General features: G+C 65.5%; 45 protein-coding genes and 1 tRNA gene (1 of these 46 cut by a window edge). 22 read left to right on the forward strand and 24 right to left on the reverse strand.

What is annotated here, in order from left to right; translation table 11 throughout:
* Both ACT53K_RS11080 and ACT53K_RS11085 read right to left on the reverse strand, forming a co-directional pair.
* Positions 1-1,783 carry the 5' portion of an efflux RND transporter permease subunit gene (locus tag ACT53K_RS11080; RefSeq protein ID WP_476228690.1) on the reverse strand. 1,397 nt of this gene lie to the left of the window's left edge, so the window shows 1,783 of its 3,180 coding nt (coding positions 1-1,783); its start codon is at positions 1,781-1,783; its stop codon lies off the left edge, out of view.
* A 5-nt stretch (positions 1,784-1,788) separates the two neighbouring features.
* Positions 1,789-2,988, reverse strand: a complete 1,200-nt coding sequence (locus ACT53K_RS11085) for an efflux RND transporter periplasmic adaptor subunit (RefSeq protein WP_476228691.1) — start codon at positions 2,986-2,988, stop codon at positions 1,789-1,791.
* Positions 2,989-3,086: 98 nt separating this feature from the next.
* On the opposite strand from ACT53K_RS11085, the gene ACT53K_RS11090 reads away from it, so the two are divergent.
* On the forward strand, positions 3,087-3,734 hold the full coding sequence (locus ACT53K_RS11090) for a TetR/AcrR family transcriptional regulator (RefSeq protein ID WP_476228692.1): 648 nt from the start codon (positions 3,087-3,089) through the stop codon (positions 3,732-3,734).
* 10 nt (positions 3,735-3,744) lie between these two features.
* Here the strand turns inward: ACT53K_RS11090 and ACT53K_RS11095 are convergent, their stop codons facing one another.
* Positions 3,745-5,211, reverse strand: a complete 1,467-nt coding sequence (locus ACT53K_RS11095) for a S41 family peptidase (RefSeq protein WP_476228693.1) — start codon at positions 5,209-5,211, stop codon at positions 3,745-3,747.
* Between the two features lie 272 nt (positions 5,212-5,483).
* On the opposite strand from ACT53K_RS11095, the gene ACT53K_RS11100 reads away from it, so the two are divergent.
* Positions 5,484-6,389, forward strand: coding sequence for a PEP-CTERM sorting domain-containing protein (locus ACT53K_RS11100; RefSeq protein WP_476228694.1), 906 nt, complete (start codon positions 5,484-5,486; stop codon positions 6,387-6,389).
* On the opposite strand, the gene ACT53K_RS11105 is transcribed toward ACT53K_RS11100, so the two are convergent.
* From ACT53K_RS11105 to ACT53K_RS11140, 8 genes are all read right to left on the reverse strand, one after another.
* Positions 6,365-9,145 carry a glycosyl hydrolase 115 family protein gene (locus tag ACT53K_RS11105; RefSeq protein WP_476228695.1) on the reverse strand — a complete coding sequence of 927 codons (2,781 nt, stop codon included), beginning with the start codon at positions 9,143-9,145 and terminating at the stop codon, positions 6,365-6,367. The two genes, ACT53K_RS11100 and ACT53K_RS11105, sit on opposite strands and share 25 nt — an antisense overlap.
* Positions 9,113-9,188: transfer RNA gene (locus tag ACT53K_RS11110), tRNA-Phe, on the reverse strand. Before ACT53K_RS11110 ends, ACT53K_RS11105 begins: the two co-directional genes overlap by 33 nt.
* A gap of 29 nt (positions 9,189-9,217) precedes the next feature.
* On the reverse strand, positions 9,218-9,400 hold the full coding sequence (locus ACT53K_RS11115; RefSeq protein ID WP_476228696.1) for a DNA gyrase inhibitor YacG: 183 nt from the start codon (positions 9,398-9,400) through the stop codon (positions 9,218-9,220).
* Between the two features lie 4 nt (positions 9,401-9,404).
* Positions 9,405-10,355, reverse strand: coding sequence for a ribonuclease E/G (locus ACT53K_RS11120; RefSeq protein ID WP_476228698.1), 951 nt, complete (start codon positions 10,353-10,355; stop codon positions 9,405-9,407).
* Positions 10,348-10,917 carry a Maf family protein gene (locus tag ACT53K_RS11125; protein ID WP_476228699.1) on the reverse strand — a complete coding sequence of 190 codons (570 nt, stop codon included), beginning with the start codon at positions 10,915-10,917 and terminating at the stop codon, positions 10,348-10,350. The genes ACT53K_RS11120 and ACT53K_RS11125 overlap by 8 nt, the downstream gene beginning before the upstream one ends.
* Positions 10,918-10,930: 13 nt before the next feature.
* A complete protein-coding gene (gene infA, locus ACT53K_RS11130) occupies positions 10,931-11,149 on the reverse strand; it encodes a translation initiation factor IF-1 (RefSeq protein WP_003049127.1) in 219 nt (72 codons plus the stop codon).
* A 202-nt stretch (positions 11,150-11,351) separates the two neighbouring features.
* The gene (locus ACT53K_RS11135; protein ID WP_476228700.1) at positions 11,352-13,541 is read right to left on the reverse strand and encodes a sodium-translocating pyrophosphatase; all 2,190 of its coding nucleotides are present in this window, start codon (positions 13,539-13,541) and stop codon (positions 11,352-11,354) included.
* A 273-nt stretch (positions 13,542-13,814) separates the two neighbouring features.
* Positions 13,815-14,378 carry a J domain-containing protein gene (locus tag ACT53K_RS11140; protein WP_476228749.1) on the reverse strand — a complete coding sequence of 188 codons (564 nt, stop codon included), beginning with the start codon at positions 14,376-14,378 and terminating at the stop codon, positions 13,815-13,817.
* 89 nt (positions 14,379-14,467) lie between these two features.
* Here ACT53K_RS11140 and ACT53K_RS11145 point away from each other — a divergent pair, with 89 nt between their 5' ends.
* From ACT53K_RS11145 to ACT53K_RS11155, 3 genes are all read left to right on the forward strand, one after another.
* Positions 14,468-14,752, forward strand: a complete 285-nt coding sequence (locus ACT53K_RS11145; protein ID WP_476228701.1) for a BolA family protein — start codon at positions 14,468-14,470, stop codon at positions 14,750-14,752.
* 102 nt (positions 14,753-14,854) lie between these two features.
* Complete coding sequence (locus ACT53K_RS11150; RefSeq protein WP_476228702.1) at positions 14,855-15,754, forward strand: pirin family protein; 900 nt, start codon at positions 14,855-14,857, stop codon at positions 15,752-15,754.
* A gap of 87 nt (positions 15,755-15,841) precedes the next feature.
* The gene (locus ACT53K_RS11155; RefSeq protein WP_476228703.1) at positions 15,842-16,741 is read left to right on the forward strand and encodes an alpha/beta fold hydrolase; all 900 of its coding nucleotides are present in this window, start codon (positions 15,842-15,844) and stop codon (positions 16,739-16,741) included.
* Positions 16,742-16,796: 55 nt separating this feature from the next.
* On the opposite strand, the gene ACT53K_RS11160 is transcribed toward ACT53K_RS11155, so the two are convergent.
* The 3 genes from ACT53K_RS11160 to ACT53K_RS11170 form a co-directional block, all read right to left on the reverse strand.
* Complete coding sequence (locus ACT53K_RS11160) at positions 16,797-18,605, reverse strand: TonB-dependent receptor (protein WP_476228704.1); 1,809 nt, start codon at positions 18,603-18,605, stop codon at positions 16,797-16,799.
* Positions 18,606-18,698: 93 nt separating this feature from the next.
* Positions 18,699-19,724 (reverse strand): TonB-dependent receptor plug domain-containing protein, encoded by a 1,026-nt coding sequence (locus tag ACT53K_RS11165; RefSeq protein ID WP_476228705.1) that lies wholly within the window; start codon positions 19,722-19,724, stop codon positions 18,699-18,701.
* Between the two features lie 40 nt (positions 19,725-19,764).
* Positions 19,765-20,856 (reverse strand): DUF2332 domain-containing protein, encoded by a 1,092-nt coding sequence (locus tag ACT53K_RS11170; RefSeq protein WP_476228706.1) that lies wholly within the window; start codon positions 20,854-20,856, stop codon positions 19,765-19,767.
* Positions 20,857-20,917: 61 nt separating this feature from the next.
* Here ACT53K_RS11170 and hisG point away from each other — a divergent pair, with 61 nt between their 5' ends.
* The 4 genes from hisG to thiL all read left to right on the forward strand — a co-directional run bounded on the left by hisG (position 20,918) and on the right by thiL (position 24,596).
* Entirely contained in the window at positions 20,918-21,568 is a 651-nt protein-coding gene (gene hisG / locus ACT53K_RS11175; RefSeq protein ID WP_476228707.1) for an ATP phosphoribosyltransferase, read from the forward strand.
* A 148-nt stretch (positions 21,569-21,716) separates the two neighbouring features.
* Positions 21,717-23,003, forward strand: coding sequence for a histidinol dehydrogenase (gene hisD / locus ACT53K_RS11180; RefSeq protein WP_476228708.1), 1,287 nt, complete (start codon positions 21,717-21,719; stop codon positions 23,001-23,003).
* A gap of 14 nt (positions 23,004-23,017) precedes the next feature.
* Complete coding sequence (nusB, locus tag ACT53K_RS11185) at positions 23,018-23,479, forward strand: transcription antitermination factor NusB (RefSeq protein ID WP_476228709.1); 462 nt, start codon at positions 23,018-23,020, stop codon at positions 23,477-23,479.
* 217 nt (positions 23,480-23,696) lie between these two features.
* Complete coding sequence (thiL, locus tag ACT53K_RS11190) at positions 23,697-24,596, forward strand: thiamine-phosphate kinase (protein WP_476228710.1); 900 nt, start codon at positions 23,697-23,699, stop codon at positions 24,594-24,596.
* 12 nt (positions 24,597-24,608) lie between these two features.
* Here the strand turns inward: thiL and ACT53K_RS11195 are convergent, their stop codons facing one another.
* From ACT53K_RS11195 to ACT53K_RS11220, 6 genes are read right to left on the reverse strand one after another with little or no spacing between them, the layout of a single operon-like run.
* The gene (locus tag ACT53K_RS11195; RefSeq protein ID WP_476228711.1) at positions 24,609-25,394 is read right to left on the reverse strand and encodes a VOC family protein; all 786 of its coding nucleotides are present in this window, start codon (positions 25,392-25,394) and stop codon (positions 24,609-24,611) included.
* Between the two features lie 31 nt (positions 25,395-25,425).
* Positions 25,426-25,782: a DUF1428 domain-containing protein gene (locus tag ACT53K_RS11200; RefSeq protein ID WP_476228712.1), complete on the reverse strand. Its 357-nt coding sequence runs from the start codon at positions 25,780-25,782 to the stop codon at positions 25,426-25,428.
* An 11-nt stretch (positions 25,783-25,793) separates the two neighbouring features.
* Positions 25,794-26,465 carry a glutathione S-transferase family protein gene (locus tag ACT53K_RS11205; RefSeq protein WP_476228713.1) on the reverse strand — a complete coding sequence of 224 codons (672 nt, stop codon included), beginning with the start codon at positions 26,463-26,465 and terminating at the stop codon, positions 25,794-25,796.
* Between the two features lie 16 nt (positions 26,466-26,481).
* Positions 26,482-26,964 (reverse strand): VOC family protein, encoded by a 483-nt coding sequence (locus ACT53K_RS11210; protein ID WP_476228714.1) that lies wholly within the window; start codon positions 26,962-26,964, stop codon positions 26,482-26,484.
* Between the two features lie 47 nt (positions 26,965-27,011).
* Positions 27,012-27,242, reverse strand: a complete 231-nt coding sequence (locus ACT53K_RS11215) for a DUF4287 domain-containing protein (protein ID WP_476228715.1) — start codon at positions 27,240-27,242, stop codon at positions 27,012-27,014.
* Between the two features lie 16 nt (positions 27,243-27,258).
* On the reverse strand, positions 27,259-27,690 hold the full coding sequence (locus ACT53K_RS11220) for a VOC family protein (protein ID WP_476228716.1): 432 nt from the start codon (positions 27,688-27,690) through the stop codon (positions 27,259-27,261).
* Between the two features lie 101 nt (positions 27,691-27,791).
* On the opposite strand from ACT53K_RS11220, the gene ACT53K_RS11225 reads away from it, so the two are divergent.
* Positions 27,792-28,454: a winged helix-turn-helix transcriptional regulator gene (locus ACT53K_RS11225; protein ID WP_476228717.1), complete on the forward strand. Its 663-nt coding sequence runs from the start codon at positions 27,792-27,794 to the stop codon at positions 28,452-28,454.
* A gap of 77 nt (positions 28,455-28,531) precedes the next feature.
* Positions 28,532-29,536 carry a cobaltochelatase subunit CobS gene (gene cobS, locus ACT53K_RS11230; protein WP_476228718.1) on the forward strand — a complete coding sequence of 335 codons (1,005 nt, stop codon included), beginning with the start codon at positions 28,532-28,534 and terminating at the stop codon, positions 29,534-29,536.
* On the opposite strand, the gene ACT53K_RS11235 is transcribed toward cobS, so the two are convergent.
* Positions 29,533-30,537, reverse strand: a complete 1,005-nt coding sequence (locus tag ACT53K_RS11235) for a hypothetical protein (RefSeq protein ID WP_476228719.1) — start codon at positions 30,535-30,537, stop codon at positions 29,533-29,535. The genes cobS and ACT53K_RS11235 overlap by 4 nt on opposite strands.
* Before the next feature lie 69 nt (positions 30,538-30,606).
* Complete coding sequence (locus ACT53K_RS11240; protein WP_476228720.1) at positions 30,607-32,160, reverse strand: CpaF family protein; 1,554 nt, start codon at positions 32,158-32,160, stop codon at positions 30,607-30,609.
* Between the two features lie 460 nt (positions 32,161-32,620).
* On the opposite strand from ACT53K_RS11240, the gene ACT53K_RS11245 reads away from it, so the two are divergent.
* From ACT53K_RS11245 to ACT53K_RS11290, 10 genes are all read left to right on the forward strand, one after another.
* Complete coding sequence (locus tag ACT53K_RS11245) at positions 32,621-33,505, forward strand: SPFH domain-containing protein (protein WP_476228721.1); 885 nt, start codon at positions 32,621-32,623, stop codon at positions 33,503-33,505.
* 68 nt (positions 33,506-33,573) lie between these two features.
* Positions 33,574-35,400 (forward strand): cobaltochelatase subunit CobT, encoded by a 1,827-nt coding sequence (cobT, locus tag ACT53K_RS11250; protein ID WP_476228722.1) that lies wholly within the window; start codon positions 33,574-33,576, stop codon positions 35,398-35,400.
* A gap of 4 nt (positions 35,401-35,404) precedes the next feature.
* The gene (locus tag ACT53K_RS11255) at positions 35,405-35,662 is read left to right on the forward strand and encodes a ribbon-helix-helix domain-containing protein (RefSeq protein WP_476228724.1); all 258 of its coding nucleotides are present in this window, start codon (positions 35,405-35,407) and stop codon (positions 35,660-35,662) included.
* 160 nt (positions 35,663-35,822) lie between these two features.
* Positions 35,823-36,332: a glycoside hydrolase family 108 protein gene (locus ACT53K_RS11260; RefSeq protein ID WP_476228725.1), complete on the forward strand. Its 510-nt coding sequence runs from the start codon at positions 35,823-35,825 to the stop codon at positions 36,330-36,332.
* A 61-nt stretch (positions 36,333-36,393) separates the two neighbouring features.
* Positions 36,394-36,708: a hypothetical protein gene (locus ACT53K_RS11265; protein WP_476228726.1), complete on the forward strand. Its 315-nt coding sequence runs from the start codon at positions 36,394-36,396 to the stop codon at positions 36,706-36,708.
* Positions 36,709-36,850: 142 nt separating this feature from the next.
* A complete protein-coding gene (locus ACT53K_RS11270) occupies positions 36,851-39,385 on the forward strand; it encodes a TonB-dependent receptor (protein ID WP_476228727.1) in 2,535 nt (844 codons plus the stop codon).
* Between the two features lie 4 nt (positions 39,386-39,389).
* On the forward strand, positions 39,390-40,088 hold the full coding sequence (locus tag ACT53K_RS11275) for a tetratricopeptide repeat protein (protein ID WP_476228728.1): 699 nt from the start codon (positions 39,390-39,392) through the stop codon (positions 40,086-40,088).
* Positions 40,082-40,765 carry a Fe2+-dependent dioxygenase gene (locus ACT53K_RS11280; protein WP_476228729.1) on the forward strand — a complete coding sequence of 228 codons (684 nt, stop codon included), beginning with the start codon at positions 40,082-40,084 and terminating at the stop codon, positions 40,763-40,765. Before ACT53K_RS11275 ends, ACT53K_RS11280 begins: the two co-directional genes overlap by 7 nt.
* Before the next feature lie 95 nt (positions 40,766-40,860).
* Positions 40,861-42,258: a DUF4139 domain-containing protein gene (locus ACT53K_RS11285; RefSeq protein WP_476228730.1), complete on the forward strand. Its 1,398-nt coding sequence runs from the start codon at positions 40,861-40,863 to the stop codon at positions 42,256-42,258.
* Positions 42,259-42,262: 4 nt separating this feature from the next.
* Positions 42,263-43,816, forward strand: a complete 1,554-nt coding sequence (locus ACT53K_RS11290; RefSeq protein WP_476228731.1) for a DUF4139 domain-containing protein — start codon at positions 42,263-42,265, stop codon at positions 43,814-43,816.
* Between the two features lie 3 nt (positions 43,817-43,819).
* Here ACT53K_RS11290 and ACT53K_RS11295 read toward each other — a convergent pair whose 3' ends face one another.
* Positions 43,820-44,116, reverse strand: a complete 297-nt coding sequence (locus ACT53K_RS11295; protein ID WP_476228732.1) for a hypothetical protein — start codon at positions 44,114-44,116, stop codon at positions 43,820-43,822.
* A gap of 74 nt (positions 44,117-44,190) precedes the next feature.
* On the opposite strand from ACT53K_RS11295, the gene ACT53K_RS11300 reads away from it, so the two are divergent.
* Positions 44,191-44,619 (forward strand): CBS domain-containing protein, encoded by a 429-nt coding sequence (locus ACT53K_RS11300; protein ID WP_476228733.1) that lies wholly within the window; start codon positions 44,191-44,193, stop codon positions 44,617-44,619.
* Between the two features lie 6 nt (positions 44,620-44,625).
* On the opposite strand, the gene ACT53K_RS11305 is transcribed toward ACT53K_RS11300, so the two are convergent.
* Complete coding sequence (locus ACT53K_RS11305) at positions 44,626-46,104, reverse strand: lipopolysaccharide biosynthesis protein (protein ID WP_476228734.1); 1,479 nt, start codon at positions 46,102-46,104, stop codon at positions 44,626-44,628.
* Between the last annotated feature and the right edge of the window lie 194 nt (positions 46,105-46,298).

Consider the following 46,298-nt stretch of genomic DNA (forward strand, 5'->3'; position numbering starts at 1 on the left):
TCGCGAGCCCCTTCTCGGTGCGCGCCGACGTCGCGCCCGAGGGGCCCTGAACCAGCGCAAGAACGATGCCCTGGTCTTCGTCCGGCAGGAAGCCCGATGGCAGGCGCAGGAACAGGAAGCTCATGCCGCCGATGATCAGCAGATAGACCAGTGCCGACCGCTTCCAGCCCCGCGTGACCCCCCGGACGCCCTTTTCGTAGCGCGCCTGGCCCTGGTCGAACTTCTCGTTGAACCAGCGGAAGAAGCGCGCGAGCGGACCATGGCCTTCAAGCTTGCTCGGATCGTGCGGCTTTAGGATCGTCGCGCAAAGCGCCGGAGTGAGGATCAATGCGACGAACACCGAGAGCACCATTGCCGAGACTATGGTGATCGAGAACTGGCGATAGATCACGCCGGTCGATCCGCCGAAGAACGCCATCGGAACAAATACGGCAGACAGCACCATCGCGATGCCGACCAGCGCGCTCGAGATTTCGTCCATCGACTTGCGCGCGGCATCGACGGGACTGAGATGTTCGGTAACGATCAGGCGCTCGACATTTTCGACGACGACGATGGCATCGTCGACGAGCAGGCCGATCGCCAGCACCATGCCGAACAGTGTCAGCGTGTTGATCGAGAAGCCGGCGATCGCCATCACCGCGAAGGTGCCGAGCAGCACCACCGGAACGGCGATCGTCGGGATCAGCGTGGCGCGGAAGTTTTGCAGGAACAGGAACATCACCAGGAAGACGAGGACGACCGCCTCGATCAGCGTGTGGACGACCTGTTCGACCGAAAGCCGCACGAACGGCGTCGAGTCATAGGGATAGATGACCTTGATGTCGCTGGGGAAGGTTTTGGCGATCTCCGCCACGCGTGCCTTCACTGCATCGACGGTGGTCAGTGCATTCGCCCCCGGGGCCAGCTTGATAGCAATGCCGGTTGACGGTTTGCCGTTGAATTGCACATCGAAGCCGTAAACTTCGGCGCCGATTTCCACCCGCGCGACATCGCGTAGCCGGACGACTGAACCGTCGCTGCCGCTCTTCAGGCGGATCGCGCCGAACTGGGCTGGCGTGGTCAGGCGCGACTGTACGGAGACGGTTGCGTTGAGCATCTGTTCCTTCGGCGCAGGCAGTGCGCCGAGCTGCCCGGCGGATACCTGCGCATTCTGTGCGCGGATCGCCTGGGTAACGTCGTCGACGGTCAACGCATAATTGGTCAGCTTTACCGGGTCCAACCAGATGCGCATCGCATATTGCGAGCCGAACACTTCGGTGTCGCCCACGCCGGACACCCGCGAAAGGGGATCCTGCAGCTTCGACACGGAATAGTCGGCCAGGTCGACGCCGTTATGCGCGCCGTTTTCCGAATAGAGGCCGACGACCAGAAGGAAATTCTGGGTGGCCTTGGCAACGCGCAGCCCCTGCTGCTGGACTTCCTGCGGCAACAGCGGGGTGGCTGCCTGCAGCTTGTTCTGCACCTGCACCTGGGCGATGTCGGGGTTGGTACCCTGTTCGAAGGTGAGGGTGATCGTCACCGTGCCCGACGACGACGAAGACGACGAGAAGTAGCGAAGGTTGTCGATACCCTTCATCTGCTGCTCGATGATCTGCGTCGTCGTGTTTTCCAGCGTCTGCGCGTCGGCGCCCGGATAGGTCGCCGTGATCGACACGGCGGGCGGGGCGATGGCCGGAAACTGGGCGATCGGCAGGCTGCGGATCGCCAGCAGACCCGCGAGCATCAGGATGATCGCGATGACCCATGCGAAAATGGGTCGATCGATGAAATAGCGCGACATGGGGCTTACTTCGCCTGTCCAGAGTTCGGGGCGCCCGACTGGCCCGCCGCCGGCTTGGCGTTCGGGTTCCAGGGCTGCGGCGTTACCGGCGCGCCGGGACGCAGCATCATCCCGCCTTCGACAATCACCTTGTCACCAGGCTTCAGGCCGCTGCTGACGACCCAATTGTCGCCCGAAGTGCGGCTGGTCTGGATCGGTCGGGCTTCCACCTTGTTGCCGGCACCCACCACCATCACGAGCGGGTTGCCGCGTTCGTCACGGCTCACCGCCCGCTGGGGGACGAGTATCGCGCTCTGCTGGGTTCCCTGGGCAAGGCGCGCGCGCACGAACATGCCCGGCAGCAACAAGCCATTGGGATTGGGGAAGATCGCACGGATGATCTGGCTGCCGGTGGACGGATCGACCGTCACGTCCGCGAAGCGGATTTCGCCTTCCAGGCCATAGGTGTTGCCGTCTTCCAGGATCAACTGCACCTTGGCATTGCCGTCGCGCGATACCTTGCCGGTCATGATCTGCTGGCGGAGCTTGAGGATGTCCGTGCTCGACTGCTGGATGTCGACATAGATCGGGTCGAGGCGCTGGATCGTCGTCAGCGCACCCGCCTGGGCCGCGGAGACCAGCGCGCCCGTCGTGTAGAGCGAGCGGCCGATCCGGCCGCCGATCGGGGCGCGGATCAGTGTGCGGCCCAGATCGATCTCGGCATTGCGCAACGCAGCCTGCTGGGCCGCGACATCGGCGCGCGCCTGTGCGGCGGCTGCGACGGCATTTTCATAGTCCTGCTTGGCGATGGCGTTGATCTTGACGAGTTCGCCATAGCGACGCGCCAATGCTTCGCTCGTCGCGATCGATGCCTGGGCGCGAGCGAGCGTGGCGCGCGCGCTGGCGACCTGCGCGCGATATGGCGCAGCATCAATCCGGTAGAGCGGCTGGCCCTGGCGCACCATGTCGCCTTCGGTGAACAGCCGCGCTTCGATGATGCCGTTCACCTGCGGCCGTACGTCAGACGTCTCAAAGGGCGAAGTCCGCCCGGGCAACTCGGACGTCAGCGTGACAGCCTGTTGCTGGACGGTCACAAAGGAAACCGGCGGCGGACCACCAGCACCTGCCCCGCCGGGGCCACCAGGAGCACCCTGTTGTGGAGACTGGCTGCCACAAGCGGCAAGCAGAAGTGCCAGAGCCGGCGTGGAGTGACGAAAAAATGTCATGCGTATGCCTGCCGAATGATATATGTGAGTGAACGTTCGCTCACATTCGCCGCTACTGCGAAGCAAGTGACCGGGTCAAGAAGGAATTATAGGCGCAAATGAAGGTGTCAGTCGTGGGTGAGGAGCATGGGGCGAGCGGCAATCGGGCGGAGGCGCGTCGGCAGCGAATCATTGCTGCAGCGCGCATGTTGTTTGTTGCAAACGGTTTTCATGCAACCGGCGTCGCGCAGATCGCGAAGGAATCAGGGGTCGCGGTAGGGCAGATTTACCGGGATTTTGCATCCAAGGAAGAGATTGTGGCGGCCATCGTCCAAGCCGACTGCTTGGAGTTTCTCGACCATGATTCGCTGCAGCGCGGAATCGTGCACGGTGACGCGGACCTGATCTGGCGGTGGATCGCCGATTTTCTCGATTCGGGACGGGACGATTCCGATCCGCTGCTGGGGGAGATCATTGCGGAATGTGCCCGCAACGGCCGGGTGGCCGCCGTCTTCGAGGAGGTTCGTCGCGACGTGGAGAGCGCGATGTACGCGGCAATGGCTGCACTCGCGCCCGGCGAAGAACTGGCGGAGCGACGCAGGGCTCTTGCCGATCTCCTGATGGCGATGTCGCTAGGAATCACCCAGCGGCGCCTGATCGCAGGGGATGATTCCGGTAGCCAGATTGCGATACTGGCGCTCGACATGGTCCGCAAGGAGGTTGCCGCGATGCGTGCCATGCATCGCAGTCAGGACATCGCCGCCTGATCTTTAGCGTCTAGAAGGAGCCGGGCACGTCGCGTTGTACGGGGCTGGGCCGCGCCGGCGACAGCAGCAGGCGTTCGCGTTTGGTGCCGACGCTTTCGACACTCAGGCTGGCAGTGCTGCTGATCCGGCTGCAACTGCGCCCGGCGACGAAATCGAGTGCGGCCCGTATCGATGACTCGCGCGGGTCGCCCAGCGGATAGGAAATGTCGTCGATCGCGCTGCAGCTTGCCTCCACCGTATTGGCGAGGCCGCTGAAATAATTGCCCTGATGGTTGGCATTCTGGGTCGCGAAGGCGATCACGCGCAGCCGGTCGTCGCATTCCGGCTTGTCCAGCGCAATCTGGCCGACCGGCTTGCCATAGGTGTTGGTGCCGACCAGCGCGGCATTGGCGTGGAGATAGGGAATCTGGGTATTGATCACCAGCTCGCTCGCCGACGCTGTGCCCCGCGTGCCGATAAAGGCGATGCGCGTCGGCGCGATCGATTCGGGCTGGGGCGCAAAGTAACGGACCTCGTCATTGGCGGACTTTTCCGGCCGGAACGCCGTATAGTTGAGCACATCGCTGGTCGTTCGCGCACCGCCCAGCAGGTCGCCGAACAGCTGCGCGATCGATAGGAGTCCGCCGCCATTATAGCGCAGGTCGACGATCACATTGGTGATCCCTTGTGCCTTGAAGTTCGAAAAGGCGCTGCGCAAGGCCGGTTCGGCGGTGCTGATGAAGGTGCGCAGATTGACATAGCCAACGCGCCCGCCGCTGACCGGATCGGTCAGTATTTGTGCGCCATATCGCGATGAAACCGGTGCGAGGGTAAAGTCGGTCTTGGTCACGGAAACCGTGCGCGTGGCGCCGTTCAGATCCTGAACGCGCAGCGCGCGGGTCGTGCCGGCGGTGTCGGGCCCCAGCGCAGCGGTTACGCCGTCCAGCCCCTGGCTGTTGATGATGTCGCTGACGTTCTGGAGATTGCTGCTGCTGGTACCGATCGCCAGAATCTGGGTGCCGCGATCGATGCCCGCCTGCAGCGCGCTGGTGCCTTCATAGCTTTCGATCACCCAGATTCCGGTGCCGCCGTCGGTGGCAAGGCGAAAGCCGTAGCCGGCGCTCGAACCGGACGAATAATAGGCATTTTCCTGCGCGATTGACGTCAGATAGGTGAAATGCCGATCGCGCCCCTGCGAGCGGGCAGTGGCGGTCAGTGCGTCGAGATAGTCGCTCGCATTGCTATAAGGCGTCGGATCCAGCGTCGCCGGCAGCGTTTCCGGGAACAGATACCATTCACGCATTGCGGCGAGCAGCCAATCCTCGCGCGCGCGCAGGGTGCAGGCGGCCGAAGTGGGCGTAGGCGTCGGGGATGGCGTGGGTGTCGGGGCCGTGCTGGTGCCGGGCTGGGATACCGATCCCCCGCTTCCGCCCCCGCCGCAACTCGCCAGCAACGCGGCCAGTACCACGACCGAAACCCCCGAACGCGCTGCCGACATATATATTTTGCTCCCCGGCCCGCGCGATGATTGCGCGGTTGGTAAATTCAGCCCACTTCGGCAGCAATGACAAGATGTCACCGGCCGTTTTTATTATGATGAACGGTGAAAAATGCCATAATTAACGTTCAGAATGGCAGTGTTCGGTGAAATGCAGTTTTCGCGTCGGGGATATAGTTGCGCATGAACCAGTTGACCCCGGAAATATGAGGCGTGCCGTTCGACTGTCATCGCCGGTTGTGCGGGCAGGCGGCAGGCGGCAAAATGGCCTCATGTCTGCTATTCTCTTGGGCGGCGTTCTGCGCCGCAGTCGATGGCTGGTCGCGTCGCTGTTCGTCCTTGCCGGGCTCAGCGGCGTTGCCGAGGCGCGTACCATCCTGTTCGTCGGCAACAGCTTCACCTTCGGGGCCAACTCGCCGGTGCTGCGCTATCACGCCAGCCACGTCGCCGACCTGAATCAGGAACGGATCGGCGGTGTGCCTGCACTGTTCAAGAGCTTTGCCGATGCGCTGCATCTCGACTGGCAGGTCAGCCTGGAAACCTCGCCCGGCAAGGATCTTGCCTGGCACCTGGCCAACAAGCGTGCGCTGATCGACCGTCCCTGGGATGTGGTGGTGCTGCAGGGGTATAGCACGCTGGATGCCGAGCGGCCGGGCGATCCCACGCGCCATCTTGCCGCCGCGCGAGCGCTGGCCGATCTGTTCCATCGCCGCAACCCCGCCGCGCAAGTCGATCTGGTGGCGACATGGTCGCGGCCCGACATTACCTATCGAGCGGGCGGTCACTGGCACGGCCAGTCGATCTTCCGCATGGCCGAGGATTTGCTCGCCGCCAATCGCCTGGCGCTGGGGAATGGGTCTGGCATCCACGCGGTGCTGCCGGTGGGTACCGCTTTCAACCGGGCAATCCGCGACCGGCTGGCCGATCCCAATCCCTATGACGGTATCGCCTTTGGCCAGATCAGCCTGTGGACCTGGGACCAGTATCACGCCAGCGCGGAGGGCTATTATCTGGAGGCGCTGGTCGAATTCGGCGCGATCACCGGCGCCGATCCGCGCTCGCTCGCCGGCAAGGAACATGCCGCCGAAGACCTCGGCATCAGTCCCGATGCGGCCCGGCGGTTGCGCGAGGTTGCCGCTGCCGAACTGGCGGCTCAGCGCGTCGGCGGCGCGCCATAATAATCGGGCGCGCCGTCGAGGCGCACATCGACCCGATCGAGCAGGAAGCCGGGGTCCATCGCGTACAGCTCCACCCGATGTGCGCCGGCGGCTAGCTGGCCCAGCGGCAGCGTGCGCACCGCGCTGTTCGACAGCACATTCGCCTTCCATTCGTCGCTGCGGCCATGGGTTTCATAGTCGAGCACGGTGACCGGTCCGGCATCGATGCGCACGCCCAGCCGCAGGCCGTTGGCAGCTGTGAGCGGATGCACCGGCAGTGCGACAATGCGCAACTGCGCGTCGCTTTTGCTCGCAAGCCGGAAGGGCAGCACGACCGGCGCCACCGCGTCGGCGCGCGCACTCGAAGCGAGGTCGAGCCGGCTGCGCAGCACCGCACCGCGTGAACCAGGGCCTTCGATGCGTTCCCAGGCGCCGCCCGGCGTCACCGCGCGGTCGGCAGGCGTTATCGAGATAATCCGGTTCACCTCGGGCGTCGCATCGCCGCCGGGGAAGGGCTGCATCACCGGCTCGAGATAGACCATCGTGCCCTGGCAATGGATTTTGCCGGGCGCGACATTGCCCTTGCCGTCATATCGCAGCGCGATCCGCATCTCATAGCCGTTCCCGGCATCGAGCCGCCCCTGCCGCGTCGCGACTTCGACGCCGGACAACCCCTCCAGCGTCCAGTCGCTCACCGCGCCCTTGCCATAGATGGTCAGCCACCGCGTTTCGGCAATGCCTGGCGTGAAGCGCAGGGTCGCGGCATCGGCGCCGCATTGGCCGACTGGCGGCAGCGCGATCTTCGGATAGGCGGGCTCGGCGAACACCGCCAGCCGGCGCGGCGCCATGTCCATGATGCCGCGCCACTTGCCGCCGACCTGCGCATTATAGGCGGCAGTGTCGGCAACGATCGCCTGATCTGCGGCCTGCGCCTGATCGACATAGGCATTGGCGCTGGCGCGGCCTTGACGGGCATAGAGCGCGGCAAGGTCGAGCTTCAGATTGCGCAGGTTGAGATTGGCGGCGCCCCGCACCGGATAGAGCACGGTCTGGAAATAGGCGTCGCGCCGGTTGGCGGGCAGCGTCGCCGCCAATGCCTCGGCCTTCGCCATCAGCGCCTGATACCGGGCGATCCGCGCCCGCGCCTCGTCACCGCCCGAGCGCACGAAATCGCCGATCCGGATTGGCGTTTCGGGCTCGACCTGGCTGAAGCCCATGAATTCCGGCTTCCGCGCAAAGGCGAGGTCGTAATAGTCCATCAATATATCGGCGACGGGCTGCGCCGCGGCCGCGCCGAACTGGCGCCCAGCCCAGTCGGCGAGATGTGCCCGCGCGGGCTTGCCGAGCAGCCGCGCGTCGAAGGCGAGATCCAGGAAGTAGTTCGCCAGATATTCGCCCGGCTTGATGTCGCCGACATTGACGACCCACAGCTTGCGCGCGCCCAGCGTCCAGGCACGTTCCATCTGCTCGCGGATCAGCCCGGGATGCGTCGTCGCCAGCCACAGATAGTCGTGCGGGCGGCCCCAATAGGAGATGTGGTAATATACGCCCGACCCGCCCGACCGCGCTCGTTCGGCGGCGGTCGGCAACTGGTTGATATAGCCGTAATTGTCCTCGGGCCATACGAGCGTCACATCGTCGGGCACCTTCAGCCCGGTGCGATAGACGTCTAGGACTTCCTTGTAGAGCGTCAGCGCCTGCGGCACCTGCGTGGCCGGTTTGCCCTGCGCCGCGGCGAGAAGGTCGCGCTGGACAGCGATGGCATCGACCGTGGCGTCGCGCGCCTGCTCGGGCGTGCGGGCGCCTTCCAGCGCCGAGTCATGCTTGCCGCGCAGGCCGATCGTATAGACATTCTCGAATGCCTTCACCTGATCGACGCGACGCCGCCAATACGCGACCATGCGGTCTCGATTGGTGAAGAAGTTGAACGGCCCGTCCTTCGCCTCGTCCCACTCGCGCACATTGTTGCGCATCATCGGTTCGGCATGGGAGGTGCCGACGACGATGGCATAATCGCGCGCGACTTCGGCATTGCCGGGGATCTGGTAGAACGGCCTGGTGCTTTCGTGCATCGCCGGCCAGATCAGATTGGCCTTCAGGCGCCACATCAGCTCGAAGATGCGGGCATAGGTTTTCGGGCCTATATCGCCGGTTTCCGGTTCATAGGTTTTCGCAGCCCAGGGCTGCAGCCCCCAATCCTCGTCGTTGAGGAAGATGCCGCGATACTGGACCGACGGCGCGTCGGACAGGATACGCCGCCCGTCGACCACCAGCCGGTCGGCGTGGCGCGGCGTGACATCGGCCCACCATTCCCAGGCGGAAACGCCCAGTTCGCGGGTCAGGTCGATCGCCCCCCAGATCGCCCCGCGCGGATCGGAGCCCGCGATCAGCAGATAGCGGCGGCCGGGATGCTGCTTCGACCGCGCCAGCACGCGGACATAGCGCTCCCACTGGCCGTCCAGCGCCGACAGATCGACACCGGCATCACCGGCGGCGGCGCGGATCAGTGCGGAATCCTGGGCGCCGATCACCACGCAAAGCCGGTCGCATTGTGCGAGGTCGCCCGAAACCGCGGGGCCACGGCCGGTCAGCGCGGTGAGGTCGCGGGCGAGCAGTTCGCTGACCAGCCTTGCCGAGGTGGCATCGTCATGGACGATCCTCGGCAGCGCATGGCCGTCGAACAGCACGGCCTGTGATTGCGCCAGTGCAGCCGACGACAGGGTGGTTGCGGAAAAAAGGAGAAGTGGTGCCCAGGGACGGAATCGAACCGCCGACACTGCGATTTTCAGTCGCATGCTCTACCAACTGAGCTACCTGGGCACACCGGCGGTCGCCGGGGAGCGCGCGTCTTAGTCGCGCGAATCGTGGCTGTCCAGCCCTGAATGTGCATTTGGATCGACCTGCTCCCCCGGAACCCGATAGCCTTCGCCCAACCATTGCAACAGGTCTCGATCCTTGCAACCGCGACCACAAAACGGCTTGAATTCCGGGGCGGCAGGCTTGCCGCAGATCGGGCAGGCGTCGCGGGGCATCGGGTTACTCCTTGGGGCTCACGAATTGAACCGCGCCGCCCATGCGGCGGGCCAGCGCTTCCGTCCATCCGGGCTCGCGCGCCAGGCGGCGGGCGATTCGGTTGTCGACCATATGGGTGGCCGGCGGCGGCGGGGGAAGGCGTTCCAGCCGGCGCAGCTCCGCGCGAGCGGCGGCGCCGACCGGATCGGCGTGGAGCAGCTCGGGCAGCGACGGCCGGCTGCGGCGGCGGACGATCTGGAGAAAGCCGAAGCCGTTGACGGCGGTCCGCTCGAACGGCTGGGGCAGGGCGGCGTCGACCGCTTCTGCTACGGCACCCCGCGCGGCCTTGCTGCTCAGCGTCGGGAAGTCGATGCCGATCGATCCGCCGATCCCCAGCCGCTCGATCGCGCGAGCGACGGCATGGGCGGCGGCAATCGACAGCGGCTCCAGCGGCGCGGCCCCGTCGACATCGAACAGCGTCATCGCCGGGGTCGGCGACATGCGCAGCGCACCGCCGGCAAAGGCGATTTCGCCGCTCCACGCTTCCTCCAGCACTTCCGACCAGCCGGCTTCCTCCAGCAGATCGGGTTCATGGGAGCGGAGCGTACGGACCGGGTGGCCGCTGGCGCTGATCCGGGCGAGCAGGTCCGGGCCGTCGCAAGGTTCGGCATCGGCAGGGGCGGGGACGGCCTTGGGCAGCTTGGCGCGCCCGGGCTCGGGAATCGCCTCCCGCACGATCCGGACCTTCAGCGCGGCACCCTGTGTGATGCCCTTGGGCAGCGGATCGCACAGTGCCTCGCCGCCCTGATCAAGCGTGACCTTGCCGGTCGTCTTGTCGGTCAGACGAGCGGTGCAGACGGCGCCGACGCGCACGGTTGGGCCGGCGAGCTCGATCCGCGCCTTCCAGATGGTTCCGCGCGAGACAAGGGCGGCGCGGTTCTCGCCGATCCCTGCCTCGTACAGCCACTCAGCCAAGGGAATAGCCGGCGCTGGCGAGGAGTGCGCGGGTCTCGAACACCGGCAGGCCGACGACGCCCGAATGGCTACCGGACAGGAAGCGCACGAACGCCTCCGCCTTGCCCTGAATGGCGTAGCCGCCCGCCTTGCCCATGCCTTCACCGCTGGCGACGTACCAGTCGATGTCGGCTTCGCTCAGCCGCTTGAACGCGACGATCGTGTCGGAGAGGCGGGTGCGGGCCTTACCGTCGGGGCCGATGAGGCAGACGGCGGACAGGCAATGGTGGCGACGGCCCGACAGCAGCGCCAGCATCCGGCGCAGATCGGCTTCATCTTCGGGCTTGCCGAGAATGCGGCGGCCGACTGCGATGGTGGTGTCGCCGGCCAGGACGATCTCGTCCGCGGCACGTTCGACCGCATGCGCCTTGGCAGTGGCGACGCGCAGCACATAAGGTCGCGGCAATTCGCCGGGGCGGACATCTTCGTCCACATCCGGAGCGGCGATGCGGTCTGGCGCGGCGCCGATCCGCGTGAGCAGATCGCGTCGTCGCGGCGAAGTGGAAGCGAGCACGAGCCGCATGGGCCGCGCCTGCTTACTTGAAGCGATAGGTGATGCGGCCCTTGGTCAGGTCGTAGGGCGTCAGCTCGACGAGCACTTCGTCGCCCACCAGAACGCGGATGCGGTTCTTGCGCATCTTGCCGGCGGTGTGGCCGAGAATCTCATGGTCGTTCTCAAGCCGGACGCGGAACATGGCGTTGGGGAGAAGCTCCACAACCTGCCCACGCATTTCAAGCAGTTCTTCTTTGGCCAAAAAATGCCTCTCGAGGATAAGCGCGCGTAAAAGTGCGTCGCCCTTACAGCGCTGAAGGGAAAAAGGGAAGGCGGCGCGGTAAGCGCGCGTCTCTACGCGCATGAGATGGCGATTTGAGGGCGGGAAGGCAAGAGCGGGGGCGATTGCGGCAAAAACGCCCCTCCCGCAAGCGGGAGGGGAACGCAGATCGATAGGTTTGGTTCTAGTGTGTGCCGCCGCCCGCGAGTGCCGCGAGGAGCAGCAGCGCCACGATATTGGTGATCTTGATCATCGGGTTCACCGCCGGCCCGGCGGTGTCCTTGTACGGATCGCCGACCGTGTCGCCGGTAACGGCGGCCTTGTGGGCATCGCTGCCCTTGCCGCCATAATTGCCGTCCTCGATATATTTCTTGGCATTATCCCAGGCGCCACCGCCGCTGGTCATCGAAATGGCGACGAACAGGCCGGAGACGATCACGCCCAGCAGCATCGCCCCGACCGTGGCAAAGCCCTGTTCCTTGCCCGCCACCGCGGCGATCAGGAAATAGACGAGGATCGGGCTCAGCACCGGCAGCAGCGAGGGGACGATCATCTCGCGGATCGCTGCCTTGGTGACGATGTCGACGGTGCGGGCATAGTTGGGCCGGCTGGTGCCCGCCATGATGCCGGGATTGTCGCGGAACTGGCTGCGGACATCTTCCACCACCGATCCCGCCGCACGGCCCACCGCAGTCATGCCGAACGCGCCGAACAGATAGGGGAGCAGCGCCCCGAGCAGCAGGCCGACGATGATATAGGGGTTGGACAGCGAGAAGTTGACCGGTCCGGTCAGCCCGAGCGCGTCGTGATAATGATCGAGGTCGGTCGTGTACGCGCCGAACAGCACCAGCGCCGCCAGTGCCGCCGAGCCGATCGCATAGCCCTTGGTCACCGCCTTGGTGGTGTTGCCCACCGCGTCGAGCGCGTCGGTCTTGTGGCGGACCTCGTCCTCCAGCCCCGCCATTTCAGCGATGCCGCCGGCATTGTCGGTCACCGGACCATAGGCGTCGAGCGCGACCACCATGCCGGCCAGTGCCAGCAGCGCGGTGGCAGCGAACGCCACGCCGAGGATGCCCGCGATCTGATAGGTGGCGATCACCGCGACCACGATCACCAGCGTCGGCAGCGCGGTCGATTCAAGGCTGATCGCGAGGCCCTGGATGACGTTGGTGCCATGGCCGGTCACCGACGCCTTGGCGATCGACTTCACCGGCCGGAAATTGGTGCCGGTGTAATATTCGGTGATCCACACCAGCAGGCCGGTGACAGCCAGCCCGATCATCATGCACCAGAACAGCCCCATGCCGCTCACGTTCGGCATCGCAGCGCTCGCCGCGACCGCATCGGCAGAAAGCGCGCCGTCGCTCAGCATCGACGTGGGTTCGCCAAGCGAACCGATCGCCGTGTGCAGGTCGCCGCCCAGCGCGTAATAAGTGACGCCATAGATCGCCGGGACTGCAAGGATGACGGTGGTCCAGAAGCCCTTGTAGAGTGCACCCATGATCGACTGGCTGCTGCCCAGGCGGACCATATAGGTGCCGATGATCGAGGTGAGGATGCACACACCGCCGACCAGCAGCGGCAGCGCCATCAGCTTGGTGAGCAGCACCGGATCGAGCCCGCGCATCAGCAGCGCGATCGTCACCATGGTGAGGCCCAGCGTCACGACATAGGTTTCGAACAGGTCAGCGGCCATGCCCGCGCAGTCGCCGACATTGTCGCCGACATTATCGGCGATGACGGCCGGGTTGCGGGGGTCGTCCTCGGGAATACCGGCCTCGACCTTGCCGACCAGATCGGCGCCGACATCGGCCGCCTTGGTGAAGATGCCGCCGCCCAGACGTGCGAAGATCGAGATCAGCGAGGCGCCGAAGGCGAGCGTGGAGAGGGTCAGCACGACCAGCCGGTCGCCCGGTGCGTGATGGGCGATGTCGACCAGATACCAGAACAGCACCGCGATCGACAGCAGGCCCAGCCCCGCCACCAGCATGCCGGTGATGGCGCCGGAACGGAAGGCGAGGGTCAGCCCGCCCTGCAGGCTGCCGCGCGCCGCCTCTGCGGTGCGGACATTGGCGCGCACCGAAATGTTCATGCCGACAAAGCCGGCGACGCCCGACAGGATCGCGCCGATCAGGAAGCCGATGGTGGGCACAAGCCCCAGCGTTACGGCCAGAACGGCCGCGACGATCACGCCGACAATGGCGATGGTGCGATATTGCCGGCCCAGATAGGCCTTGGCGCCTTCCTGGATGGCGGCGGCGATGTCCTGCATCTTGGCATTGCCGGCCGGTGCGCGGAGCACCTGCTGGCTGGTCAGAAAGCCATAGGCGACGGCGATCAGGCCGCAGACGATGGCGAAATAAACGATCGTCATTGCGTATTGTCCTCCCCTGTTGCGGGTCGCGACACGCGCCGCGTGTACCGTGGTCTCGGTCGCGTGGGAAGGAGCGTATAGTAAAGCGGAGGCAAGGCAAGCGTTCGCGGCGGGGAGCGCAAGTTCCCCTTCCGCTTGCGGGAGGGGCTAGGGGAGGGGATGGCGCGGCTGTCTTCTGCCCGGTGTTATAGGTAGGCCCTCCCCCAACCCCTCCCGCAAGCGGGAGGGGAGCACATCATCCGAAAGACTCTTGAAACATCACGCGCCGCCGCCTTACGCGAAGGCCGGGGCGCTCTTGAGCTGCTGATAGGCTTCGATCACCCGCTGCAGCCGGGTCTCGTGGCTGCGGTCGCCGCCATTGCGGTCGGGGTGATATTTGCGGACCAGTTCCGAATAGCGCTTGCGCAGCGCCGTCCGGTCGGAATCGACTTCCAGATCGAGCACCTTCAGCGCCTCGCGATCGCGGCCCGACAGCGGCTTGCCGTCCTTGCGCTCGCTGCGGTCCTTCATCCGGTCGCGGAAGCGGGCGCCGATCGCATCGAGCGGATCGGCGAAATCGGCCCAGCGCGGCGGATGGTCGGCACCGGCGGTGGCGCTGAACACGCGCGTCTCGCGCTCCCAGCCGGCGATCGGGCGCTGCGCCTCGTGAATCTCGTCGGGGCTCATGCCCGCGAAGAAATTATAGCCCGAGTTGAACGCGCGGACATGATCGAGGCACAGCCAGCGGAACGGCGGCGGCCCGTCGAAACTGCGATGCGCCCCTTCCAGCGGCGGCGCGCGAAACTCGCCGGGGGCGGTGCAGCCGGGCTCGGCGCACAGCCTGCCTTCCGCCTCCATACGACCATGGAAACGGGCGTTCGGACGATCCCTTTTCGGCTGCTGGCTGGCCACGCGACTCCCTCGAACAAACCGCCTATATAGGCGCGATGACTGACCTCGCCACCGGCCCTTTGGCCGATCTGATCGCCGACCGCCTCACCCAAGCGCTCCACCCGTCGCAGCTCACCGTCAGCAATGACAGTGCCCAGCATCGCGGCCATCTGGGCGATGACGGAACCGGCGAAAGCCATTTCAGCGTGACCATCGAGAGCCCCGCTTTTGCCGGCCTGACGCGGGTGGCGCGGCAGCGATTGGTAAATCAGGCGCTGGCCGACCTGCTTGCCACGCGCATCCACGCGCTGGCGATCCGGGCGACCGCGCCGGGCGAGTGAACAGGCGCCCGCGAAACGGAGCGTTGCCGAACCTATGCCCTTGATTGGCTGGGCTATGGCGGCGCGAGCCGCTATCCCCGTGCAAGCAACGGGAGAGCGAGCATGCGCGACGACCTGATTACCCAGACGATCGAGCCAACGACACACGATCTGGGCGGCTTCAAGGTCCACCGCACGCTGCCGTCGCGGCCGCGCACCATGGTGGGGCCGTTCATCTTCTTCGACCAGATGGGGCCGGCGATCCTCGATGTCGGCACCGGCATCGACGTGCGGCCGCACCCGCACATCAATCTGGCGACCGTCACCTATCTGTTCGCCGGAGCGATCGACCATCGCGATTCGCTCGGCACCTTTGCCACGATCGAGCCGGGGGCGGTCAACCTGATGACTGCCGGCCACGGCATCACCCACTCCGAACGCTCGCCTTCTGCCGAGCGGGAGAAGGGCCCCCAGCTCTCCGGCATCCAGACCTGGCTGGCGCTGCCCGAAGCGGTGGAGGAATGTGATCCGGCGTTCGAGCATGTCGCGGCAGGCGATTTGCCGATCGTCGAGGCGCATGGTGCGCGGGCGCGGGTGATCATGGGCGAGCTGTGGGGTGCCACGGCGCCGACCACCACCTATGCCCAGACCATCTATGCCGACATCGCACTGGAAGCTGGCGCGAGCTTGCCGATCGACCCGGCAGCGGACGAGCGCGCGCTCTATGTGGCCACCGGCGAGGCCAGCCTGGACGGCATGCCGCTGGTGCCGACCACGCTCTACATCCTGCGACCCGGCATTCGCGCAACGCTCCGTTCCGAACGCGGAGCGCGGGTGATGTTCTGCGGCGGCGAGGCGTTCCAGACGCCGCGCCACGTGTGGTGGAACTTTGTGTCGTCGAGTCGCGACCGGATCAACCAGGCGAAGGAAGACTGGAAGGCGGGCGCCTTTCCGAAAGTACCCGGTGACGACAAGGAATTCATTCCGATTCCCGAGGTTCCGAAGACCGTTAGCTACCCTTAGATTTCGATCACTTGCAGGAACCTTCGCATCGGCGCATCTTTCCTTTCAGAAGCGGTACGAACCGCTCGCAAATCGCGGGGAAGATGCATGGCAGATCGGGAATGCAAACGGATTGCCTTGTCTGCCGGCTTGGCGCTGGACGTGACGCTGGACGGAGATCCGGCCAATCCCCCCGTCATCCTGCTGCACGGCTTTCCCGAATCGCACCGGACCTGGCGGCACCAGATCCCCGTGCTGGCGCAGCGCTATCGCGTGATCGTGCCCGATCAGCGTGGCTATGCCGGTTCTTCGAAACCGGACGGCATCAGCAACTATACGCCCGACAAGATCGCCGCTGACCTGCTGGCGCTGGCCGATGCGCTCGACATCGACCGCTTTGCGCTGGTCGGTCATGATTGGGGCGGGGCGATCGCCTGGATGGCGGCGCTGCAGAATCCGAAGCGGATCGCCCGGCTGGCGGTTCTGAATGCGCCGCACCCGCAAGTGTTTCAGCGCAAGCTGTTCGACGATGCGGCGCAGCGTAAGGCGAGCCAGTATATCCGTTTCTTCCGTGAAACCGATCTGGACCGCGCGCCCGACCGCAGCGCGCTCGAACAGTTCCTGCTCTCGCTGTTCGGCGAGCATCTGGGGGTGAGCGTGCCGCCGGAAGAGAAGGCGATCTATCTGGAGCAGTGGAGCCAGCCCGGCACGCTGACGGCGATGCTCAACTGGTATCGGGCAACCCAGCTGATCGTGCCGGCGATGGACGAGACGCCGGAACGGCCGGGCTGGATCGACGGACCCTTCCCGCTCCAGCCGCAGCCGACGCTGGTGATCTGGGGCATGAAGGATCGCGGCCTGCTGCCCTGCCTGCTCGACGGGCTCGACCAGCTGATTCCCGATTATACGCTGGTGACGGTGCGCGAGGGCGGCCACTTCATTCCGTGGGAGGCACCAGAGGCTGTGAACGACGCACTCACGGACTGGCTCGGCAAGCGGTGGCCCTGAAAAAAACGCCCGGTCGAAGCCGGGCGCAGTGGGAAGGTTCGGTGGGAAACTGGACTTAGAAGCGGAAACGAGCGCCGAGGCTGAAATACCGGCCCTCGTACCGGCTATCTATCGGATAAAATTGGCTTTCGTTGAAGTAGCGATAGTTCTGGAACGGTTGCGCCAGAATGTTGCTGACCTCCGCCGTGAGCGTGATGTTTTCGATCGGTGTGTACGAACCGGAGAAGTCCAGGCGCGAGATCGGACGCACGCTCTGCCCGGTATATTGAACATCGTTCGAATTGCGACTGTAGAAGTCGACATAAGAGCTGCGGTAATTGTACGAGAGACGCAGTGATACCTTGCCGCGCTCATAGAAGCCGCTGAGATTGTAAGCCCATTTCGAAACGCCAGTCAGCGACACCATCGGCTGCGCGCTTCCCAGCGCCTTGGGCAGCTGGTTCTTTGCGTCGACATAGGTAAGATTCGCCTGGGCGCCGAAGCCGCTCAGCCAACCCGGCAGGAAATCGAAGAAGGACTGTGCCGAAACCTCGAAGCCCTTGATCTTGCCGGTGCCGGCGTTTTCGGGACGGCTGATCTGGATCAGGCCATAAGTTGGGTCGAGTACGTCGCGTGTGTAGTTGTTGATGAAGCCATTCAGGTCGCGGTAGAAAACTGCTGCGCTGACGGCGCCATTGTGCCCGAAATAATATTCGAGCGTAGCGTCGTAGTTCTTCGAGGTGAGCGGCTTCAGATCCGGATTGCCGCCAGAACCGAACGCCGCATAACGGGAGTTGCTGCCCGACGCGGAACCGAAATCCTTGTTGCGATCGATGTTAAAGGCTGGGTTGAGTTGCCCGAAGCTGGGGCGCGTGCGGGTCATCGTGAAGCCCAGTCGCGCTTGCAGGCCGGGCATCAGCTTTGCCCGCAGGCCGAAGCTGGGCAGCACGTCGACATAGTTTTGGCGGTTGGTATCGGTCACCGATCGTGCCGTGCCGTCCGTACCTACGACGCGCGAGGTGCCGACATAGCGACCATCGGTGTTTACGATGCGTACGCCGAAGGAGCCGTCCACCGGAATGCCGATGTCAAACGCATAGGCGGCCGAGGCATAGGCGGCATAGCTCGCTTCCTTGGCGTAGAAGCCGCCGTACGGGTCCATCGGGATCGCCTTGGTCGCAAATCGCGCCAGCGCGTCCTTGTAGCCCTGATCGTTCGGATTGGCCGCGACAATCTTTTGGAGCGACTCGTACGAAAGCTGGCGCAGTGCCTCGGCATTTGCCTGAATCGCGTCGTAGGAAGGCATCATCCAGTTGCGGAACGGTGGACCGTCGCCGCGGAAACCATCCTGGACCAGTTCCAGTGTACCGGTCGGCAGGCTGGCGAGCGGGATGTTCAGTGTCGGCGTATAGGCGTAGCGATTGCCCTGGCGCTTCTTGGCATCACGGCTGGTCGCGCGCATGCCAAATTTCAGCTTGGGCAACCAGCCGATGTCGGTATCCAGAGCAATATCGCCCCGCCATTGGATGCCGGCGCCGCTGACATAATATTCGCGCTGGTAGAAACCGCGCCACACATAGTTGGCGGGATTCTTCATGTCATATCCACCAAGGTCGAACCACGAGGACCCGCCCTTGTTGAAAATGACATTGACCGGCGGTGCCGCTGCCGTTTGGGAATCGAGACTGGCTTCGTTCGCGCCATATTCAGAGAATGTATAGGCGAGGTCGCTGGAGATGACCGCGCGACCCGTCGTCCAGATCAGCCCCCCGGCGGCCTGATAGGTGTTCGTATAGTCGCGGCTGGTCGAACGGAACATTTCCGCCGGATAACCGCCGGTCTTGCTGACGCTTACCAGCTTGTTCGGCTGGCCATCGACGCGCACGATATTCGATAGGGCCGGGCCGACGCCGCTATTGCTCGCGCGCAGTAGCGATACGTCGAAATCTTCCGTCGAGCCCTGGTTGCGGAAGGCCTGTCAAAGGCCGTCGGCATAGATTTCAAGATTATGGGCCGGCCGCCATTGAAACGATCCGTTGACCGACGGGCGCTCGCGCAAGCCGCGCGGGTAATAGAAACCGACGCTGTAGGGGATGCGGAAGTCGGCTTTTTCGCCCGCCGGCAGCGGGGCCTTGCTCGTCGCAACGTCGTCAACCCCGCCGTTCACATAGCGGATCGAATTGTTGAAATAGAAGCGGTTGTAGGCGACGTTGACCAGCAATCCCATTTCGCCGATCGGCGTGTTCCAGCGGTCGCTGAGGAGCAGGTTTCCGTTCGGGTTCGTCTTTTTGGACTGGTCGTTATACGACGCGCGGATGGTCCCGGCGATTTCCAGGCCCTTGAAGTCGAACGGGCGCCGCGAACGGACATTGACGAGGCCGGCAAGGCCCGGCTCGATCAGGTCGGCGGTCGCCGATTTATATACTTCAAGCGCTGCAAGCGCTCCGGCGGGAAAGTCGTGGACCTGTACTGTGCGGTTTTCTGCCGTGAAGATTTCGCGGCCGTTGAACGACGTACCGACGTCGGGCAGGCCGCGTACCAGCAGACCCGAGGCTTCGTCGGCATAGCGGTTGACCTGTACCCCCGGAAGCCGCGCCAGGCTCTCGGACGCATTATTGTCCGGCAATTTGCCGATGTCCTCTGCGACGATCGCGTCGAGGATCGAAGCGGATTCTCGCTTCAGCGTGGCTGCGGAGGCTAGGCTGGACCGAATGCCCGTGACGACGACATTGTCGGCGTCCTGAACGCTTCCGGCTTCGTCCGCTGCCTTATTTTTGGCCGACTCTGCGGTCTGTGCGAATGATGTCGTCGAACAGCCCAGCGCGAGCGCAGCCGTCGTCAGAAACAGACTCGATTTGAATCGCAAGATATCCTCCCCCGTTTGATGCATGCAGCCTGCCTCGTTGGGCGTGGCGGGCGCGGTACGCTCAATGCACCTGGCTGTTACCAGATTAGACGTATTAGTCGGACAAATTGAGTGGGCGTCAATACGCTTCTGCAACATATTGAAATATTGAAGTCAAAATAGCGAAATTAGGCTGCTGTCAGCCTGGACGACTCGGGCGCATCTCATAGGGGCGGGTTTCATAGGGTGGCTTCAGTGCTTCCACCCAGGCGCCGTGCGCGTGGGTCAGCGCCACGAGTTCCATCGGCGTGTCGCCCGGCCAGCCGCGTACACGGACTTCGTGCCGGTGGAGGTCGCGGTTCGGCTCCATCATCACCCAGCCGAGCGGGCGTTCGGCGCTGGCGGCGGCGCCGGCCGCCTGCATCGTGTCAAAAATCCGGTGCTGGGTGGCATCGGGCAGATATTGCCAGACGACCGAGTGCATCAGCACGCGGGTCACGCCTTCGGGTTGCGGTTCGGCAAGGCGGGCCGCCAGCCAATCGCCTGCATCGCCCTTGTCCAGCGCGACGGGTTCGGCGCGCAGCATCGCGATCGTGGCATCCAGCCGCGCCTGGCGTTCAGCGGCATCGACCCAGCAATAGGCCTGGAGCCGTTCGGCATCCTGGTCGCCGCTCAGGTCGAGCGGGGCGATGTCGACGCCGCGTGCCGACACGATCTCCACCGGCGCGGCGGGCGGGGGCGGGCCGCGCCATTCGGGGCGGATCGTCACCGGCGAGGCGGACGGGCCGGCGCCAACTCCGCACAGATCGAAGCGATAGCGGCCGAGCATAAGGTTCAGCCCGCCACTTGACCCGATCTCGAGCACCTCGAAGCGCGGTCCATAGCGGGTGGCGAGGTGGAGGATGCCGGTCATCAGCCCGGCCGAACGTCTCGCCTCGTTCGTCTGGGGCGGTCCGTAGAGCCAGGGAAGCAGCGTGAAGTCATAGGCCGAAAGCACGCCGTCGAGCGCGACACCGATCCGCCCTATATCCGTTTCACCACCGGTGAAGATGCGGCGTAGTTCGGGCACCCCGCGGCGGTGGAGCGCGTGCAGCCCGCCGACCAGCCGCAGTACCAGCGCATCGGCCACCGGCTCGCCCGGCCACTCGAGCACGCGGCGCCCGGTTTCGCTGTTCCGGGTGATGCCCTGGCCCAGCGCGGTACAGATGCGCGCCGTGATCGGCGCGGCCATCGCCTCGCAATAGCCGGCCTGGATGGCGAAACTCTTGCGATTCTCGGCTTCGGTTGCCATGGGCTTCTCCCTTCGGCGCGTGTTGCGCCCATGCCGGCCCCCAAGTAAAGCCCCCGCACCCATGACCGAGCCTTTGATCCTTGCCGTGCCGAAAGGCCGGATTCTCGAAGAGGCGCTGCCCTTGCTGGCGGCTGTCGGCATCGTGCCCGAGGCTGCCTTTTCCGACAAGAATTCGCGCGCGCTGCGTTTCGCGACCAACAACCCGGCGATCGACCTGATCCGGGTGCGCGCCTTCGATGTTGCAACCTTCGTGGCGCATGGTGCGGCGCATCTGGGTATTGTCGGGTCCGACGTGCTTGCCGAATTCGATTATTCGGAGCTGTACGCGCCGGTCGATCTCGGTATCGGCCATTGCCGGATTTCGGTTGCCGAGCCGGTGGCGCTGGCCGAGCTGGACGATCCGCGCGGCTGGAGCCATGTCCGCGTCGCGACCAAATATCCGCACATCACCCGCGCCCATTTCGAGGCGCGTGGCGTGCAGGCGGAATGCGTGAAGCTCAACGGCGCGATGGAGCTGGCGCCGGTGCTGGGGCTGGCGCCGCGCATCGTCGATCTGGTGTCGTCGGGGCGGACGCTCAAGGAAAACGGGCTGGTTGAAGTGGAAGTGATCGCGCAGGTGACCAGCCGGCTGATCGTCAACCGCGCCGCGTTCAAGACGCGGGCGAGTGAAGTCGTGCCGCTGGTGGACGGGTTCCGGAGGGCCGTGGCGTGAAGACGAATCCAGACTTCGCCGTCTACGCTCCCCTCCCGCTTGCGGGAGTGGTCGGGGGAGGGGATGGTCGAGCAGAACGGGATACTGCTATTGCCCAGCCGCCCACGTCAGCCCCTCCCCTAACCCCTCCCGCAAGCGGGAGGGGAATGTGATCCGGCTGGATTCGACAACGGCGGATTTCGCCGATGCCTTCACCGCGCTGGTCAACGCCCGGCGCGAAGCGGACGACGACGTTGCACGGAACGTCACCCACATCATCAAGCGTGTGCGCGAGGAAGGTGATGTCGCACTGCGCGACCTGACGCGGCTGTTCGACAAGCATGATCTCGATCGTTCGGGGTGGACGATCGACCGCGCCGACTGTCTCGCTGCCTATGAGGGGCTGGCGCCCGAGCTTCGCGACGCGCTGGAACTCGCGGCCGAGCGGATCGCCGCCTATCATGCCAAGCAGCGTCCCGAGGACCGCGACGAGGTTGATGCGCAGGGCATCCGCCTCGGCGCGCGCTGGAGCCCGGTCGATGCGGCGGGCGTCTATGTGCCCGGCGGCCGCGCGGCCTATCCCAGCTCGGTGCTGATGAACGCGATCCCCGCCAAGGCGGCGGGCGTGCGCCGGCTGGTGATGGTGACGCCGACGCCCAATGGCGAGGTGAACCCGCTGGTGCTCGCCGCCGCGCATGTCGCCGGGGTCGACGAGCTGTACCGTGTCGGCGGCGCGCAGGCGATTGCTGCGCTCGCCTATGGCACCGGGCGGATCGCGCCGGTCGATGTCGTTACCGGCCCCGGCAATGCCTGGGTCGCCGAGGCCAAGCGGCAGCTGTACGGCGTGGTCGGCATCGACATGGTGGCGGGGCCGTCCGAGATCGTCGTGGTGGCGGACGGCAGGAACGACCCCGACTGGATCGCCGCCGACCTGCTCAGCCAGGCCGAGCATGACCCGACCAGCCAGTCGATCCTGTTCACCGACGATGCGGGCTTTGCCGACCGGGTCGCCGCCGCCGTCGACGCGCAGATCGCGCAGCTTTCTACCGCCGCCACCGCGCGGGCGAGCTGGGACGCGAACGGTGCGATCATCGTCGTGCCTGCACTGGTCGAGGCAATGCCGCTGGTCGACCGGCTGGCGCCCGAGCATCTCGAACTCGCCTGCGACGATGCCGAGGCGCTGTTCGACATGGTCCGCCATGCCGGATCGGTGTTCCTCGGCCGCTATACGCCGGAAGCGGTGGGCGATTATGTCGCCGGCCCCAACCATGTGCTGCCCACCGGGCGGCGCGCGCGCTTCGCATCGGGCCTGTCGGTGCTCGACTTCATGAAGCGCACGTCTTTCCTGAGCCTCGACGTCTCGGGGCTCGCCGCGATCGGCCCCGCTGCGGTCGCGCTGGCTATGGCCGAAGGGCTGCCCGCGCACGCAAAGTCGGTGGCGATCCGTTTATCGTGATAGAATAGAGAATCATGGCAAGTCCCCAAGCAAAGTCCCGTTCCAAGGCCCGCGCCGCCGCGCGCCTCGCCGCCGTGCAGGCGCTGTACCAGCGCGAGATGGAGGGCACTTCAGTGCCCGCGCTGCTCCACGAGTTCCACCAGCACCGGCTGGGCGCGGTGATCGAGGATGTCGAATATGCCGAGGCCGACATCGCCTTTTTCGACGACCTCGTGACCGGCGCCGATGCGCGCCGCGACGAGATCGATGCGATGATCGCCAGCAAGCTTTCCGCCGACTGGTCGCTCGACCGGCTCGACAAGCCGATGCGCCAGATCCTGCGCGCCGGCACTTATGAGTTGATGGCGCGCAAGGACGTGCCGACGGGCGCCGCGATCAGCGAATATCTCGACGTGACCGATGCCTTTTACGACCGCCGCGAAAAGGGGTTCGTCAACGGCATCCTCGACGCGATCGCCAAGGCGGTGCGGGGATGATGCCGGCGCCTGCCCGGATCGGGGTGGGTGGTTTTTTGGACGGCCGGTTTATGCCCGCCCGTCTTGCCCGGATCGTTCCCCTCCCGCTTGCGGGAGGGGCTAGGGGAGGGGCTGAGACGGTTCAGCACTGCTTCGCGGTCGTTCCCTCCCCCGACCCCTCCCGCAAGCGGGAGGGGAGCGCATGGGGCTGCCGGTTGGAACGTGCACGGGCCTGCGCATGAACGAAGCTGCCTTCCTCGCCGCCTTGCGGGCCTTGCCGCTCCATCCGAGCGCCCGGGGGTTACAGGATGATACGGCCGTACTGGGCGACCTTGTCGTCACGCATGACGTGTTGGTTGAGGGCGTGCACTACCTCCCCGCCGATCCGCCCGGCGACGTGGCCTGGAAGCTGCTGGCGGTGAACCTCTCCGACCTTGCCGCCAAGGGCGCGGTGCCCGAAGGGGTGCTGCTCGGCTATCCCCTGGCCGGCGATGGCGCATGGGACGCCGGCTTCCTCGCCGGGCTGGGCGAAGCGCTGGCACGGTTCGACTGTCCGCTGATCGGCGGCGATACGGTGAAGGCCACGGCCGGCGCGCCGCGTACCCTGTCGCTTACCGCGCTCGGCCGCTCGACGGTTGCGCCGTGCCGCAGTGGCGCGCAAGCCGGTGACCTGCTCTGCGTTACCGGTACGATCGGCGATGGCGGTGCCGGGCTGCGCGTCGCGCAGACGGGGCAGGGAGATCCGGCACTGCTTGCGCGCTATCGCAGGCCGGTGCCGCGTCTGGCCGAGGGGCAGATGCTGGCACCGCGCGTCCATGCGATGATGGACGTGTCCGACGGGCTGCTGATCGATGCGGAGCGGATGGCGGCGGCGAGCGGCCTTAAGGTGCGTATCGATCTGGGCGCAGTGCCACTTTCCTTCGCCTATGCCGATGCCGTCGGCGAAGATCGCGCTGCCCGGCTTGCGGCTGCCACCGCCGGCGACGATTACGAACTGCTGTTCGCGCTGCCCCCCGAGCAGCGGCTGAACATGGCCGCGACCTGTATCGGCCGGTTCGAGGCAGGGGCGGGGCTCGCCCTGTATGAGGGCGCGATCCCCCTGCCGCTGCCCGAACGGCTCGGCTTCCAGCACGGTTAGCCAGCTGCGGCGCTATCCGTACCGTTCCTCCGGTTCGCCGCTGACCAGCCCGAACGTCGCGCCGTCGGGGGCGACCGCCTGCAGCACGCGCTCGCCGCCGGGTACGTCCATCGGGCTGTTGACGACGGTGCCGCCCGCTGCCGTCACCCGGTCCTTCGCGGCATCGACATCGTCGACACGGAAGTAAAAGTTCCAGCCCGGCCTGCCGCCCGGCGGGCAGCGCATGATTGCGCCGATCGGCGCGTTCGTGCCGATAAAGCTATATTCGCCCATCTCGCCCATCGGCATCCCGCCCAGCCGAGTCAGGCCGAACTGGCGGTGGTAGAAGCCGAGCGCGCCTTCCGCGTCGGGCGTAAGCAGTTCGTTCCAGCTCACATGGCCCATGCCGCGGCGCTGATAGGCGGTGCTGACCGCGCCTTCGGTCGCACCGCGCATAACGTAGAAGGGGACGCCCTGCGGATCGGTGACCATCGCGATGCGGCCGATGCCTGGCACCGACCAGGGCGGTACCAGCGTCTTGCCGCCTTCCGTGGTGATCGCCGCGACGGCGGCATCGACGTCGGCGACACCCAGATAGCCGAGCCAGCACGGGGTGGCGCCGGCTGCGGTCATGGCGTCGTCGAGCTGGAGCATTCCGCCGACGGCCCCGTCGGCTGCCGAAATCATGCGATAATCGAGGCCGCCGGGATTGGGCTCGGCGATGGTCCAGCCAGTTACCGCCGCGTAAAAGGCCGTCGCCGCGCCTGCGTCGCGCGTCATCAGTTCGTACCAGATGAAACTGTTGTGCTGCTCGGTCATCGCTTCCTCCCCAGCTTGACGGGCGCCGCGCTCAGCCTTCGCCCTGGTCGACGATCGGTTCGAACCCGCCCCAGAACATGCGCTTGCCGTCGAACGGCATGGTGCGGTTCTGCATGTCGGGATGTTCCATCAGCTTCTGCCAGCCGGCGTCCCGCGTTGCCTTGTCGGGCCACAATACCCAGGCGAGCACGATCGCCTCACCCTCTTCGGCCTGGGCAGCACGGTAGAAGTCGGTGGCGGTGCCGTGGGGCACATCCTCGCTCCATGTCTCCATTACGCGGGTGGTGCCGAATTCGAGGAACAGGCGCGCCGTGGTTTCGGCAAGTGCGGTGTAGGCGTCACGGTTCGCTTCGGGCACCGGAATCACATAGCCGTCGAGATACGCCATGGTCCTTCCCCTCAGGAGAGTTGCGGCATTTCGGTCTTGAGTTCCGCGAGTTGCGCCGTGTGGGCGGCAACGAAGCCCGGCCTGCCCAGACAGCGTTGCTGATACGCGGCGAGGTTCGGGTGCGCGGCCAGCATGTCGGTATGCTCCAGCGCGCGGAGTGCTGACGCCATCAGCAGATCGCCGGCGGTGAAGTTGCCTTCCAGATAGTCGCGCTCACCTAGCGCCCGGGCAAGCTGGCCCAGCCGCTTGTCGATCGCGGCGACCAGGCTGGGGCGGCGCAGCGGCGCCCATTCCTGGTCGCGCGAGAAGGTGTCGACATTGGTAAGCTCGAGCAGCATCGGCTCGACGCTGTTGAGCGCGGCGAACATCCAGCACTGCGCCCGGGCGCGCGTTACCGGATCGGTGGGGAGCAGGGCCTCCGAACGCTCGGCGATATGGAGCACGATCGCGCCCGATTCGAACATCCGGATATCGCCCTCGCGATAGGCGGGCACCTGGCCAAAGGGCTGTTCGGCGAAGTGGCTTTTCGGCCGGCGGATCGTGCTGATGGTTTCAATACGATAGGGAATGCCCGCCTCCTCCAGCGCCCAGCGGACGCGATAGTCGCGGACAAAGCCGCGGGCGAAATCGGGCACCCAGTCGAGCGTGACGATTTCGATCGGGCTGTTCGGGTCAACGGGCATGGTAGGGCTTCTCCGGTCAGGCGGGTTCGACGGCGCGCTCCAGCGCGGCGATGTCTATTTTTGTCATCCCCATCATCGCCTGCATTGCCCGGCCGGCGCGGGCGCGATCTGGGTCGGCCATCAATTCGGTCAGCCGCTTCGGTACGATCTGCCAGCGCAGGCCCCAGCGATCCTTGCACCAGCTGCAGGCGATCTCGGCGCCACCATTGCCGGTGATCGCCTCCCACAGCCGGTCGGTTTCCGCCTGATCTTCGGTATGGATCTGGAACGAGACGGCATCGGTGAAGCTGGCATTCGGTCCCGCATTCAGGCCGACATAGCTAAGGCCCGCCAGGGTGAACTCGACCAGCAGGACCGCGCCCTCTCCTCCTGCGGGATAGTCCATGGGACTGCGCACGATGCGGTCGATCCGGCTGTCTGGCAGCAGCGAGACGTAGAATTGCGCGGCCTGTTCGGCTTCGCCGTCGAACCAGAGGCAGGGCGTGATTTTCTGGGGCATGTGCGTCTCCATTCTTGCCGTCCAGACAGGGCACAGGCAGGCTGCTGTCAGGCGTCGCCCTCGCGCTTGGCCCCCTTCAGCAGCGCGACAATTGCCATGGCGTGACCATGGCCCAGCCCATATTGTTCCTTGAGATCAGCGACGATCGCACCCGCCTTCACCCCTGCGCGCAGCCCGGATGCATCGGTCCAGCCTTTCTCCGCCGCATAGGTGCGGAAGTCGTCGGGGCTGCAGCCGGTCTTCGCCTGGATATTGTCGAGATAGGCCTGGAAGGACATGCGCGCGCTCCCGGGCTCAGGCGGGTTCGGCTGCGGCCATGGCGGCCTGCATCGCCGCAAGGTCCATGTGGAACGGCTCGAACACATGCCCGTCCGGATCGGCAAAGGTGCGGCCGTACATGAAGCCAAGCTCCTGCACCGGTCGGATGTCGCCGCTGCCACCATCGGCGACGGCCTTTTCCACGATTGCATCGACCGCTGCGCGGTCCTCGCACGGCAAGGCGATCAGCACCTCGGTCACGACATGTGCATCGGCGACGGCGCGCGGGGTAAAGGTCTGAAAATAGTCGCGTTGGAGCAGCATGAAGGTCAGCGCTTCCGAAAAAACCATCGAACTGGCGGTGGGGCCGCTGAACTGTCGATTCATCGTGCAGCCGATCGCTTCGTAAAAGGCGGTCGCACGCGGCACATCCGTCACGGGCAGGTTCACGAATACCGGCTGCACCATTTCATCTCTCCCATTTCGGCCACGCTCCGAGTCGCGGCGCGCTTGATTCGTGCCTGCATCGATCCTAAAAAACAACTGTGTCGTTAGAAAAACTAACTAACTTGTATCAGAAACGCCGCTATAGCGATGCGTGCGGCGCCGCGCTGGCGCTGGAATTTGTCGGCGAGCGCTGGGCGCTGCTCATCATACGCGAATTGCTGCTCGGGCCGCGGCGCTTTGGCGAGATCCGCGCCGGCCTGCCGGGACTCAGCGCCAACGTCCTGACCCAGCGGCTCACCGAAATGGAGGCGGATGGACTGGTAGTTCGCGAGAAGCTGCCGCCGCCCGCGAGTGTGCAGGTCTATGCGCTCACGCCCTGGGGCAAGGCCGCCGAACCGATGCTTCTGGAAATGGGGCGTTGGGCGCTCGGCTCGGCGCGGCACGACCCGACATTGCCCTTTTCGCGCGTGTCGCTGATGCTGGCATTGCGGATGCTGATGCGGCCCGACAAGGCCGCGGGCTGGGCGGGCGGCATGGGGTTTCGGCTGGGGGACGAACAGTATCTCGCCACCGTGGCGGACGGCGCGCTTGCGATCACGCGCGGCACGCTCGACGGTGCCGAAGCGGTGTTCATCGGCGAGCCGAACCAGTTTCTCCCCGTGTTGTTCGGCACCATGCCGCTAGCGATGGCGCTTGCCGAAGAACGGTTTGCGGTGGAGGGGGACATTGCCCGCGCCGCCGATTTCGCGACGTTGTTCCTGTTGCCGCCAAAAGTCGCCCCCTGATGCCAGCCGAGGACCATGCGGTTGCAGTGCGGCAAACAAGCCTTTAGGTCCGGGCAGACTCAAGGATTTGAAGACCCATGGCCGATATTCCCAACACTCTGCCCGACAGCCGGGATTCGACGATTCTCGACGCGCCTGACAAGATGGTGAAGGTGCGCGAGCTGTTCGGCATCGACATCGACATGGAAGTGCCCGCCTTCAGCGAGGCGGACGAGCGGGTGCCGGATCTCGACCCCGCCTATGTCTTCGATCCCGATACTACCCTGGCGGTGCTGGCGGGCTTTGCCCACAACCGTCGCGTGATGATCCAGGGCTATCACGGCACCGGCAAGTCGTCGCACATCGAGCAGGTGGCGGCGCGGCTCAACTGGCCGTGCATCCGCATCAACCTCGACGCGCATATCAGCCGTATCGACCTGATCGGCCGCGACGCGATCGTGCTGAAGGATGGCGTACAGGTCACCGAATTCCGCGAAGGCCTGCTGCCCTGGGCGCTGCAGACGCCGACCGCGCTGGTGTTCGACGAATATGACGCGGGCCGCCCGGACGTGATGTTCGTCATCCAGCGCGTGCTGGAAACCGAAGGCAAGCTGACCCTGCTCGACCAGAACCGGGTGATCCGCCCGAGCCCGTGGTTCCGCCTGTTCGCGACTGCCAACACGGTCGGCCTTGGCGACACCAGCGGCCTGTATCACGGCACGCAGCAGATCAACCAGGGACAGATGGACCGCTGGAACATCGTCGTCACGCTCAACTATCTGCCGGCCGCGACCGAGGCGAAGATCGTGCTCGCCAAGTCCGGGGAATATGACAAGCCGGGCGGCAAGGAAACCGTGGAGAACATGGTCCGCGTGGCCGAGCTCACCCGCCGCGGCTTCATCAACGGCGACATTTCGACGGTGATGAGCCCGCGTACCGTGATCACCTGGGCGCAGAATGCACTGATCTTCGGCGACATCGGCTTCGCCTTCCGCCTGTCGTTCCTCAACAAGTGCGACGAGGCGGAGCGGGCACAGGTCGCCGAATATTATCAGCGCGTGTTCGGCAAGGACCTGCCCGAGAGCGTGGTCGGCCGCGCCTAAACGGCGCCATTCCCGAGCTGCCAGCGCAGTGCGCGGACGAACGGATCGGGATCGTCGAGGCGGAAGGCGATGGCGGTTACTGGCGGGCGGGCGCGCAGCAGCTTGCGGCGGCTGACAGGTCTGTTCAGTCGCAGCACGATGTTCGGCCAGGCGAGCAGGCCGGCATTGAGCGTGCCCTTGTCCTTGACCAGTGTCGAAGCGAACGCCGTTTCGACTGCGGCAATATCGCGATAGGCGACGAAGCGGTCGATCGCGATGCCGGTGCGGACCCGCACTCCCTCCGGCGTTAGCAGCACCGGACGCAGCCGGAAGGACTTGATCAGCCCTATCATGTAGATCAGCCCGACATCACTGACGACGAACAGGATATAGGCGGCCCAGCGGCTCCAGTGCGCGAGCAGCAGGTGGTGGACCGCCACTTCGATTGCCTGCAGGCTCAGCAGGGTGACCGCCATCGGGGTCAGGTGGCGATGATAGGCAAAGCCGCGGCACCCCGCCGGCACATCGGGTGGAGCGCCCCAGCGGAACAGGGCAAGGTGGAGCAGCCGCAGCTCGGCCGCAGCCAGCCGGACCAGCGGCGCGGGCAGCAGTTCCGAAGCGGCCGCGACCCAGCGCTCGCCCTCGGCGCGGCGAAACTCCGCCTGCGCTGCGACCAGGCTCCAGCCCAGATGCAGTGCGAGCACGGCCAGCAGCGCGAGCGGCAGGACCGGCAATGCCAGCACCGCAGCGCAAACAGGTGGGGGTGCTGCAACCAGAAAGGCGAACACGGCCAGCGCCAGCGTCGCGACCATCTCGCGCGGACGGGGACGGTGGCGCGGCGCCTGCGCCATCAGCGTCAGCATCCGCGTGTCGCTGGCTATCCACAGGAACAGCAGCCCTGCGGTAAGCGGATGCGTCGTCGCCAGCGGGGTTCGTATCGCCGTCCCCGCGCCGAGCAGCACCAGCAGCGGCAACAGGCGCAATGCGATACGCGGGGTATGCGGCTGGCGGACGGCGATCATGCGGTGCTCCCGACGGACAGGACGGACCCTGCCTAGCACATCCCTCGCAGGAACCCCACGCGCTGCTGCCTAGAGGCAGGCTTCCAGCAAGGCTTGATCGAAGCCGAACTGCTTGGCCTTGTCGAGCGTATAGGGGCGCAGGCCCATCGAGCGATATTCGCCGATGATCTTGCCGTCGGCGGTTTCGTCCAGATACTCGAACTTGAACAGTTCCTGGGTGACGATCACCGGGCCTTCCATGCCGATCACTTCGGTGACGTTGGTCACGCGGCGCGAACCGTCGCGCAGGCGCTTTACCTGGATGATGAGGTCGACCGAGTCGGCGATCTGACGGCTGATCGCTTCCTTCGGCACCTTGATGTCCGACATCATCACCATGTTCTCCATACGCGCCAGCGCCTCGCGCGGGCTGTTGGAGTGGAGCGTGCACATCGAACCGTCATGGCCGGTGTTCATGGCGGCGAGCATGTCGAAACACTCGGCGCCGCGAATTTCGCCCAGGATGATCCGGTCCGGGCGCATACGCAGCGCGTTCTTGACGAGATCGCGGATGGTGATCTCGCCCTGGCCCTCCAGGTTTGGCGGGCGGGTTTCGAGCGGCAGCCAGTGCGGCTGCTGCAGGCGAAGTTCGGCCGCGTCCTCGATCGTCAGCACCCGCTCGCCCGGGTCGATCATCTTCGACAGCGCGTTGAGCATCGTCGTCTTGCCCGAACCCGTACCGCCCGAGATGACGATGTTGAAACGACTGGCGCCGGCGATCTTGAGCGCCGTCGCCATGCGTTCGGACATCGAACCGCCCTTGGCCATCATGTCGAGCGTGATCGGCTTGGCGGAGAATTTACGAATCGAGATGGCGGTGCCGCGCAGGGAGAGCGGCGGCACGATCACGTTGACGCGGCTGCCATCCTTCAAGCGGGCGTCGGCCAGCGGCGTGGTCTGGTCGACGCGGCGGCCGACCGAGTTGCAGATGCGCTGCGCGATCTGGAACAGATGCTCCTCGTCGCGAAACTGGATGTTGGCGAGCTCGAGCTTGCCCTTGCGTTCGACATAGGTCTGCTCGGGGCCGTTGACCATGATGTCGCTGACCGCCGGATCGGCGAGCAGCTCCTCGAGGGGTCCCAGGCCGAGCAGTTCGTCGACCAGCACCTTTTCCAGCGCGAACTGTTCGCGCCGGTTGAGCGTCAGCTTCAGTTCGGCAAGTACTTCGCCGATGATCGGTCGAAATTCCTCGGCCAGCTCGTCCTTGCTCAGCGTGGCGGCGGCTTCGGGGTCGACGCGCTCGAGCAGGCGCGGCAGCACCTGTTCCTTGATCCGGTGAATCGATGCCTCGAACCCTTCGGTCCGCGAATTGCCCGCATCGCCCGACAGCGCCTGGCGATCGGCAAGACGCTGCATGGCATCCGCACTCGTCATGCTGGGGCCGCTGGGATCGCGCTCCGCCATGGGGTCGACCGTGGACTGACCGGGCAGCGGCACGCTGTTGATTGGCGGGAACTGCTCGCCCCCCGCCGGCAGCGGCTCGGGCCGGCCGGGTGCGGGGCCCTGCATGGGCCGCGCGACACCAAAGGCAGGACGGCCAGCCATGCCGCCACTCATTCCACTGCGTCGTCCGAAAGCGCTCATCGCAAAACTCTTCACCCCCAGCGAAGGGGACGAATTAAGCGATAAGCCTTGAAAATTAGCTAACTACGCGGCTGACCCGGAGGGGTGCGCCGCGCGCCGGCGTCGGGTACGCGGGGCCATCCGGTTTCGCTTGCAAGCGCCAACAGAAAGCGTAGATTCCGCGTTGCATTCGGTGCTGGACAAGGAGCAGGCATTAGCGACGTTTTGGCTTGAGCTGTAGGATTGTGGCGTTCCGTTACTCGAACGGAAGCGTACCGCGATTTGGCTGTTGCTGTGTCGTCCTGCCTGCGTGACTGAAGCTGTTCAGCCGCGCATCCCGCCCGACCTCCACCTGACCATCGAACCACGTGTCCGATACGCTCGGCCGCGCGCAAGGCTTTGCGCGGGCGGCATGGGGCCGCGCGCGCCCGAAAGCGGCGCCGGGGGACGCTCTTCCCCCAAATCGCATGGAAAATCGAAAATGGCTTACGAACCGGGGACTTTCGGCGGCGGATTGCCGCGCATCGGGCTGGGCCGCCTGTTTGGGCGGACATGGCTGTGGATCGGGATTGCAATTGCGGTCGTGATCTTCGGCATGAGCAGCTTTGCGCGCGTCGAACCGGGCCAGGTGGGTATCCGCGTCAACAACATCGCCGGTGGCGTGCGGCCGGAATCGCTGCCGGTCGGCTGGTACATCGCGATGCCGGGCACGCATATCTATCAATACCCGGTGTTCACGCGCACCTATACCTGGACCGCATCGAAGACCGAGCAGAACGATGTGGACGAGGCATTCACCTTCCAGGACAAGAACGGCCTGTCGCTGCGGGCGGATGTCGGTGTTTCCTATCACGTGGATCCGTCCAGGGCGTCGATCCTGTTCCAGCGGTATCGCACGGATATGGACCAGATCATCGCCGGGCCGCTGCGCAATGCGATCCGGAACGCGATCGTCGAGCGGGCGGCGCAGCTTGGCGTCGAGGAGATATACGGCACACACAAGGCTGAGCTGATCACGACCGCCACCCGCCGCGTGCAGGCATTCTTCGCGCCGGTGGGGCTGCAGGTCGAGCAAATCTATTGGGCCGGCAACATCGTCGTGCCGGAGGCGGTGCTCAACCAGATCAACGCCAAGATTGCCAATGAACAGGCGGCGCTGGCGGCGAAGGCCAATGTCGATACGGCCAAGGCCAATGCGGAGGCGCGCATCGCCAAGGCCGAGGGCGATGCCAAGGCGATTCAGGTCGAGGCGGAGGCGATCCGCACCAATCCCGAAATCGTCCGGCTGCGTGCGGTGGAGAAATGGAACGGCCAGTTGCCGACCTATACCGGGTCGGGGCCGCTGCCTTTTCTGGACATCAAGTGACCCTTGGGGCGCCGGCAGCGATGCTGGCGCTTCCTTGACTTCTGCGGGGGCGGGGGCATGTGGGAGCCATGGCGCAGGATTCCCCCCTCGATCGGTTTCGGGACGTGCTGGCGGGAACCGCCCGCGCCCTTTCGGGCAATGCCGAGCTGGAGTTCGGCTTCACCGCTGAGGCTCCGTTCCAGAGCGGCAAGACGATCAAGGTGCCGACGCCGTCGCGCACCCTGCCGCCCGATCAGGTGGCCGAGGCGCGCGGCTATGCCGACAGTTTCGCGCTGCGCATGCGGCACCATGACGCGACGCTGCATAACCGGGGTGCCCCCCGTGAGGCGGCGGCGCGTGCGGTCTATGACGCGGTCGAGACCGCGCGAGTCGAGGCGCTGGGCGCGCGCGGTTATGCAGGCATCGCCGATAATCTGGAACATGCGCTCGCCATGCGGCTGCGCTCCGACCCGATCGGCCGGGCGCGGACGCGCGACGAAGTGCCGCTGTCCACCGCCGTAGGCCTGATGGTGCGCGAGCGGCTGACCGGCCGCGAATCGCCCGCCGCCGCGGCACTTGGGCTGGCGCTGGTGCGCGACTGGATCGAAGACCGCGCTGGACCCGATCTCGATGCGCTCGCGACGGCCATCGACGATCAGCGCGCTTTTGCCGATCTCGCGACCCGGCTGCTCGAGGATCTCGAGCTGACCGAAGGCGACATGGTTCCGGACGAAGCCGATGAAAATGGCGGCGAGGAAGAGGGCGAGCAGGACCAGCAGGAACAGGGCGACGACGAAGGCGAGGCCCAGTCGCAGCAGGGCGAGGGCCAGACCGAGGCACGCGGCGAGCAGCGCGAATCGGAGCAGGGCGAGGAGGGCGAGCAGGACGCCTCCGACGCGATGGACGATGGCGATGGCGAGCCCGGTGATGACGGCGAGGACGGCATGATGCCGGTGCGCCCCAATCGCCCGTGGAGCGACCTGCCGCCGCAGTTCGAATATCGCCCCTTCACCACCCAGTTCGACGAAGTCGTCGCCGCGACCGACCTGTGCGACACCGACGAGCTGGAGCGGCTGCGTGCCTATCTCGACCAGCAGCTCGTCCATTTGCAGGGCGCTGTCACCAAGCTGGCCAACCGGCTGCAGCGTCGGCTGATGGCGCAGCAGAGCCGCAGCTGGGATTTCGACCAGGACGAAGGCCTGCTCGACGCCGCGCGGCTGGCGCGCGTGGTGGTCAACCCGATGCAGTCGCTCAGCTACAAGGTCGAGCGCGATACCGAATTCAAGGACACGGTGGTAACGCTGCTGATCGACAATTCGGGGTCGATGCGCGGCCGGCCGATTTCGATTGCGGCGATCAGCGCCGACATATTGGCGCGCACGCTCGAACGCGTGGGTGTTAAGACCGAGATTCTCGGCTTCACCACGCGCGCGTGGAAGGGCGGGCAGGCCCGCGAGAAATGGCTCGCCGAAGGGCGCACGCCGCAGCCGGGGCGTCTCAATGACCTGCGCCACATCATCTACAAACAGGCCGATGAGCCGTGGCGCCGCGCGAAGAAGTCGCTGGGCCTAATGATGCGCGAGGGGCTGCTCAAGGAAAATATCGACGGTGAGGCACTGCTCTGGGCGCATGCCCGGCTGCTCGCCCGGCCCGAGGACCGCAAGATCCTGATGGTGATTTCCGACGGTGCGCCGGTCGACGACTCGACGCTGTCCGTCAATTCGGGCTCCTATCTGGAACGCCATCTGCGGCAGGTGATCGGCTGGATCGAGACGCGCTCGCCGGTGGAGCTGGCCGCGATCGGGATCGGCCATGATGTGACGCGCTATTATCAGCGCGCCGTGACGATCATGGATGCCGAGCAGCTCGCCGGCACGATGGTCGAGCAGCTGGCGGCGCTGTTCGACACCGAGTGACACGGTGGCGGGGCCAGAGATACTGCCGCCGCCGGGGGGCTTTCACGGGCCGGTGAAACGGTCGATCACCATCGCCGGCCATCAGACGTCGATCAGCCTCGAACCAATTTTCTGGGTCGCACTCGAACGAGCCGCGGCGGATGCAGCCCTGCCGCTCAGCGCCTTGGTAGCGGCGATCGACCATGCCCGCATCGGTGGCGATGAACCGCCGAACCTTGCCAGCGCGATTCGCACCTGGCTGATGGCGCAGGGTTCACGCTGAACTGCAGCATCAGATCCCGTACGCGTGCCGGATACATTCTTACAAAATTCATAACGAGCCAAATTGGTACTTTCGGCGCGTGCCATCGGGGGCGCCTGCTGGTAGAATAGACCTCGCTGCGCGGCCATCGGCGCACGGGAATCGGGAGGCGCGGGGGAACGTGACGAACGACGACATCATCAATGCCGTGTTCCAGTACGAAGGCGGCTTCGTGAACGATCCGGCCGACCATGGCGGTGCGACCAACTTCGGCATCACGGCTGCGGTACTGGGGCAATGGCGCAGCCTGGGTCGGCCGGCGACTGTGGAGGAAGTGAAGAACCTCACCCGCGCCGAAGCGAAACGCATCTATATCCAGCGCTATATCGTCTCCCCGGGGTTCGACCCGATCGTCAATGGCAAACTAAAATGGGTGCTGGTCGATACCGGCGTGCTGCATGGTACCGATACTGCCATCAAATTCCTGCAACAGGCGCTGGGGGTTGCGGTCGATGGGGTGATGGGCGCACAGACGCTCAAGGCGCTGAAGGGCCCCGCAGGCAGCGGCGCCGCCGACAAGGTTCTCGCGCTTCGTATCCAGCGCTATGCCGCCATCGTCACCAAGGACAACAGCCAGCTTCGCTTCCTGCAAGGGTGGATCAATCGGGCGACGTCGATTTTGACCGCCTGAGTGCTTCGCAGCACCGCCGCGCTGCCCTTGAACGCAATTCGCGCCGACACGTTGGATGCCCATGCTCGCGCATCTGCCACTCGCCTTGCTGATCCAGGCCGCCACCCTTCTGCTTGCCCGAGCACTCGGCGTCGATGTCGTGGCGGGTAGCTGGCTGGGCGCGTTTTGCGCCGCGGCCGTGTGCGTGACGCGGGAAATCACCCAGCGCGAATATCAGTGGATCGAACAGTCCGGCGGAGGCAGGCGGCGCAACATGCCAATCTTTGCGGGGTATCGCTTCTGGCAATGGAACCGCCATTCGAAGCGCGAAACCATCGCGGCGGTTCTGCTGGTCGTCAGCCTGGCAGCTGCGGCCACGGCGTTTCACGCCAAATAGGCGTGATCGTACAATATCACGAACCAAAAACGCAAAAAAGCTCCTTCCGCTGACGATTTTTGCAAACCGCTCGCATTAGCGTTGACTCTGCGAACAAGTCGCAATAGCGAGGCGTCCAACAACAATCTTTGGGGGTCTCTCCTTGGTACAGCTGCGTTCCGAGCCATTCTCGCCTCGTGTTCCCGCATTCCTCGCACTCGCCTGTGTGGGTTTCGTCGCCTCCGCGCCCGCCCATGCGGACGCTGACGGCAAGAAAGACTCGGGCGCGGACGATCAGGACCGCCAGCAGGTGGTCGTCACTGGAACCCGGGCGAAAGAACTGGTCGGACCGAAAGCGACTGCGCGCGTCGTCAACACGCCGCGATCGGTGGTGGTCCTTTCGGAAGACGTGATCCAGCAAACCGCCTCCGCGTCGCTTGCCGATGCGCTGCGCACCGTGCCCGGCATCACCTTCGGTGCTGCGGAAGGCGGCAATCCGATCGGCGACAGGCCGTTCATCCGCGGCTTCGACAGCCAGGGATCGATGTTCGTCGACGGCGTGCGCGATACCTCGTCGCAGACGCGCGAAGTCTTCGCGACCGAACAGGTGCAGATCGTGCGCGGTTCGGATTCGACGCTCGGCGGCCGTGGTAGCGCAGGCGGTTCGATCAACATCATTTCCAAGCTGCCGCTCGCCGGCAACTTCATGGCCGCCTCCGCCAGCTATGGCACTGCCGACTATCGCCGTTTCACGCTCGACGTGAACCAGAACGTCACCGACCGGATCGGCGTTCGCGTCGCCGCGCTGTGGCACGATCAGGATGTCGCGGGGCGCGATTCGATCTGGCAGCGGCGCTGGGGCATCGCGCCATCGGTCACGCTGGGCATGGGCACCGAAAACCGGCTGACCGTCGCCTATTATTATCTCGAAAGCCACGAGATGCCCGACAGCGGCATCCCGTTCCGCTACACGCTGGCCAATGCGCCGGGCACCGGCACCATCCTCAACGAGCCGGTGGTTGGCAATTTCACGACCATCGGGGGCGTATCGGGCAATGTCTCGCGAAACCGCTTCTACGGCGTTACCAGCCGCGACTTCCGCGACGCCAAAACGCATCAGGCGACGATGCGCTATGAGCATGACTTTGGCGGCGTCACGCTGCGCAACACCGCGCGCTACACCTATACCGACCAGGCCTATATCTACACGCTGCCGGACGACAGCACCGGCAATGTCTATGGCACCGCCACCGCCAATCCGACGAGCGGTCCGGCGGGCGCGCGCGGCGATGTCCTGACCGGCGGTTATGTCTGGCGCCGCGCGAATACCCGCTATGGCTATACCCAGAACCTGACCAACCAGACGGACCTGTACGGCACTGTCGAAACGGGATCGGTGAAGCACAGCTTCTCGGTCGGTACCGAGATCAGCTGGGAGAAGGCGCGGCGCGGCACCTTTGTCACGCGCGGCTATCTCAACAGCGCCGGCACCGAAATCCTCTCCACCGGCAGCCAGACCAGCCCCCGCTGCAACGCGGCGACGATCGCGCGCTATTATTGCGCCAGCGTGTTCAGCGCGAACCCGAACGATCCCTGGGTCAACTATGCCAGCGATACGTCCACCACGCCGTCGCCGATCGTCCGCTCGCTGCCGATCGAGGAGACGCAGAACGAGGCACATACCGTGTCGGTCTATGGCTTCGATTCGATCACGCTGCTCCCGCAGCTGATCCTGAATCTGGGCCTGCGCTACGACCATTTCACGTCGAAGGTGACGCCCGGTCAGGCGGCGAACGCCACCAGCACCTTCTCGCTCAGCCGCACGGACGATCTGGTCAACGGCCAGGCCGGTCTGGTGTTCAAGCCGACCGCGAACACCAGCCTGTACGCCAGCTACGCCACTGCCGCGACGCCGCCGAACAGCCTGCTGGGCGAGGGGCAGGATGCCAATACGCTGGGCACCACCCCCAGCGCCGCCGCGCTGCTCGACAGTCTGAAGGTCGAGAAGACCAAGTCGTACGAGGTCGGGGCCAAGGCCAGCCTGTTCCAGGACCAGTTGGCGCTGGGCGCCGCGCTGTTCCAGACGGATACCGACAATGCCCGTGTCACCGGCGCGGACAACACCGTCCAGTTCGTCGGCAAGCGGCGCATTCGCGGTGTCGAGCTGACCTTCAACGGCAACATTACCAAGTGGCTGAGCGTGTTTGGCGGCTATACCCATCTCGATCCGGTGATCGTCGATGGCGGCTTCACGGCGCTGACTGCGCCCGCAGTGGGGAACCAGAAGGCCAAGACGGTGCTGGTGCCTTCGGTCAACACCGGTCGTCAGGCGACGCAGACCGCAAAAGACAGCTTCACCCTGTGGGCCGATCTGAAGCCGGTACACCGGCTCACGCTGGGCGGCGGCGCCTTCTACACCAGCCGCGTCTATGGCGGGTATCAGGATAACCGCGCCGCAACGCAGGATGCGAACGGCGTCGTCACGGTGAGCCCGGCGACGATCGTGCTGCTTCGCTCGGTGCCGTCCTATTGGCGCTTCGACGCGCGTATGGGCTACGACATCACGCCGCGTATCCAGCTGAGCGTCAACGTCCAGAACCTGACCGACAAGACCTATTACACTCAGGCCTATACGTCGCACTACGCAACCATCGCGCCGGGCCGTTCGGCGCTGGCGACCATCAATGTGAAGTTCTGATCCCTTGGCCCCTGCGCTCGACACTCTGACGGCCGAGGAAATCGCCGCCCGCCTCTCTGGTTCGCCGGAGGCGCGGGCGGCGCTCATTCGCGAAGGCGCAGAGGCCGGCGTCAGCGAGGCGCAGGCCGTATGGGGCCAGATGCTGCTGGACGAGGGGCGCGCACACGAGGCGTTCGGCTGGTTCGAGCGCGCCGCCCGTGGCGGCCATCTGATGGCGCTCAACATGCTGGGGCGTTGTTACGACCTCGGCTGGGGCGTGGCGGTGGACAAGGTTCGCGCTGCCGAATGCTTCCGCGTCGCTGCCGAACGCGGGCTCGACTGGGGCATGTATAATTACGCCACCGCGCTGGCGCTGGGCGAGGGCTTGACCGAGGACAAGGCCGCCGCGCTTGCCTGGTTTGAAAAGGCCGCCGCAATGGGCAATGCCAAGGCCATCAACTATGTCGGCAGCTTCCACGAAGATGGCTGGGTGGTGCCGCAGGAAATGGCGAAGGCGGCCGAATGTTATGCGCGCGCGGCAGAGGGGGGCGATTTTCGTGGCGCCTTCAACCATGCGCGGATGCTGGCGCAGGCGGGCGAAATAGACGCCGCCGGGCACTGGCTGGCGCGCTGTCGCGAAACGGCCACGCCGGTATTTCTTGAAAAAGGGCGGACATGGCTGCGGGCCTCGCCCTGGCCCGAACTGGAGACACATCTTTGCTGATCGCCATTCCCGACCTGCTGAGCGCGCAGGAAGTCGTGCAGGTCCGCGCCATTATCGATGCGGCCGAGTGGGTAGACGGTAACGTCACCTCCGGCGCGCAATCGGCACTCGCCAAGCGCAACGAACAACTGCCCGAAGGGAGCGAGGCGCATCGCCAGGCGGGCGCGATCATCCTCGATGCGCTGGCGCGCTCGCCGCTGTTCGTCGCCGCCGCGCTGCCGCTCAAGGTGTTTCCGCCGCTGTTCAACCGCTACACCGGTGGCCAGACTTTCGGCACGCATGTCGACAACGCCATCCGCATCCAGCGTGGCAGCGATTTTCGCATCCGCTCCGACCTGTCGATGACGGTCTTTCTTGAACCGCCCGAAGCGTATGACGGCGGCGAGCTGGTGATCGACGGGCTGTTCGGCGGCCAGTTGGTCAAGCTGCCCGCCGGTCATGCGGTGCTCTATCCCTCGTCCAGCCTGCATCAGGTGACGCCGGTCACGCGCGGGGCGCGGGTGGCGAGCTTTTTCTGGCTGCAGTCGATGGTGCGCGATGATGGCGAGCGGCGCATCCTGCTCGACCTCGACCGGTCGATCCAGTCGCTCGCCGGGCAACTGGGGCAGGGGCATGCGCAGGTGGTGGAGCTGACCGCCGTCTATCACAATCTGTTGCGCCGCTGGGCGGATGCCTAGGCCGGCGCCCGTCGCAAACGGCACGGGAAAATAGCGCTGTTGCAGGGCCTTCAACCTGCTACATGGGATTCGACCAACCAAGGGGGAGGATGGTGATGCGGCATCTGATGTGGCTTGTTGCGGCATGCCCGCTGGCAGCGCAGGCGCAGGAAATCCCTGCCCCCGACCAGAGCGCACAGGGCGACCTGGCAATCACCATCTACCAGAACGGCCAGTCGCTGGTGCAGGATGTGCGCCAGCTCGACCTGGCCGCCGGCCGCACCCGCCAGGAATTTCCCGATGTCTCGGCGCAGATCCGCCCCGAGACGGTGACGCTGTCCGGCCCCGGCATCGGCATTGTCGAACAGAATTTCGATTACGATCTGCTCTCGCCCGAGAAGCTGATGGAAAAGGCGGTCGGATCGGTCATCACCATCGTCCGTACCAATCCCGCGACGGGTGCGGAGACGCGCGAACAGGCGCGGGTTCTGGCGGCCAATGACGGCGTCGTGCTACAGATCGGCAACCGGATCGAAGTGCTGCGCGACGACGGCCTGCCGGTCCGCGTGATCTTCGACAAGGTGCCTGAAAATCTCCGCGCCCGCCCGACCCTGTCGGTGACGCTGCAGGTGGCGAAGGGCGGTCGCGTGCCGGCCTCGCTCAGCTATCTGACGCCGGGGCTCGGCTGGACCAGCGACTATGTGATGCTGTTCGACGAAGCCAGGGGCGCGATCGACATGCAGGGCTGGATCACGCTGACCAACAACACCGGCACCACTTATCGCAACGCCGATGTGCTGCTGGTGGCAGGCAGGCCCAACAACGGCGGCGGGCGGCGGGAAATGCCGCAGTTCGGCCAGGGCGGGGACGATACGATCGACGAGGCGGGGACCGAGACCGGCACCCGCGAACGACTGGGCGACTATTATCTCTATCCGCTCGGTCACCGCACTACGATCGCCAATGCCCAGCAGAAGCAGGTCAGCTTCCTCGACGTGAAGGGCGCGCCAGCGCGCAAGGCCTATGAATGGGTCAATGGCTGGCTGGCGAGCGAGGATGCGTTTCGCAGCGCCGCGAGCGTGCTTAAATTCTCGACATCCCGGAACGGCGGGCTGGGCGATCAGCTGCCCTCGGGCACGATCCGCGTCTATATGCGTGACAAGCGCGGCGAGCCGCAGTTCATCGGTGAGAGCCGGGTGGATGCCGCGCCGATGGGATCGGCCATGGCGATCCGTACCGGTGATGCGTTCGACGTGAAGGGCAAGGCGACGGTGGTCGAGCGCAAGCGCGAGTCGAGCCGCCGCTGGACGACCACGATGCGCTATGACTTCACCAATGCCCGATCCGAGCCGGTGACGGTCGATCTCGCGCAGAACGGTCTGTGGGGCGATGTCCGCATCACCAGCCAGAGCCTGACCGGCGAGCGAGTCTCGGCGGAGCGGATGGAGTGGAAGGTGCCGGTGCCCGCCAATGGCAAGGCATCGGTGACCGTGGTGTTCGATACGCGCTACTGATCCAATGCTGGCGCGCATCGCTCTTGCCCTGACCGCGCTGCTCGCCGCCGCGCCGGCGGCCGCGCAGGCGCTGGTCATGTCGGAAAAGCCCGACAGCGTGGCGGTGACGCTCTATCGCGACCCCGATCGCGGCGACCGGCCGATGTCGCGCTATTGGCCTGGCGGCTATGCGCTGGTTACCGAGACACGGACGATCACGCTTCCCGCCGGCAGTTCGGTGATCCGCTTCGTCGGCGTGTCCGAAGGGATGATGCCGGAAACCGCGATCGTCACCGGCCTGCCGCGCGGCGTGGGGGAGAAGAACCGGGACGCGCAGCTGTTGTCGCCGGACGCGCTGGTGGATGCCTATCTCAAACGGCGGGTGACGGTGCGCCGTACCGATCCCGCTACCGGCAAGGTGACCGAGCGCGAAGGCGTGATCCAGTCCGGACCCGCAGACGCAGTCGTGCTGACTACGGCAGAGGGCGTGGAGGCGCTGGGCTGTTCCGGCGTGCCCGAGGCGATCCGCTATCCGGGCCCGCCCACCGATCTTGCCGCCAAGCCCACCCTGTCGGTGACGACCGACAGCGCCACCCCGCAGACGGTGACGGTGCAGCTTTCCTATCTGGCGCAGGGCTTCGACTGGTCGGCCAATTATGTCGCCGAACTCGCGCCCGATGGCGACACGCTCGACCTGTTCGCCTGGCTGACGGTGAAGAATGGCGGTTCACAGGGCTTTGCCGACGCCCACACCGCCGCCGTGGCGGGCAAGCCGAACAAGGGGCGCTCGGCGCAACTGCCGTCCGGGCCGGAACCTGAACTGCATCTGCAATGCTGGCCGATGGGGACCACAAGCGACATGTCCAGCGGCATCCCCGCACCAGCGGAGATGGGGATGGCCCCGTCGCCTCCCCCCGCACCCGCGGCGTCAATGGAGATCGTCGTAACCGGTATGCGTGCGAAGGGGCTTGCCGCGCCCGTGATGATGGCCGAGCAGGAGGATCTGGGCGACCTCAAGCTCTATCGCGTCCCCGAACCGGTGACGGTCGCCGCCCTTTCGACCAAGCAGGTCGCGATGCTCCACCGCGAACGGGTGAAAGTCGCGCATATCTATCGCGGCGAATTCTGGTCCTTTCCCTATGCCGCCGACCAGCACCCCACGGCGCGCGCCGCCACGCTGGTGCTGCGCGCCGAGAACAAGACCGCCGAGGGACTTGGCCTGCCGCTGCCCGCCGGCAAGGTTGCGCTGTTCGCGCCGCATGGCGACCAGTCGCTGCTGATCGGCGAAAGCAACCTGACGGATCGGGCCATCGGCGAAGACGTCGAGTTTCTCCCCGGCACGGCGAGCGATGTGCGTTACACCGTTACCGCGCTGCCAACCTCGCACAACCGCCCGAGCTGCCGGATCACGGTCAGCAATGCCTATGACCGGCCCGTCACGTTCGAACTGCCGATCCCCTATCGCGGAGCCACCGCCAGCGCGAAGCTGGTCGAGCGCAAGGGCGTGAAGACCTGGGCCGTCACGATTCCCGCCAACGCCACTGCCACGCTGACCCTGTCGCTGAAGGTCGACCGCTGAGCCTCAGTCGAGGTCGACTTCGCCCTTCAGCGGGTCTTCGACCTGCGCGTCATGGCCGCTGCCCGAGCTGAGGAACATCAGCCCCATCAGTGCCGCCGCCATCATCACCGTCAGGAACACGCCGAAAAAGGTCGCGATGGCAGTGAAAAGGTACAGCTCGCTCATCGACCAGTAGAGCCAATATTCGGCCGCCAGCGCGGCCAGCACCGCCACCACTGCCATCCAGCCGAGGATGCGGCGGAACCGCCCCCAGGCAAAGGCGGCATAATCGGGATCGTCGAGGCCGGTGCGCTGCTCCATGCTTTGCAATTGGGGACGAATCGTGGGACAAACAACGCCCAAAAAATAGCACAGCCGTTTGAGGAGAGAATGCGATGACCATCGCGGCAATCCTGGCAGGCAAAGGGCGCGACGTGGTGTCGATCGCCGCCAACAACAGCGTAAGAGAAGCGATAGCGCTGCTCGCGACACGGCGGATCGGTGCCGTGCCGGTAATCGATCGCGGCGAGGTGGCCGGGATCTTTTCCGAACGCGACGTGATCTACTGCCTTGAGCGGGAGGGCGCCGGCGCGCTCGACAAGCCGGTATCCGCAGTGATGACTGCCCCGGCGATCACCGTCGGTCCCGAGGAAACCGTGCTCGGCGCATTGGCGCTGATGACGCGGCGACGCATCCGCCATCTGCCGGTGGTGGAGAGCGAGGCGTGCATCGGCTTCGTGTCGATCGGCGATCTGGTGAAGTACCGGATCGAGCGGATCGAGTCGGAAGCCGATGCGATGCGCGCCTATATCCAGGCGGCCTGAATCGTCTCAGCGCCCGCGCCGGCGCACCAGCGCAACCGCTTCGGTCAGTGCCGGCCGGGCGAAGACGAGCAGCAGCCCGCCATAGCTGACGCCGCCCGTCGTCACGAGCAGCGCCAGCCGCGGCAGCGGGTGGAGCGGCGGCAGCACGTGATCGACCATGGTGACAAGCAGCGCCATCGCCGCTGCGGCCAGCACGGGCGGGGCGAGCGCCTCGACCAGCATTGCCAGCCGCACGCCGATCACCGGCAGGGTCCGGTGCGCCGAAATCGCGAGGTAGAAGGGGTAAGCGGCGAACCATGCCGCCACCAGCCCCATCAATCCCCAATGCACCCCGACGAGAAAGGCGATCGGCAGCAGCAAGGCCCCGGTGGCGCCGTTGCGCGCGCTGATCCCGGGGCGCCCGCAGGCGTCGCTCGCCGGGGCGAACAGAATCTGCAGCGTCATCATCGGCATCGCCAGCGCCAGCCAATGGACGATCGGCACCGCCTGCATCCATTTCGGCCCGAGCACGACGGCGACCAGTGGTTCGGCCGTCGCTGCAAGCCCCAGATAGAAGGGCATCGCCACGAGCATGATCAGCCGCGCACCCTTCACAAAGGCGGATGCCACGGCGGCGCGGTCGGTCTTGATCCGCGCATAGGCCGAGAAAGCCACTTCGTTCAGCGGCGGCACGAACTTGGATACGAAGATCTGGGTGAGGAACAGGCTGGTCGTATAGATGCCCAGCGTGTGCGGATCGAACATGCGGCCGGCGATGAACACATCGGCCTGACTCTGCAGGAACCAGAAAATCTGCCCCGCTGCCATCACCCCGCCATAGCGGGCAATGTCGCCGGCGCCGCGGAAATCGAAGCTCGGCCACATCAGCGAACGTGCCGCGATCGTCATACCGATCGCGCGCGTCGCGAACAGCGCGATCGGCGCGGCGACCAGCGTCCACATCTCCCAGCCCGATAAAGCACCGGTCAGCGCGGTGCAGGCGCCGACCAGCGCGGACACGAAATTGACCTGCGCCTGTTTGCGGAAGTCCATCGTCCGCGCGAGCAGCGCATAGGGAAGCGCGATGAACGGCGTTGCCAGATAGAGCAGCGCCTGCACGCGCAGCAGTTCGGCGACGATCGGCTGGCGATAATAGGCGGCCGCAAGCGGCGCGGCGATCACCTGTATCGCAGCCAGGCCGCCGTTGAGCAGCAGCAACATGCCGAACAGCTGGCGCTGGGCGTGGGTGTCCGCATCGCCGCGCTGGATCAGTGCACTCGCCAGCCCATAGCCGTTCAGCATGTTGAGCAGGACGAGAATCACCTGCGTCATTGCGAACAAGCCATAATCGGCGGGGTTGAGGATCCGGATCACGAGGAAGGTCGATGCCCAGGTGAGCATCTGGCCCAGAATCTGGGTGCCCGAACGCCAGATGACGGCGCTGCGCACCTGTTCGCGCAGCGATTCGACGGGCTGATTCGGGCTCGGGGCAGTGGTTTCGGTCACATTGCGGGTATGCCCGAGACCCGTTGAGAAGCCGTAAAGCGCGGTTTTCTGCGGGTTTCGGGGGCGGTTTCAAAAAAAAGACAGAAAGTTTCAAATCGGTGTTGACCGAATCAAAAGCCCCGCATAGAAGCCGCTCCACCGACGCGGTGCACTTCACTGGACGGCGCGGCGGTCACCGAAAATCAGGCGCAGCG

The sequence above is a fragment of the Sphingomonas sp. DMC8 genome, from assembly GCF_056314185.1.

Coding starts and splice junctions, on each gene's coding strand:
- hisG (WP_476228707.1), top strand. CDS start 20,918: ATGACCGAGCCTTTGATCCTTGCCGTGCCGAAAGGCCGGATTCTCGAA.
- ACT53K_RS11215 (WP_476228715.1), bottom strand. CDS start 27,242: ATGTCCTTCCAGGCCTATCTCGACAATATCCAGGCGAAGACCGGCTGC.
- ACT53K_RS11170 (WP_476228706.1), bottom strand. CDS start 20,856: ATGGCAACCGAAGCCGAGAATCGCAAGAGTTTCGCCATCCAGGCCGGC.
- ACT53K_RS11205 (WP_476228713.1), bottom strand. CDS start 26,465: ATGCCCGTTGACCCGAACAGCCCGATCGAAATCGTCACGCTCGACTGG.
- ACT53K_RS11240 (WP_476228720.1), bottom strand. CDS start 32,160: ATGAGCGCTTTCGGACGACGCAGTGGAATGAGTGGCGGCATGGCTGGC.
- ACT53K_RS11085 (WP_476228691.1), bottom strand. CDS start 2,988: ATGACATTTTTTCGTCACTCCACGCCGGCTCTGGCACTTCTGCTTGCC.
- cobT (WP_476228722.1), top strand. CDS start 33,574: ATGGCGCAGGATTCCCCCCTCGATCGGTTTCGGGACGTGCTGGCGGGA.
- ACT53K_RS11155 (WP_476228703.1), top strand. CDS start 15,842: ATGGCAGATCGGGAATGCAAACGGATTGCCTTGTCTGCCGGCTTGGCG.
- ACT53K_RS11165 (WP_476228705.1), bottom strand. CDS start 19,724: ATGTTGCAGAAGCGTATTGACGCCCACTCAATTTGTCCGACTAATACG.
- ACT53K_RS11150 (WP_476228702.1), top strand. CDS start 14,855: ATGCGCGACGACCTGATTACCCAGACGATCGAGCCAACGACACACGAT.
- ACT53K_RS11095 (WP_476228693.1), bottom strand. CDS start 5,211: ATGTCGGCAGCGCGTTCGGGGGTTTCGGTCGTGGTACTGGCCGCGTTG.
- thiL (WP_476228710.1), top strand. CDS start 23,697: ATGAACGAAGCTGCCTTCCTCGCCGCCTTGCGGGCCTTGCCGCTCCAT.
- ACT53K_RS11100 (WP_476228694.1), top strand. CDS start 5,484: ATGTCTGCTATTCTCTTGGGCGGCGTTCTGCGCCGCAGTCGATGGCTG.
- ACT53K_RS11140 (WP_476228749.1), bottom strand. CDS start 14,378: ATGGAGGCGGAAGGCAGGCTGTGCGCCGAGCCCGGCTGCACCGCCCCC.
- ACT53K_RS11290 (WP_476228731.1), top strand. CDS start 42,263: ATGCTGGCGCGCATCGCTCTTGCCCTGACCGCGCTGCTCGCCGCCGCG.
- ACT53K_RS11135 (WP_476228700.1), bottom strand. CDS start 13,541: ATGACGATCGTTTATTTCGCCATCGTCTGCGGCCTGATCGCCGTCGCC.
- ACT53K_RS11200 (WP_476228712.1), bottom strand. CDS start 25,782: ATGGCGTATCTCGACGGCTATGTGATTCCGGTGCCCGAAGCGAACCGT.
- ACT53K_RS11220 (WP_476228716.1), bottom strand. CDS start 27,690: ATGGTGCAGCCGGTATTCGTGAACCTGCCCGTGACGGATGTGCCGCGT.
- cobS (WP_476228718.1), top strand. CDS start 28,532: ATGGCCGATATTCCCAACACTCTGCCCGACAGCCGGGATTCGACGATT.
- ACT53K_RS11210 (WP_476228714.1), bottom strand. CDS start 26,964: ATGCCCCAGAAAATCACGCCCTGCCTCTGGTTCGACGGCGAAGCCGAA.
- ACT53K_RS11145 (WP_476228701.1), top strand. CDS start 14,468: ATGACTGACCTCGCCACCGGCCCTTTGGCCGATCTGATCGCCGACCGC.
- ACT53K_RS11300 (WP_476228733.1), top strand. CDS start 44,191: ATGACCATCGCGGCAATCCTGGCAGGCAAAGGGCGCGACGTGGTGTCG.
- ACT53K_RS11265 (WP_476228726.1), top strand. CDS start 36,394: ATGCTCGCGCATCTGCCACTCGCCTTGCTGATCCAGGCCGCCACCCTT.
- ACT53K_RS11195 (WP_476228711.1), bottom strand. CDS start 25,394: ATGACCGAGCAGCACAACAGTTTCATCTGGTACGAACTGATGACGCGC.
- ACT53K_RS11285 (WP_476228730.1), top strand. CDS start 40,861: ATGCGGCATCTGATGTGGCTTGTTGCGGCATGCCCGCTGGCAGCGCAG.
- ACT53K_RS11295 (WP_476228732.1), bottom strand. CDS start 44,116: ATGGAGCAGCGCACCGGCCTCGACGATCCCGATTATGCCGCCTTTGCC.
- ACT53K_RS11235 (WP_476228719.1), bottom strand. CDS start 30,537: ATGATCGCCGTCCGCCAGCCGCATACCCCGCGTATCGCATTGCGCCTG.
- ACT53K_RS11245 (WP_476228721.1), top strand. CDS start 32,621: ATGGCTTACGAACCGGGGACTTTCGGCGGCGGATTGCCGCGCATCGGG.
- ACT53K_RS11125 (WP_476228699.1), bottom strand. CDS start 10,917: ATGCGGCTCGTGCTCGCTTCCACTTCGCCGCGACGACGCGATCTGCTC.
- ACT53K_RS11090 (WP_476228692.1), top strand. CDS start 3,087: ATGAAGGTGTCAGTCGTGGGTGAGGAGCATGGGGCGAGCGGCAATCGG.
- ACT53K_RS11115 (WP_476228696.1), bottom strand. CDS start 9,400: ATGCCCCGCGACGCCTGCCCGATCTGCGGCAAGCCTGCCGCCCCGGAA.
- nusB (WP_476228709.1), top strand. CDS start 23,018: ATGGCAAGTCCCCAAGCAAAGTCCCGTTCCAAGGCCCGCGCCGCCGCG.